The sequence below is a fragment of the Clostridioides sp. ZZV14-6345 genome (assembly GCF_020657775.1).
GTDB classification, from domain to species: domain Bacteria; phylum Bacillota; class Clostridia; order Peptostreptococcales; family Peptostreptococcaceae; genus Clostridioides; species Clostridioides difficile_D.
This window is the reverse complement of record NZ_JAGWCX010000036.1, coordinates 1-41,123: the sequence shown is the minus strand read 5'-3', so window position 1 is coordinate 41,123 and position 41,123 is coordinate 1. Positions and strand designations below refer to the sequence as shown.

33 protein-coding genes are annotated in these 41,123 nt (G+C 28.0%); 4 read left to right on the top strand and 29 right to left on the bottom strand.

The features are described 5' to 3' along the window. Positions 1 to 87: 87 nt before the first annotated feature. Positions 88 to 1,518 (bottom strand): DUF4116 domain-containing protein, encoded by a 1,431-nt coding sequence (locus KGF39_RS11135; RefSeq protein ID WP_227822358.1) that lies wholly within the window; start codon positions 1,516 to 1,518, stop codon positions 88 to 90. Between the two features lie 339 nt (positions 1,519 to 1,857). On the opposite strand from KGF39_RS11135, the gene KGF39_RS11130 reads away from it, so the two are divergent. After that, the gene (locus KGF39_RS11130; protein ID WP_227822357.1) at positions 1,858 to 2,523 is read left to right on the top strand and encodes a hypothetical protein; all 666 of its coding nucleotides are present in this window, start codon (positions 1,858 to 1,860) and stop codon (positions 2,521 to 2,523) included. A gap of 661 nt (positions 2,524 to 3,184) precedes the next feature. Here KGF39_RS11130 and ptsP read toward each other — a convergent pair. The 8 genes from ptsP to KGF39_RS11090 all read right to left on the bottom strand — a co-directional run bounded on the left by ptsP (position 3,185) and on the right by KGF39_RS11090 (position 12,619). Next, the gene (gene ptsP, locus KGF39_RS11125; protein WP_227822356.1) at positions 3,185 to 4,897 is read right to left on the bottom strand and encodes a phosphoenolpyruvate--protein phosphotransferase; all 1,713 of its coding nucleotides are present in this window, start codon (positions 4,895 to 4,897) and stop codon (positions 3,185 to 3,187) included. A gap of 258 nt (positions 4,898 to 5,155) precedes the next feature. Next, positions 5,156 to 5,416, bottom strand: a complete 261-nt coding sequence (locus KGF39_RS11120) for an HPr family phosphocarrier protein (RefSeq protein ID WP_054274743.1) — start codon at positions 5,414 to 5,416, stop codon at positions 5,156 to 5,158. A 190-nt stretch (positions 5,417 to 5,606) separates the two neighbouring features. After that, positions 5,607 to 6,818 (bottom strand): patatin-like phospholipase family protein, encoded by a 1,212-nt coding sequence (locus tag KGF39_RS11115; protein ID WP_227822355.1) that lies wholly within the window; start codon positions 6,816 to 6,818, stop codon positions 5,607 to 5,609. A gap of 231 nt (positions 6,819 to 7,049) precedes the next feature. Next, positions 7,050 to 8,783, bottom strand: a complete 1,734-nt coding sequence (locus tag KGF39_RS11110) for an Eco57I restriction-modification methylase domain-containing protein (protein WP_227822354.1) — start codon at positions 8,781 to 8,783, stop codon at positions 7,050 to 7,052. 39 nt (positions 8,784 to 8,822) lie between these two features. Beyond that, positions 8,823 to 9,221 carry an Rrf2 family transcriptional regulator gene (locus KGF39_RS11105; RefSeq protein ID WP_227822353.1) on the bottom strand — a complete coding sequence of 133 codons (399 nt, stop codon included), beginning with the start codon at positions 9,219 to 9,221 and terminating at the stop codon, positions 8,823 to 8,825. A gap of 2 nt (positions 9,222 to 9,223) precedes the next feature. Further along, the gene (locus KGF39_RS11100) at positions 9,224 to 10,771 is read right to left on the bottom strand and encodes a GGDEF domain-containing phosphodiesterase (RefSeq protein WP_227822352.1); all 1,548 of its coding nucleotides are present in this window, start codon (positions 10,769 to 10,771) and stop codon (positions 9,224 to 9,226) included. A gap of 260 nt (positions 10,772 to 11,031) precedes the next feature. Further along, on the bottom strand, positions 11,032 to 11,856 hold the full coding sequence (locus tag KGF39_RS11095) for an N-acetylmuramoyl-L-alanine amidase (RefSeq protein ID WP_227822351.1): 825 nt from the start codon (positions 11,854 to 11,856) through the stop codon (positions 11,032 to 11,034). A gap of 118 nt (positions 11,857 to 11,974) precedes the next feature. Further along, on the bottom strand, positions 11,975 to 12,619 hold the full coding sequence (locus KGF39_RS11090) for an undecaprenyl diphosphate synthase family protein (protein WP_054274748.1): 645 nt from the start codon (positions 12,617 to 12,619) through the stop codon (positions 11,975 to 11,977). A gap of 138 nt (positions 12,620 to 12,757) precedes the next feature. Here KGF39_RS11090 and KGF39_RS11085 point away from each other — a divergent pair, with 138 nt between their 5' ends. Beyond that, positions 12,758 to 13,228 (top strand): DUF4358 domain-containing protein, encoded by a 471-nt coding sequence (locus KGF39_RS11085; RefSeq protein WP_227822350.1) that lies wholly within the window; start codon positions 12,758 to 12,760, stop codon positions 13,226 to 13,228. A 121-nt stretch (positions 13,229 to 13,349) separates the two neighbouring features. Here the strand turns inward: KGF39_RS11085 and KGF39_RS11080 are convergent, their stop codons facing one another. Next, the gene (locus KGF39_RS11080) at positions 13,350 to 14,138 is read right to left on the bottom strand and encodes an HAD family hydrolase (RefSeq protein ID WP_227822349.1); all 789 of its coding nucleotides are present in this window, start codon (positions 14,136 to 14,138) and stop codon (positions 13,350 to 13,352) included. Between the two features lie 368 nt (positions 14,139 to 14,506). On the opposite strand from KGF39_RS11080, the gene KGF39_RS11075 reads away from it, so the two are divergent. Both KGF39_RS11075 and KGF39_RS11070 read left to right on the top strand, forming a co-directional pair. After that, a complete protein-coding gene (locus KGF39_RS11075; RefSeq protein ID WP_227822348.1) occupies positions 14,507 to 15,463 on the top strand; it encodes an LCP family protein in 957 nt (318 codons plus the stop codon). A gap of 286 nt (positions 15,464 to 15,749) precedes the next feature. Beyond that, positions 15,750 to 16,715 (top strand): LCP family protein, encoded by a 966-nt coding sequence (locus tag KGF39_RS11070; protein WP_227822347.1) that lies wholly within the window; start codon positions 15,750 to 15,752, stop codon positions 16,713 to 16,715. Positions 16,716 to 16,913: 198 nt separating this feature from the next. On the opposite strand, the gene KGF39_RS11065 is transcribed toward KGF39_RS11070, so the two are convergent. The 19 genes from KGF39_RS11065 to KGF39_RS10975 form a co-directional block, all read right to left on the bottom strand. Beyond that, on the bottom strand, positions 16,914 to 19,025 hold the full coding sequence (locus KGF39_RS11065; RefSeq protein WP_227822346.1) for a cell wall-binding glycosyl-hydrolase Cwp19: 2,112 nt from the start codon (positions 19,023 to 19,025) through the stop codon (positions 16,914 to 16,916). Positions 19,026 to 19,329: 304 nt separating this feature from the next. Continuing rightward, positions 19,330 to 20,037 carry an NlpC/P60 family protein gene (locus KGF39_RS11060; RefSeq protein WP_227822345.1) on the bottom strand — a complete coding sequence of 236 codons (708 nt, stop codon included), beginning with the start codon at positions 20,035 to 20,037 and terminating at the stop codon, positions 19,330 to 19,332. Positions 20,038 to 20,235: 198 nt separating this feature from the next. Further along, positions 20,236 to 22,149: a nucleoside-diphosphate sugar epimerase/dehydratase gene (locus KGF39_RS11055; RefSeq protein WP_227822344.1), complete on the bottom strand. Its 1,914-nt coding sequence runs from the start codon at positions 22,147 to 22,149 to the stop codon at positions 20,236 to 20,238. A gap of 84 nt (positions 22,150 to 22,233) precedes the next feature. Then, positions 22,234 to 23,325: a glycosyltransferase gene (locus KGF39_RS11050; protein ID WP_054274756.1), complete on the bottom strand. Its 1,092-nt coding sequence runs from the start codon at positions 23,323 to 23,325 to the stop codon at positions 22,234 to 22,236. Between the two features lie 5 nt (positions 23,326 to 23,330). Next, entirely contained in the window at positions 23,331 to 24,626 is a 1,296-nt protein-coding gene (locus KGF39_RS11045) for a UDP-glucose dehydrogenase family protein (RefSeq protein ID WP_227822343.1), read from the bottom strand. Between the two features lie 26 nt (positions 24,627 to 24,652). Then, positions 24,653 to 25,405, bottom strand: a complete 753-nt coding sequence (locus KGF39_RS11040) for a glycosyltransferase family 2 protein (RefSeq protein WP_227822342.1) — start codon at positions 25,403 to 25,405, stop codon at positions 24,653 to 24,655. 47 nt (positions 25,406 to 25,452) lie between these two features. Beyond that, positions 25,453 to 26,361, bottom strand: coding sequence for a glycosyltransferase family 2 protein (locus tag KGF39_RS11035; protein WP_227822341.1), 909 nt, complete (start codon positions 26,359 to 26,361; stop codon positions 25,453 to 25,455). Between the two features lie 21 nt (positions 26,362 to 26,382). Further along, entirely contained in the window at positions 26,383 to 27,132 is a 750-nt protein-coding gene (locus KGF39_RS11030; protein WP_054274760.1) for a glycosyltransferase family 2 protein, read from the bottom strand. Positions 27,133 to 27,160: 28 nt separating this feature from the next. Further along, the gene (locus tag KGF39_RS11025; protein ID WP_227822340.1) at positions 27,161 to 28,336 is read right to left on the bottom strand and encodes a CDP-glycerol glycerophosphotransferase family protein; all 1,176 of its coding nucleotides are present in this window, start codon (positions 28,334 to 28,336) and stop codon (positions 27,161 to 27,163) included. Positions 28,337 to 28,350: 14 nt separating this feature from the next. Continuing rightward, positions 28,351 to 29,190, bottom strand: coding sequence for a glycosyltransferase family 2 protein (locus KGF39_RS11020; protein WP_054274762.1), 840 nt, complete (start codon positions 29,188 to 29,190; stop codon positions 28,351 to 28,353). A 2-nt stretch (positions 29,191 to 29,192) separates the two neighbouring features. Next, positions 29,193 to 30,350, bottom strand: a complete 1,158-nt coding sequence (locus KGF39_RS11015) for a polysaccharide polymerase (protein WP_107594763.1) — start codon at positions 30,348 to 30,350, stop codon at positions 29,193 to 29,195. 15 nt (positions 30,351 to 30,365) lie between these two features. Continuing rightward, on the bottom strand, positions 30,366 to 31,088 hold the full coding sequence (locus tag KGF39_RS11010) for a glycosyltransferase (RefSeq protein ID WP_227822339.1): 723 nt from the start codon (positions 31,086 to 31,088) through the stop codon (positions 30,366 to 30,368). 11 nt (positions 31,089 to 31,099) lie between these two features. Then, positions 31,100 to 32,173 carry a mannose-1-phosphate guanylyltransferase gene (locus tag KGF39_RS11005; protein ID WP_107594762.1) on the bottom strand — a complete coding sequence of 358 codons (1,074 nt, stop codon included), beginning with the start codon at positions 32,171 to 32,173 and terminating at the stop codon, positions 31,100 to 31,102. 21 nt (positions 32,174 to 32,194) lie between these two features. Then, entirely contained in the window at positions 32,195 to 33,901 is a 1,707-nt protein-coding gene (locus KGF39_RS11000) for a phospho-sugar mutase (protein WP_227822338.1), read from the bottom strand. A gap of 45 nt (positions 33,902 to 33,946) precedes the next feature. Continuing rightward, entirely contained in the window at positions 33,947 to 35,503 is a 1,557-nt protein-coding gene (gene murJ, locus KGF39_RS10995) for a murein biosynthesis integral membrane protein MurJ (protein WP_227822337.1), read from the bottom strand. A gap of 115 nt (positions 35,504 to 35,618) precedes the next feature. After that, positions 35,619 to 36,674 carry a cell wall-binding protein Cwp7 gene (locus KGF39_RS10990; RefSeq protein WP_227822336.1) on the bottom strand — a complete coding sequence of 352 codons (1,056 nt, stop codon included), beginning with the start codon at positions 36,672 to 36,674 and terminating at the stop codon, positions 35,619 to 35,621. Between the two features lie 95 nt (positions 36,675 to 36,769). Next, positions 36,770 to 37,456, bottom strand: coding sequence for a sugar transferase (locus tag KGF39_RS10985; protein ID WP_079740152.1), 687 nt, complete (start codon positions 37,454 to 37,456; stop codon positions 36,770 to 36,772). Positions 37,457 to 37,674: 218 nt separating this feature from the next. Continuing rightward, entirely contained in the window at positions 37,675 to 39,699 is a 2,025-nt protein-coding gene (locus KGF39_RS10980; protein WP_227822335.1) for an N-acetylmuramoyl-L-alanine amidase, read from the bottom strand. Positions 39,700 to 39,945: 246 nt separating this feature from the next. Further along, positions 39,946 to 41,123 (bottom strand): DUF5009 domain-containing protein (locus tag KGF39_RS10975; RefSeq protein WP_227822334.1); only part of this gene is annotated, 1,178 nt, incomplete at its 5' end.

Here is a 41,123-nt window from a genome sequence, read left to right as displayed (position 1 = left end):
TTAACCTTGAAGCACAAATTATTTTACATTACCCTCATTATTACAAAATATCAATTTTCATATATTGTTCTATATATTTTAACTTTTTTAACTTTGTTTTTGTTTTACATATTGTAGTGCTTTTCTATTTTGCTTTACTGCTTCTAAGCAAACTTTTTCCGTTTGATTATCAACAAATTCTAAAGCTCTATAATTTTGCTTTACTGCTTCTAAACATATTTTTTCTGTTTGATTATTTACATATTTCAACATTCTATAATCTTGTCTTACTGATTTTAAACAAACTTCTTCTGTTTGCTCTTTCACATATTTAAGAGCTTCATAACTTTGATTAACTGCTTCTAGACAAACCTGTTCTGTTTGTTCCTTTACATATTGTAAAGCATTATAATTTTCTCCTACTGCCTCTAAACATATTAATTCTGTCTGATTTTCTATATATTTAAGAATTTTTCCATTTTGCTTTACTGCTTCCACAAAGATTCTTTCTGTTGGTACCTTTACATAGCTTAAGATTTCCTTTATTTCAAGTTCCTCAAATGAACCTTTTACTGCCTCTATACACATATCTTCAGTCTGTTTTTTTACATATTGCAATACTTTTCCATTTTGTCTAACTGACTCCAAACAAATTTCTTCTGTTTGCTCTTTTACATACTGTAATGCTCTTCCATCATTTCTTACTGCTTCCAAGCAAACCTCTTCTGTCTGATTATTTACATACTGTAGAGCCATATAACTTCTTCTTACTGCTTCTATGCAAATTTTTTCTGTCTGCTCTTTTACATAATACAATGCAAAGTCATTCTGTTTTACTGCTTCTATACATATTTCTTTTGTCTGTTCTTTTACACAAGGTAGTGCACTATAGTTTTCCTTTACAGCCTCTAAACATATACTATTACTTTGTTCTTTGACATAAGCTAAAGACTTCCCGTCTTTTTTTACAGCTTCTAAACATATAGCTGGAGTTTGTTCTTTTATTCCTTTCAGTATCTCTGCAACATCATTTTTGGATGCCCTTTCTATAACTGCTAGACATACATCTTCTGTCTGCCCTTCTACAAATTTAAAAACTTCCATGATATCGTGAGTTGATGCATTTTTTATAGCCTCAATTAATACATTTTCTGTCTTATCATGTATGTAATACAAAGCTCTATAGTTCTGTTTGACTGCTTCTATACAAATATTCTCATCTTGATTTGTTATATACTTAAGAGCTTTATATGTTTGTTTAACTGCTTCCATACACACTCTATAAGTCTTATCATTTACAAACTCAATTATAGTACCATCCTGTTTTACTGCTAGTAGACACATTTCTTCTGTTTGATTTTCTATGTCTTTTAATTCTCTGTAATCATACTTTACTCTGCTTAAGTCATTTAAATGCACTTTATTATCTTCCTTTGAATTCTCCTCATTATTTTCTATATCATATTCGAATTCTTCATCATTTAAATAGTTATTTTTTTCTGGTAAAAATATAGATTTAATTTTATTCTTTATATCCATAAAATTAACCTCCTCTAGTATGATTCTACCATTAAAGTAAATCATTTTTAAGTATTTATTTAATTTTATATTAAGTTTCTTTAAAAGTCTATTCATTGTTGACAGATTATATTTTATATTAATAATTTCATCTTACATATGTGGGGTAATAAAGTTAATAGTGGACATTTTTCATCCCATTAGTGTACACTATTTATATTTACTACCCATTTATAGTGATTTTTTTCAAATTTTACCTTATTTACTATATCATATTCATTTAATTTATGATATTATTTAAATATAATATAAGTTTTATAAAGTATATTAAATATATTATAAGATGGAGGTCGAGTAATTTTGAAAGGAAAGATAGTACAATATAATTTTGCAGATATAGAGGAAGAAGTATATTCGTTGGATTATGCTATAGCATGGAATACAGATAGAGAAAACGTAAACATAATACCATTTACAAATAAATTCTGTAAAGAATCTATAGAATCTTTTTGCCTAGGTAAAATTGACAATTTTGTTGAAATATTAAACGAAGGTTTTGTTGAAAATCATCATTATGTACATTTAGATAAAATGGTTAGTGTTCCTAAGAAGAAAGTTAATTTAGTATATCAACAAGACACACATGGTTATCTTTTAAGAGATGATAACAACAATCTTATTCCTGCAAAAATAACTTCAGAACAATCTAAGTCTATATCAAATAAGATGGAGTTATTCTGTGCTGGTGAAGAAAAATGTTTGATTAATATATTACTAAAGGCTGACCCATCATATATTTTAGATGTAAATAGTATAAAAGATAAAAACATTCTAAATTTAGGTTATGAGTCTATTGATAGATATAAAGAATACAATTTTGATGATGATAAGATTTTAATATTTTTCATAAATAAAAAACGTTATTCAGTAATTATGAAAAAAACAAATAATTCTAGTAATGATTTAGCTTCTAGAAACAACGCTATTAAAGAATTATTTACTAGTAAGGCGAGAAATCTTAACTAGTATTATAACTTTAAATCATATTACTCATTAAATTAATAATAGTATACAAAGTGGGAGTAGAAAAATCTACTCCCACTTATTTATAATAAACAAATAAATCCATAAACCTATTGAGTGATTATAATTTTTAGATTGGGTTATCTTGCATTTTTAAATTTAAGGTAACTTTCTATTCTAAACTTTAATCTCTACATCAATATCATCAACTGTAACAACTTACAATTAAATCTTTAATAATCAAACTTTAGACTATCTATATTAAAACTCAAATCAGATTTAGGATTTATTTGGATATCACACTTATTTTATTAACTACTAATCAATTTATTTTTTACTTATAAACTTATTCTTCCCTAATTCTATTATTAAATACTTTTAATTATTTTTCAATACCATACTAATTTTTAACAGTGTTTATTCTAGATTTATTTTGTAAAACCAGACACTTTCTACACTCCTTTTTCATTCACAACATCAATATTGATATCGGAAGATATATAATATATTCTTAATGCCAAATCATAAATATTGTAATACCTTAAATTATACAATAAAAAAGCCATAGTATATATGACAAACTATGGCTTTTACTTATTTGTTAAATAATTTTTATTATTTATAATCTACCTAAACAAGTATTTATATAGATATAATTTAATAATTACATATTAAAACTAGTTTCAATATATTTCTTTATTTCTTCAGCAGTACCCATATTAAGTACCTCATCAGCTAATTTCTTCATATCTGATTCTTTAACTGAAGTTATTAACTTTCTAGCAGGAAGTATTGATATTGGAGACATAGAGAACTCGTCTAATCCCATACCTAAAAGTATTGGTATCATTTTTTGATCCCCAGCAGATTCTCCACACATACCTGCCCATTTACCTTCTTTATGTGCATTGTCTATAACAGTCTTTATAAGTCTTAAAACAGCTGGATTAAATTGATTATAAAGATAGCTTATCTTTTGATTCATTCTATCAACTGCACAAGTATATTGAATTAAATCGTTAGTTCCTATAGAGAAGAAATCCACATGTTTAGCCAGTACATCAGATATTACAGCAGCAGATGGAACTTCTATCATCATACCAATTTCTACATCTTTAGCATAAGTCACACCTTCAGAATCAAGTTCTGCTAAAACTTCTTTTACAACTTCTTTAGCTTGTAATAATTCTTCTAAAGATGAAATCATTGGGAACATGATTCTTAATCTTCCATGAACACTTGCTCTATATAAAGCTCTCAATTGAGTCTTAAATATATCTTTTCTGTCTAAGCAAAGTCTTATTGCTCTATAACCTAAGAATGGATTCATTTCAGGTTCCATACTTAAATAACTTAATTCTTTATCTCCACCTATATCCAATGTTCTTATAACTATAGGCTTTCCATCCATTCCCTCTAATACAGCTTTGTAAGCCTCATATTGTATTTCTTCAGTTGGGAAAGAATCTCTATCCATATATAAGAATTCTGTTCTATAAAGACCAACACCTTCAGCATCATTCTTTATTAGACCTTCTATATCATTAGGTGTCCCTATATTACCAGCTAATTCTACATGCTTTCCATCTAAAGTTACAGATGGTTTTCCTTTTAATAACTGTAATGCTTTTCTCTCTTCTTCATACTTAGCTTTTAATTCAGTATATTTATTTATAGTCTCTTCATCTGGATTAACGATTACTTCACCAGTATCCCCATTGAAAACTACAAAATCTCCATCCTTAACTTTTGAAGTTATATCATTTAATCCAACGATTGCAGCTATTTCTAAAGTCCTAGACATGATAGCTGTATGAGAAGTTCTTCCACCTATATCAGTTAAAAATCCTAAAACCATTTTTTTATTCATAGTTGCTGTATCTGATGGAGTTAAATCATGTGCTATTAATACAACTTCTTCACTTAAAGCAGATAAATCAACAACTTTAATTCCTAATATATGTCTAAGTATTCTATTTGTAACATCTTTTATATCTGCCGCTCTTTCTTTCATATACTCATTGTCCATAGACTCAAACATGCTAACAAACATCTCTTTTATTTCATTCAAAGCATATTCTGCATTTACACTTTCAGTTTTGATTTTATCTATTGCAGAACCAATTAACTCTGGGTCTTCTAAAACTAATAAATGCGCTTCAAATATTTCAGCTTCTTCTGCTCCTAATTCTTCAGACGCTTTTTCCTTAACCTTTATTAATTCTTCTTTAGAAACGGCAACAGCATTTTCTAATTTAGTAATTTCCGCTTCAACATTATCTATAGATTTTTTTTCAATTACTAATTCACTATGCTCAACTACTAACGCTTTCCCTAAAGCAACACCAGGAGAAGCTCCTATTCCTTTGTAAGCCATAACCCTACCTCCTAAAAAATATCTTTTGTATTTTAACATTCAATTTATGATTAAAAATATCTTATTTCATCTTCTAAAATACTTGTATTTTCATACCCAATTAACAATAGTCTTAATCTTCTGATTAAATAAACATGAAAGTAACAAAGAAATTAAATATCTACAAATGCTAGTCTGTATATGTTTAATACTTCTCTGTTACTTTTACTTTAAGTAATAATTAGATTATAAATATCAAATTTTAAAAAATTATTATATCTATTCTCCAAATCCACTTTCAACTAATTCAACCATTGCAGCTAAAGCTACTTCTTCATCTTCTCCATTTACAACTAACTTTAATTCTTCTCCTTGAGCTAAACCTAAACTCATTATTCCCATTATTGATTTTGCATTTACAGTTTTGTCTTTTGCTACAACCTCTACTGTTGATTTGAATTCAGCAGCCTTCTTAACAAACATTCCTGCTGGTCTAGCATGTAATCCACTTGCATTTTTGATACTAACTATTTTTTCCATTTTTTAAATCCTCCTATAGACTTTACATTTTATATTTTTTAAAATTGTTTTCCTATTTTTTACTTTAATGGCACTTAGTGGTACTTTTTTGTCCTATGGTCATTTTTTGTTCCCACTAGTGCTACAAAAATATTATACTACTAATATACACTTTTTTCGAGTATAATTACAAATTTTTTTTGTTTTTTATTTAATTTTGGTTTTTTATGTCTTTTATAATACAATTTGTCAATAATTTTGTATTTTTGTTCTTTTTAATACTAATTTTAGGTCTAATTTCAAAATTAGAAGCTAAATTTTTATTAGAATCAATATTTGTATTTACAACATCTATAACCTTATTAAAATCATATAATTTTATTCTGTTTATACTATTTTCTTCAAGTTTTTTTTCATATATGCAGTAAAATAAATCTTTATATGAAAAATTCTTTGGCAATCCAAGTACCTCACCAAGCTTTGGTATTACACTTTCCATAACAGTTCTAAGCGAAGCATCTCTCTTTATATTCAGTAAATTACAAATATATTGTATTGTTTCATTACTCATACTTCTAAATTTATCAAAACAGTACTCTTCATTATACTTATATTCTACATCAAAATAATACTTAATCCCAGTGCATCTTTCATATGCTTTCATAGTATCCAAGTAACCCAATCGAATATTTTTTTCTACATTATCTCTATCTTTATTAAGAGAACCTCCTAGATACTCTGATGGTATTATAGTTTTTACATTTATATTCTGGTGTCTACTTAGATTCATTTTACCAATAAAGTCATCAAGCAGCCTAATTACAACAACATCTTCATAACCTTTGTCTTCTAAAAGTCCTATTGGCATGTTATCACAGAACATTCCATCAAGATATAATTTATCGTCCATCATATTCGTTTGAAAAATAGGCAAACTGGAACTAGCGATTAAATAATCAATCAGTCTTCCTTGTGGTATATCTTCAATATACAATGGATATGGATTAATCTTTTTATCCCACCAAACCGTAACAAGTCCAAAGTCTTTTTTTGATTTTCTTATTATGTCTTCATTTAATGTAGTTTCCATCAGTTGTCTTAATGGGCTTATATCTATACCTTCATTTTTTCTAGCTTTATTTATAAGTTCAAACACTGCATTGATATTTTTAGTAGTGAAATCTACATTTTTAAATCTCTCATAAGTTTCTTTATCAATGTTCATAAAATGAGTATAATCATAATTTAACCAAATATCTTCCATTACTTCGATATCATTTTGAATTATATATGCTCCATTTAAAGCACCAATTGATGTGCCAGTTACTCCTTGAAACTCTATACCAAGCTCTCTTAAAGCTTTATATGCTCCTATTTGGTAGGCTCCTTTTGTTCCTCCACCTTCTAAAACTAATCCTTTCATATTATCACCTACTATATCAAAAACGTTTCTGATTTTTATTCCTCAGCAAATATTAATTCAAAAACTATTTTTAGTTATTGGAGAAAAATAAAATTGCACAAATTCATTTTTATTTTATCAAAAAAATATTGAAAAGTATATATTTTTAATATTTTTTATATGGCTAACTTTTTCTTTCTAAATTTAGATAAATAATTAACATCTTGTAAATTTTTTCGTATTCACAGTTACTTATATCCCTAAAGAATCCATTATTAAATTATCCATTTTTATCTGCAATCTTTCTACTTTTTCTTTATCTATAGACTTATCTAATAAAATTGATATTATTTGCTTTGACAAATTCTCTATTTCTTCATAATTATTATCTCTAAAAATCCTTATCTTCATAACCTTATTAGGATAGTAATCGTATATATTTTTACTCATTTTTTTAGCAGTTATTTTAAAGTATTTATCATAAATTCTGGAATTTAAAATTCCAACTAGGTATTCATATGAAAATTTGTCTAAATACTCTTCTTTTATGAAAAAAGAATATACATCTGCACTTGAAAAATTGTTGTCATAATCTATAGCAAATCTATTTTCATTTGATTTATAAGGATACATTATCTTTTTTCTTTCAAAGAAAAGCTTTTCTCTACCCCATTGAAGTTCATACCATTTCCTTATTCCACTTTTACATTCTCTTCTGTTTTCTAATTTTGTTTTATATATCCCTATAATCTCATCTAGCACCTTTTTATTTGTATTCTCATTATCTATATCATTTGAGTATATTAGCCTATATTCACTTTTATCTACTATATACTTATTTATATTTTTACTCTTTATCCAACACTTTAAAAATTTATCATCTACAAGATTCAATTTTACATCATCTTTACTTAAGATAAATGCTTTGTCACACCCTGTGATTATTCCTTGAAAACTTATTGCTATATCTTCCAAGCTATATTTACATTTTTCTTGTATCTTATTATAAAAAGTTTCATCATCCTTATTTACAAGTATCCATTCATCAGATAGCAAACTCTGATTTATATTAAAATGCTCGAACTTACTGCTATTTAGAAATTCTTCTAGTGTTTCAAATTTATTTATACATATATCCTCATTTTTTATTTTAAATACATCTATAGGTGTATCTTTTGATTTTTTCTTATCAAAAGTAAGTATGCAACTAGATACCCCTATATTTTTAAATATATTTGCACCTAAAAAATCTACTATTTCTTTAACATTGACATTCGATTTAATATATTCTCTTAAATCTTTGCCTGATAAACTTTCTAAGAAATATCGTGGAGTTATAACACTACCAGTTCCTCCTTTTTTTAGGATATCTATAATCTTTTTATAAAAACAAAAATACAAATCAGCTTTATCTTTATAAACTTCACTGTATTTTTCTACAAGAAACTTCTTATATTTCTTTTCTAGTTTTTTATGACCAATATATGGTGGATTACCAATTATGTAATCAAACTTATATCGCCAATTCTTTTTAAGGCTATCACAACAAAATAAATTAATCTTTATATCAGATTCATACAAATCGTTTACTACCTTTTTGTTTCTTAAGCTATCTTTTAATATCTTTATAGCTTTTTCATCAATGTCAGCACCATATATACAATAGTTTAATATATGACGGTGTATGTTATCAACAGTCCAATAATTTTCATCATATTTCTTTTTTAATTCATATATATTTTCCTCAAATAAGTCATATAAAATATCGTATACTTCTAAAAGAAAATTTCCACACCCACAAGAAATATCGAGTATTCGTGGATATGGATTTTTAATTATATCATGATTTTTTAAAGTCTTTTTTACAATATAATCTACAATGATTTTAGGAGTATAATATATTCCACTTGCTTTTTTAGTGTCTACATCTAAACTATTCTCATACTCTTTAGATAGTAGAAAATTATCTTGAGATATATCATCCATAGTCGAAAACCTCCAATTATTATCATAGCTAAAAATTTATTATTCTAGTATTTGTCTTATAGATTTTCTTGATAAAAGTTTATAGATTTCTTTTTCTATTTCTAGTAATTCATGATTTATTTTACAACCTTTTAAGCAATTACTGCAATTAGATACATATCTCGTACATTTATTTATATATATTTTCCCATCAATTGCTTCTACAATAGTTCTTAGACTTATTGTATCCAATGATACATTTAACATGTATTTCTTGTTATCTTCTTTATTAAAGGTAAGAATATTATTTGCACAAAGCTTTCTAAGCAGTCTGCATAGTGTTAGTATTGGTATATCCTCACTTTTTGATATTGTTTTAGCATCTATTGAATTATTTTCTCCATTATTAAACATAGCTCTTATAATTCTTATTGAATAATCTACATCTTCTGAAATCATTCTTATTCCTCCTCAACTGCCATGAATTTATCTAAAAGAATATCGTCCAGATTTATATGACTTCTGTCAGCAAGAAGTCTTTTATAACTAATCTCATCTAAAGGTTTAAAAAATACATATCCTTGTATGAAATTACATCCCATTTCATTTAAAATTTTAACCTGATTCATATCCTCTACCCCCTCACATATAACAGTTAAGTTTAAGTCATGTGAAAGATTAACAATTGCTTTTACCATAAACTTTGTTTTTGTATTTGTAACTATATCCAATATAAGTGACCTATCAATTTTTATAACATCTAGTGGTATCCCCTTAAGATTAATAAAATTTGAGTTACCTACACCAAAATCATCTAATAATATATTTATACCTAAAGATTTAATCTCATAAAGCCTTTCACTTATAAATCCTACATCTCTTAGTGCCGTTGTCTCTGTAATTTCTACTTCTATAAGCTCTTTAGGAACATTATATGTATTAAACATCAGTTTAAAAAAATCTACTAAATCGTTTTTATATAGCTCTACTCTAGAAAGATTTATTGAGACTGGTAGTACATTTATACCTTCTGAAATCCACTTATCGATAGTAACAAAAACTTCTTGAATTAACCATCTACCAATATTGTTTATCAGACCACTTCTTTCAGCTATAGGTATAAATTTATTTGGTCCAATCATACCTAAAGATGGATGCACCCATCTTATTAATGCCTCTGAGCCTATAATTTTATTTGTACTTGAATCAACTTTTGGTTGATAATGAATTACAAACTCTTTATTTTTAATAGCTAAGAATAAATCTCTCTCTATTTCCATAAGTGATTGTGCTTCCTCTTCCATGACAGTATCAAATTCTACATATTCTATATGCTTTAGTCCTTTTGATTTAATCCTTGCCATATCAGCATTATCCATAGCTTTTTTTATATCAATTTCATCAATATTAAATTTATAAATTCCAATAGATGTCTCAACATTTATGCCCATTTTAAAACTGTCAATCTGACTTAATGTCACAATTTTATTCTTGATGAGATTCACTAAGTAAGGAATCTTCTGTTCTCTATCTTCAAGTTTTATTATTAATATAAAAACATCACTTTTTAACTTTCCATAGATAGCTTCTTCTCCAAAATAATTTTTTAAGTTACTCGAGATATTATTTAATACTTCATCCCCTAACTCATAACCATATATATCATTTATGAGTTTGAGTCTACATAAATCAAAACAAGCCATCACACAGTTTTCTTCCTTATTGCTGATGATATAATTTTGAATATGTTTTAGAAAATTTTCATCTTTAGTAATATTTATAAGCTTATCTGGATTATTTATTAATTCTAAATTAAATTTATCCTCATACAGCTTAATTTTAAGATGCGAAATAAATACATTTATACTAAATAAGGTCAATAACATTAAAATTAAAACCTTAATATTTATTCCAATATGTCTTGTAAGTAAAATGATTCCCAAAATTCCAATTATGATAAAAATTATTTTATTTAAACTGTAAATTTTTGTCATACTATTTTTATTCATATAAATTCCCCTATTTTTTAAATTATCTTACAGTTAAAGTTTTTATATATTAATTATAAAGCACAATCGATAGCAAATCAATGTAAGTTAAAATCACATATAAATAACTACATTATACTATACTAAATTTATCTTCTTAAATTTCACAAATATCGATTTTTTGCAAAAAAAACTATGAAATTAGATATAGATAAAATAATTTCTAATTTCATAGTTTCTAAACTCAAATAATCTTTTCAACATAATGGAATAAAGTTAACTTACTTATTCCCTTTAGAATCTAAGTATGAAAGTACACCTTGAACAATTCCTTCTGTAAGTTGTTCTTGATACTTTTCATTTACTATTTTTCGTTCCTCTGAAGGGGTTGTTAAAAAGCCACACTCTACCAATATGGCAGGCATACGTGATTCTCTAAGTACTTCAAAGTTATTTTCAACTATACCCCTATCCCTCACTTTAACATAGGATGCTATAGTACTTTGTACTATCTGTGCAAGTTCTTTTGAGCCATCTGTAGCTTTATTCCTATACCAAGTTTCTATACCTGTTGCTGTATTGCCATTTTTTTCTGCATTTAAATGAATGGAAACAAGTACATCAGCAGAACTATTATTTGCTAAATTAGCTCTATCCATCAATGATACATATGTGTCATCAGTTCTAGATACTACTACTTGAATATCCTTTTGTTTAGATAATTTATTTGCTAATTTTTTTGAAATCTGTAAATTTAAGTCTTTTTCATATCTATTACTAGTCTTGCTTTGAGTCCCTTTATCATTGCCTCCATGACCTGGGTCTATAAACACAGTATATTTTTTATTTTTATTTTCTTCTTCATTGCCAAGGTCAAATTGTTCTGAATCAACATTTTGTTGTTGGCTAGTTTTATTACTTTTATCCATACCTTTTACTAAAGCTACTACACCTTGAGTAGCTTTAAATGCAATAAATAAAAATAACACTGTAAAGCAAATCAACATTGTTAACTTTTTCTTATTTAATTTTCGCTTTTTTCTATTCAGATGGCTGGTCTTTTTAGATTTGTTTCTCGAATTATTGTTATTCTTGCCTTTTGACATTTCTTCACCCTTCTTGGTATAAATTTTTACACTTTTTCATATTATTAGTGTTATTTTACCATCAAGAAGTTTTTTTTTCAATAATTTAAAACACTCTACAACTTTAAATCTGAAAATTTTATCCACCTAAAGTAACATCTTGTGTATCATACCAACTAAATGCATCTCTTATATCATCACTTTTAAAATCTGGCCAATAATTATCTATAACATAAAAGTCTGCATAAATTGATTGTACAGGAAGAAAACCGCTTAGTCTCCTTCTTCCACCCCATCTGATTATCAAGTCTAGTCTAGAAACATCAAATGACTGTATGTAATCCTGTATATTATTTTTATTTACATTTTCTACTCCTGATATATTATTTAAGTCCCAATACCATCCATAATTTACCAGAAGATTTGCTTTTATTTGACCTTCCTTAGCTTGAATTCTATTAGTATATGGTAATAATTCTTCAGGGAACATTGGAGATTTTGTATTTCCAACAACGAGTAAAGCTGCACCTTCATCTATTAATATATTTGCAGCATCAATACATGCTTTTGTAAAAGCTTTTGTCTGCACTGATGGACGTCTTGTATTATCAGTTGTAAATCCATAAAAAGTTACTTCTTCACAACCTAAATCTCTACATAATCTATAAGACTCTAGTCCAGGGTTTATTCCACTTTCATATCCTCTATCTTTTGTCATTCCATTTTGACTTGCCCATCTTCTGTTTCCATCTGGGATAATTCCTACATGTTTTGGTATTCTCATTTATAATCACCTCTTAATAGGTATTATTATCAAAATATTACATTATTAATCAAAACTGTAACATTATATACATTTATTTTTATATAATTATGTAGTAAACTAATTTAAGATGGAGTTTAAAAAACTTGGAGGTTTATCATGAAAAAAATTTTAATATTGTTTTTTTCGATAATCTTATCATTTGGAATGGTTAGTTGTTCTTCAAGTGGTGATTACAAAAATGTTTCCACATCGAGAATTGAAAAGTCATTAAAATCCTCTGATTTGCTTATAAAAGAATCAAAACACTTTGATGCAAAGGAATTTAACTATTTCAATGATGTGGAAGAAGACATAATTCAAGGTTTTGTAATTAATTCTTCTGATAAATTATCTCTAGAAGATATTATTGTCATAAAAACTAACGATGTAGATAAAATCTATAAAACTCTAGAAAATTATAAAAAAGACATGGTACAAGCACCTTTTGGAGAAGGACATGGAGAAAAAAGCAATTCTGAAATAGCAAATAATACGATAGTTGAGAAAGCAGGCAAGTATGTTTATTTAATTTCTACTGAAAATGCATCTCAAATAGAAGACAAAATATTGAGTATCATAAAAAAATAAATATCTTTATTGATGTTTGTTAAATATCAATGTAATTTTTATATAAATAAGTTTATTTATCAAAAATTACATTGATATTTTTTTGAAGGTTCTATAAAATCTTTCTCATCTAAACAGATAGCTATCCAATTTTTATTACCTCTTTTATTTTATCTACAACACCATTTTCAGTATTTCTTTTCGCCCTAAATCTAGCAATCTGTTTCAAATGCTCATTTGCATTTTCCATGGCATAACTATGATAAGCACTTTTCATCATTTCCACATCATTCAATTGGTCACCAAATACCATAGTTTCTTCATATTTTATGTCTAACATTCTTTGTACTTCTTTTATGGCACTACCCTTATTCGCACCTTTTGCAGTTAGGTCAAGCCACTCTACCCCAGAAATACATACTTGAGCTCTATCAGAAAATTTTTCAAAGTAGATACTATTGTTATGTTCTGCACCTTTGAAGTCAAATACAGCTATCTTTAATACATCACCTTCTACTTTTGTCAAATCTTCTACAACTTTAAACTTTGCATAGTAAGTACTAACCTCTTCTATAAAAGCTTCATCTTTACTTTCTATATAAGCGTATTTTTTACCACTCATTACAATTTTTTTCCCTTTTATACTTCTTGTTGTCTCTATAATTTCATTTACTAACTCTTTATCCAAAGGATTTGATAATATTTCTTTTCCTTTATATACTACTAGTGTTCCATTTTCTGATATAAACATCATATCATCTTTTATGTCTTCAAATTTTTTTATAAGATTTTGATACTGCCTGCCACTTGCGGCAGAAAACATTATCCCTCTCTCTCTTAATTTTTTAAATACTTTATAAAACTCTGGATTTATTTCGCTCTTTTCATCTAACAAAGTTCCATCTAAGTCTGTTGCTATTAATTTTATCATATATTTCCTCCCCCAAATTATATAATTTATGATTATTTTTTATTAATTTTCATCAGTTTAAATTTTCAATTCCTATTATACACTAAAAATTTTAAATTACAATTTGCACCTTTTATAAGATACTATAACTACATTCAGGAAAATATTTTTTTCAATATATACATCAATTTATAAAAATTTAAATTTTCCTATAATTATATTCCAAGAAAATTAACAATAACTACACACTTTCTTCTATGAAATATTATAAAAATAATTATATTATGACAAACTTATGCTAATTTATTGTGTTTTTTATTGCTTATGTAACAATTTTTTAATATAATTAACTATGTGTAATTAAAAAATTTAGAAAGTGGGGGATATTATTGTCAGGACTCAAAAAGTTCGTTATATTTCTAGCCCTTTTAGTTATAGCATTTCCTGTTAGCATATATGGATATGTTTTTACTAAATTAAAAACTATTCAAGATGATAGTATAAATACAGAGGCGCTTAGTAGTAATGACTATAAAAACGAAGAAAATATCACAAATATATTATTGTTAGGTACAGATGCAAGACCAGGAGAAGAAGTTTCTCGTTCTGATGCCATGATGATACTAACTATTGATAATAAAAATAAAAGTCTTAAATTAACTTCATTAAATAGAGATACTTATGTTAATATACCAGGACATGGGGAACAAAAATTAACACATGCTTATGTATATGGACAAGCTAACTTATTAATAGAAACTATAGAAGAAAACTTCCAGCTTGATATACAAAATTACGCTGTAGTTGACTTTTTCTCTTTTATGGATATAGTTGATGCTCTAGGTGGAGTTACTGTTACTGTTAATAAGAGTGAAATAAGAGAATTAAATAAATTTATACCTGAAACTTATAAATGGAATAAAAATACTGATAAAGGTTCTCTTAAATATATAAGAAATTCAGGTGAACAAAAATTAAATGGATACCAAACACTTGCTTTTTCTCGTATAAGAAAAAACGACAGTACAGACGAAAGAGATAGAAGACAAAGAAGTGTTATACAAAGTTTAATAAATGGTGTTAAAGATTTACCAGTTACTAAATATCCTAATCTAGTTAATACAATACTTCCATATGTAAAAACTAATATGAATCCTAATGAAATAATAGCTTTAGGAAAAGAGCTTGTAAGCATAGGAAATTTAGATTTGAAATCCATGGAATTCCCTCTTTCTACTGAAAATGGTAGAAAAATAGGTGATGCGGGCTATGTAATTCCTTTTGGTGAATATGAATTAGATGCAATGCATGATTTCATATTTAAAGATATTATAGTTGAAGATTAAGTGTTCTAAAACAAAATAAACTAACAATTTTAAAATAAAAACATACCTTATCAAAGGCAAATTACTTTGCAGTTATAGGGTATGTTTTTATTTTAAAATATAAATTTTTAAAAAAATATATTATATATACTTTTAATTGTATATATAAATTGATAAATTTTCTTATAAATTATATCATTGTCTTTTTTGTAACTGAAACAAGTATTGAATATATCTCAATACTTTAATATAATTAAGTGTATGCTATTAAAAAATATACAGGAAAAAGAAGAAAGAAGGGGTACTTTTGTCAAAATTAAAGAAATTTGTTATACTAATGGCTTTCTTGGTAGTAATATTCCCTATAAGCGTATATGGATATTTTTATTATAAATTGTCTGCTATTCATGACTCTAGCATAAGTAGTGATTTATTAGATAACAATGACCATAAAAATGAAGATGGGATAATTAACATATTACTTATGGGAACAGATGCTAGACCAAATGAAGATTCTTCAAGGTCAGATGCTATGATGATACTTACTATTGATAACAAACACAATGATATCAAACTTACATCATTAGCTCGTGATAGCTATGTAGACATCCCTGATCATGGTAAACAAAAACTTACTCATGCTTATGCTTATGGACAAGCTGATTTATTAATACAAACAATTGAAGAGAACTTTAATATTGATATTCAAAATTATGCTTGTGTTAATTTCGAATCATTTATGTATATAATTGATGCTATTGGTGGTGTTGAAGTTACCATTGAAAAAGGAGAAATACGCGAATTAAATAAATTTATTCCTGAAACTTATGGCTGGAATAAAAGTAATGATAAAGGTAGCATACAATACATTAGAAAATCTGGAAAGCAAACTTTAAATGGATATCAAGCACTATCTTTTGCACGTATTAGACATAACGATACAGCCTTTGCTAGAGATGGCAGACAGAGACAGATTATACAAGCTATAATCAAGAAAACAGAAACTTTACCTGTTACTAAATATCCAGGTTTATTAGATGCGGTTCTTCCATATGTTAAAACTAACATGAAACCTAATGCAATACTTTCTCTAGGAGCTCAAGTTTTAAAAATGGGTGACTTAAATATTAAGCAATTTGAATTCCCTATTGATGATGAAATTCATAGTACAGGTGGTATATATGGAAAAGCTGGATGGGTTCTTAGATTTGACCCAGAAACTTTAGACATATTACATGATTTTATATTTAATGACATAGAATTTAAACAATAAAAATTTAACATAAGATTTGTTGTAAAGTATAAGATTAATTACTAAAAAAAGAACTATATTGCATAATTATTTTCAAGCTATCATGTACACTTGATTATAAAATGCATATAGTTCTTTTTTATTTACTAATTTATCTCGATAATTCTCATTTTACTCTACATTTATAAAATATTTTATATCTTAAACTAACTTTTTTTATTACTTAACTAAGTTTAAGAAAATGTTTAATGCAGTTTGATTTATGCCATCTCCAGCTTCATATACTAGAGTCGTTTTCTTAGGCTCTAAAGCAGTTTTCTGAGCAGATGTTACACTATTTCCAAGCATAACTACTGGTGATTTTAATTTAGCTGCTAAAGGACCTGATGTTAATGCATCTACTAACTGGTTACTTTTACTAACAAACATTGATGGATATTCAGCATTTGGATAGAATTTTTGTATTACCTTTCCATTTGTTTCTTCCCTATTTTCTCCAGCTATTCTATTTTTAGATACATCATTTGTAATAACCTTATCTAATTTATTTATTACTGAATCAAATATACTTAGGTTACCACCTATAAAATAAGCATCTTTTACTTTTAAGTCTGATATCCAATTATAAACTTCATCGCTTACATTATCTTTTGATACTAGTACGATTGGTTGCTTTTCTTCTCCTGCTTTTGAAGCTATAGAAAGAGAATCCGCTTCACCTGTACCACTTGTTATATATAGTTTTTCTACTGGATTAGTTTTTGTTAATTCTTTTGCTATCATTAGAGATGTACTATATCTATCTGAACCACCCACTCTATTTATTAATACATCTGATAGGGTGTCTTTTATCTCACTTTCAACTTTATCTCCAATAGAGTTATTTCCTCCAATTAGAATAACTTTACTTGGATTAAGTCTTTTTATCTCATTCTTAGTAGATGTTGGTATATTATCTTTATTTACTAATAGTATAGGGGCATCATTTGCTGTAGCAAGTGGTGTTGATGTTATACCATCAACTATAGAGTATCCATTTACTAGTACTACTGTATCTGAATTTTTAGCCCAACCTTTTTTACTTATTGCTACTGCTGTGTCATATCTTTCAGCACCTCTTAATTTCTCCACTTTAACATTAGATGGTGGAGTAACTGGTTCTTCACTACTAGAATATAAACTCTTTAAATCATTTTGTATAGAAGTGCTATTTGCTATATCTTTAGCTGAGAAATACATACTACCTTTTATTTCACTATACTTTCTATTTAATGTTACTTGTTTTACTATTTCTTTCGCTATATTTTGTCCACCATAACTTGATTGGCCTTGCTTATATATACCTTGTCCTATGTATAAGTCTACATTTGTTCCTTTTACTTCATTGGCCCACCATGCCACTAACTTAGAATAATCTGCTGCTTTAAGACCAATTGGCCAGTAAAGTTGTGGAACTACATAATCAACTAATCCTTGTTTTATCCATGCTCTTGTATCTGCATATGTACCTACATAACTTTCATTGCCTGATGTGTCTGAACCTGTTGGGTCACTACTCTTATTTCTCCATATACCTGCTGGGCTTACACCAAATACAACATTAGGCTTTATACTCTTTATAGACGCTTTTACATCTCTAAGTAAAGTATTTACATTTTCTCTTCTCCAATTGTCTTTATTTTGTCCATTTCCATATTTTTGATATGTAGCAGTATCGTTGAAGCTTACTCCTGGATAGAAATAATCATCAAAATGAACTCCATCTATATCATAATTTTGAACTACCTCTGCTATACTATCCACTATGTACTTTCTAACTTCTGGTAAACCTGGGTCATAGTAATACTTATTTCCATGTTTAACTACCCAACTTGGATTTTTCTTTGCTGGATGGTTTGCTGGCAATTTATCTATGCTCTCATCTGCCATAGTTATTCTATATGGATTAAACCATGCATGGAATTCCATTCCTCTTTTATGTGCTTCTTCTATTAAAAATGGTAATGGGTCATATCCAGGGTTCTTACCTTGTGTACCTGTAAGATATTCAGACCATGGGTTTATATTTGATTTATATAAAGCATCTGATTTTGGTCTTACTTGAACCACTGCTGTATTTATTCCTACACTTTTTAATTTGTCCAATAAATCTGTGTATTCCTTTTTTTGCTTGGCTTCATTATTTTTAGTCTTAGGCCAGTCTATATTATAAACTGTAGATATCCAAGCAGCTCTCATTTCCTTATCATTTGATGAATCAGCAAATGAACTAACACTACACATTGTAAGTGTCATTATCAATGATAATACTAATATACTTATTTTTTTCATTTCATCCCCCTTAATTTCTAAAATTTATTTTTTTCTACAATATACTCCTTACTAAGTATATCTAAAATTCATATTATCTGTCAAATATTGAATAATTTATTTAATATTTATATTTAATATTTGATTATAATACGAAATAATTTATTATAAAAAAAACAGCAAAGAAATTTATATTCTTTGCTGTTTTTATAACGTTCATCATTATTTTAATATTACTAAATTCTTAAAGCTCTATGTAAAACATTAAATGTAATTATACATACTCAATGTTAATATTCAATCCTATGTAAATCAATATCTATTATTATTGTAAAACACGTGTAGCAGTTATAAGTCTTCTTGCATAATTAGTTCCTGGAGCCATGCTAGTAACTTTTACTACATCTCCTGTTTGTGGTGAATGTATGAATTTAGAATTCCCTACATACAACCCAACATGATTTATTGAACCACCTGAACCAAAGAAAACTAAATCTCCTGGTTTTAATTCTGCTCTAGATACTTTCTTTCCTACTGTTGCTTGTGATCTTGATACTCTTGGTAAATTAACTCCTGCTCCATTTTTATAAACATAAGAAGTGAATCCAGAACAATCAAAAGAGTTTGGTCCAGTTGCTCCCCATCTATATGGCTTACCTTGTTGCTTAAATGCTAAGTTTAAAACTTTTTGTACCTTTGCGTCTACATTTCCACCTTGAATAGTTAAATAGTCTCCATTTACCCATCCTGTAACATTGTCAACAGTTTTTATTTTAATCCATCCATTTGAATGTAATTCTAAAACTTCAACTTTGTCTCCTGTGTTTATCTTTCCTACTACTGCATCATTTGCATTAGCTCCACTTCTTACATTTAAAAAATCACACTGGTCTACTGTTGCACTCATAGGTGAATTAGTTAGCTCTGCTGCACTAGCTGTTATTGCTCCTGCTTCTACTGTGACAACTCCTGCTATTAACACCATAGCTATAAATTTTTTCAATATATGTTTTTTATTTTTTATATTCATCATAATCTCAAATACCTAATCCTTTCGAAAATTTAACATTTTGTTCCTTTGTTTCCAATTCCTAATTAACATTCTAACTTACATCAAAATAAATTGCAACCTTTTTTGTAATCTTTTTGTAATCTTTTTGTAATCTTTTGTTTCTTTTTCATATTTTATTGTTTATTTTTGCTCCCCCTGGTTACAATTTAGAAATATATTCTACTTTTCTTTAGTTATTACAATTTCCTTGATATTAGCATCTTCTGGTTTAATGTAAGTTGGTACTAATTTTCTCATAACATCATCTATTTTTTCAATTTCTTCATTGTTAGTAATTTCTTTTAAAAGTTTTAAGTATTTTGTTATTTTTTCTCTATCAACATCTATTGGTCTACCAATAAAAATCTTTTTATGCTCTGTATCCAACAAACCTTCTTCTGACATAAGAAGTTCTTCATACAATTTTTCACCTGGTCTAAGACCAGAAAATTCAATTTTTATATCAACATCTGGTTCAAATCCACTGAATTTTATTAAATTTTTTGCTAAATCTAATATTTTTACAGGCTCTCCCATATCAAGCACAAATATTTCTCCACCTTTAGCCATAGCCCCAGCCTGTATAACAAGCCCTACAGCCTCTGGTATTGTCATAAAATATCTAATGATATCTGGATGAGTAACTGTCACTGGTCCACCATCTTCAATTTGCTTCTTAAAAAGTGGAATTACACTTCCATTACTTCCAAGTACATTTCCAAACCTAACTGCAACAAATTCAGTCTGACTCTCATCATTCATTGTCTGTATAATCATTTCGGCTGCCCTTTTAGTAGCTCCCATTATATTAGTAGGGTTTACAGCCTTATCTGTAGATATAAGAACAAATTTTTTAGCTCTATATTTTGAAGACAGTCCAGCTATATTTAAAGTCCCAAATACATTATTCTTTATAGCCTCACCAGGGCTTGACTCCATAAGAGGAACATGTTTATGAGCTGCCGCATGGAATACTACTTCTGGTCTGTATTTGTTAAAAATTTCATCCATTCTTTTTTCTTCTCTTATTGATGCTATTACTGTCTTTAAATCTAATTTATTTCTATATTTCCTAAGCAATTCTTGTTGTATTGAATAAGCATTGTTTTCATAATTATCAACTATAATAAGTTCTTTAGGACTAAATCCTGCAATCTGTCTACAAAGCTCTGAGCCAATTGAGCCTCCTCCTCCAGTTACTAAAATTACTTTTCCTTCAATATAATTACTTATCTCTCTTAGATTTGTTTTTATAGTCTCTCTACCCAACAAGTCTTCTATTTCTACCTCTCTAATCTGTTTTATATCAACTTTTCCATCTATAATTTCGTAAATTCCTGGTATTGTCTTTATTTTACAGTTAGTATTTTTACACATATCAATAATTTCTTTTTTTCTAAGCTTTTCTATATTTGCTATTGAAAAGATTATTTCATCTATATTATATTTTTCAACTACATCTTTTATATTTGAGGTTGTCCCTACAATTTTTACATTATGAATTATTCTTCCAATTTTATTTTCATCATCATCAATTATAGCCACTGCTACTTTTTTAAGTTCTGGATTTCTCTTTAATTCCTGTATAACCATTTCTCCAGCATCTCCTGCCCCAATTATAAGGATATTTGAAACCTTGCCCCTAAAATATGTCTTATTCATCACTATTCTTATAGCTCTATAGGCTACTCTTGCACCACTTGTAAACATTATAATAAATATTGTATTTAGTACATAAAACATTATAGGATAATCAAACCCTAATAATTTATTTATTATATAAACTGGAATTAAATAAGCTAAAGTTGCTATAAAAATAGATATAATTTCTTCTTCTCCTGCATATCTCCATAATGTGTTGTAGCACTTAAACAATCTAAATGACACTATATGAAGTACAATATATATACAAGCTGAAATTATTATATCATTAATAGTAAATACATTTAAATTACCTGTCAAACTCAAAGACATTCGAAATGCTACTAGCACGCTACAAATATCTAGAATTAATAATGTTAATTGTCTAAATTTATATTTTTTAAAAAGCTTATTAAAAAAGCTTTCTTTCTCTAAATCTATACTTTCTCGCATAACTAGAAGCCCTCCATATAAACAGCAAAAGCTACGCACCTAAGCATAGCCAACAACATCTATCTTTTGCTGTATTTTTTAATTTTATTTTTTATATTTATCCAATATAGAATCATAAATTTTCTCTATATCATTAAAGTTTAAATTAACTTCATAATTTTCTCTAACAAACTGACGACCTTTTTTACCCATACTAACTCTAAGTTCATCATTCTCCATTAGTTTTATTATAGCATTTTTTATTTCTTCTGCTTGTTTTGGTTCTACAATTAATCCAGTTTCATTTTCCCATACAGATTCTGGATGTCCACCTACATTTGTAACTATAACAGGTACTTCACACGCCTCTGATTCTATAGCTGCCACCCCAAATCCCTCTCTCAAAGAAGGAAATACTGTTACATCAAAAGAATTGAAGGTCTTACTGACATCATCTGGAGATATTCTTCCTAAGAACTGAACATCATCTTCTATACCTAATTCTTTAGTTAAATTTATTAGGTTGTCCATCTGACTTCCAGAACCGCCTATTTTAAGAATTATTTTCTTATCTTTATATTCATCTTTCAGCATCTTAAATGCTTGTATTAAATATTCAATTCCATATTTTTTTTCTAGACTCTTTATAATTCCTATTACAAAAGCATCTTCTTTTTCTACTTCCATAGGCTTAAACCTATCCATATCTACTCCAAAAAAAGTTACATCTACATGCTTAGCTGTATATTTATTAGCCTCTTTAGCCATATCTCTACTATTTGAAAAAATATAGTCTGCTTTTCTAAAATTATGTTTTATAATTTGTTTTTGTATAAAACCATTATTAGGGAAATCATAAATATCAGTACCCCAGACAGAAATAATATATGGATGATACCCAAGTAGACTACCTATAAATCCATAACTACTTGCATATTGTGCATGCAATATATCTGGCTTTATTTCATTTACTAGTTTCTTTATTTGTCTTATTGAACCTAAGTATCCTGTTTTTTTAGAAATGTTTTCATTTTTTAGTTCTTCTACATTAGAACCAAAATCATAAATCTTAATTCCTTCCATATGACCTCCATTTAAAGAGATTACATGAATGTCATATCCTTTATTTTTAAAAAAACTACACCATTTTAAAGTATGAGGATTTGACCCATCAGCTAAATAACAAACAGTCTTCATAATATTTACCTTCCTATCGAATAATACTCAATCCCTAGTTCTTCCATATCTTTAATTTTATAGCAGTTTCTTCCATCAAGAACTAAAGGATTTTTCATCTTTTCCTTATACTTATGTATATCATAATTTAATACATTTTTCCATTCAGTCATTATAAAACATATCTCTGCATCTTCTATAGCATCATCTACAGAATCAGCATAGAGTATAGAATCACCAAATATTTTCTTAGTATTACTCACACCAATTGGGTCGTATACTGTCACTCTTGCTCCTCTTTCAAGCAAATATTTTATATTTGGTATAGATGGAGCTTCTCTTATATCATCAGTGTCTGGTTTAAAAGTCAAACCTAAAACAGCAACCTTCATATCTTGAAAACTCTCTACTAGTTTAGATGCCTTTCTAACTAATTTAAGTTTTTGGCTTTCATTAACTTCTATTGCAGCTTTTACTGTTTTTAATTCATATCCATTATGTTCAGATAGCCAGTGAAGAGCTTTTGTATCTTTTGGAAAACAAGAACCACCATATCCTATTCCCGCCTTTAAAAACTTACTTCCTATTCTATCATCATAACTCATTCCTAAAGCTACATCTTCTACATTAGCCCCAGCTATTTCACAAAGATTTGCAATATCATTCATAAAAGATATTTTAAGTGCCAAGAAGTTATTTGATGCGTATTTTATCATTTCAGCACTATTTCTATTTGTAACTATTATAGGTTGATTAAAATGTTCATAAATTTGATGTAATATATCTCTAGCCCATTCACTTTCTACACCTATAACGATTCTTGAAGCATGTAAAGTATCTTTTACTGCTGTTCCTTGTGACAAAAACTCTGGATTAGATGCAAGTTCTACTTTTACCTCATTTTTTAAATTCTTATTTATATAACATTCTATTTCTTCATTTGTACCAATTGGTACTGTAGATTTTATTACAACTAGAGTATCTTTTGTTATAGTTTCAGCTATTTGCTTTGCAACAGCCTTTATATAATCTAAATTAGCTGAACCATCACTTCTCTCTGGAGTACCTACAGCTATTAATATTACATCTGCATCTTCATAAGCTTTTTTATAATCAGTAGTGTAATCTATTCTTCCTCTATTGTAATTTTTAACCATAAGTTCTTCTAGGCCTTCTTCATATATAGGAGCTATTCCAAGCTTCATTGATTTAACTTTTTGTTCATCTACATCAACACAGACTACATTTTCATTACCTACCTCTGCTAGACAAACACCTGTAACCAACCCTACATATCCAGTCCCAGCTATAGCTATCTTCATTATTTTTACCTCCAAGTATATAAAACTTATACTCTTTTTTTAATGGCATTAAAAACATAGAAACAAAATACATATAGGGTTTTTGGTAAACTTAAATTTTCAACATTTCTATAAGTATTCCAAGTTCGTTTTAATGCTTTTATCTTGTTGCTCGATATAGAATTTCCAACTAGCCTATAATTCACTAAATCTACTGGAATTCCATATGCATATTTTTCCTTTTTAAGTAACTGTAACCAGGTTGCAGTATCTTGTCCTCTTCTCACTAAAGGCATGCTAAATTCACCTACGATATTCTTATCAATGACTACAGTAGAACACCCTATTATAGTATTTCTAAGCAATCCCTCATAGTCAATCTTTTTAGGTGCTCTTGCAACTTTATTTGTTTTTGTTCCATCTTGTCTCATATATCTATAAGATGTAAAAGAAAATCCGATATTTCCTTTTAACATATATTCTATCTGAATCTCTAACTTTTTACTATCCCATAAATCATCACTATCTACAAATGCGATAAATCTACCTTCCGCATTTTTAATACCAACATTTCTAGATACTGCAGCTCCAGAATTTTTTTCAAGTTTTATATATTTTATTCTAGCATCTTCTTTTTGAAAACTTTTTATAATTTCACTTGAATTGTCCTTAGAACAATCATCCACTAATAAAAGCTGCCAATTTTTATAAGTTTGATTTTGGATTGACTTTATCGTCTCTGATAAAAACTCTTCTGAATTATATACAGGAGTAATTATCGATACTAAAGGCTCATTCATATTTTTACTCTCCTTATATAGCAACTAGCAGTACTATACCAACAAGTTTACTTAGATACTAATTTTCTTTGTCCAATATATTTATAATATCCTAATGGAAACAATACTAAATACAATAATTTATCAGATATCTTATTTATTTCGCCAAAATAATGACTATCAGACAATAATGAATATCTGGCTAAATTTATGTAATTTTTTATCCACATATATGGATATCTATCTAATGGATATGTACTTTGATTTATTAAATATAAAAATTCTAATGCTCTACCTTTCAATGCATTTTTATTTAAAATATTTTTAGTCAAACCATCATCCAAATAATCTCTTATTATCATAGGTTTGTTTACACATTTAACTTTATAGTATTTAGACATTTCATTCCATACTACACTTTCTGGTAAAAATCTCACTTCTTTTCTTTCTGGAAAAGGAAATTTTATAAGCTCATCAGTTACAAATACTATACTTTTATCTCCCTTAACACCATACTTAAAATATAGGTCTGCAAAGTGACATATTTTCTTATCTTCAGGCATTTTTGTCCCTATCAAATCTCCGCTTGGATATACACAAAGTCCAACAACTCCACTAAATCCTTCTTTATTCTCTACAGAATTCCACTCATTATCAGCAATTTCAAGAGAATCTTTAATTAAACCATCATCACTATCTACAATAAAAAATAGCTCTCCATCTGCACTTTTTACACCTAGATTTATTGCAGTATGTTTTCCTCCATTTTCTTTGTATATATATCTTATATTTAATTTATTTTCTGATATAAATTTTTCAACTAATTCTTTAGTACTGTCGCTACTTCCATCATCAACAATTAACCATTCAAAATCATTGAAATCATATGTTTGAGCTTTTAAATCATTATACAGGTTTTCAAGCAAATGAGCTCTATTATATGTTGGAGTAAATACAGTAAATTTATATTTATACATTAATTAAATCTTCCTCTCTATCTAACTTTTTTTGATTCCATTTATTCCATAATTAATAAAGTAGTATATAGCTTTGTATAGAGGTATTTTTTCTATATTTCTATATATATTCCAAGTCCACATAGCAGCTTTTATTTTATTACCACTTAGTGAGTTACTAGATTTTCTATATAATGCTAAAACTTCATTTATTCCATGGGCGATATGTCCTCTTTTTAATATAGATAGCCACAAGACATAATCTTCATGTCTTACACCACTCATTTTGATTTCAAAATCCAGTTTAGACTTATCAATAACAACAGTAAGACATCCCAAAATATTTCCCTTCAATAATCTTCTATAATCTACATTAGGTGGAACTTTTATTACTTTGTTTAACTTCTTATCATTTTCATCCATTAGTTCATATGAAGTAAATGAGATTACATAGTCATTTTCTAACATAAAGTTTACTTGTTTTTCTAGCTTACTACTATTCCATTGGTCATCACTATCTAAAAAAGCTATAAATTGTCCTGTTGCCTTACTTAGTGCTAAATTTCTAGCATTAGAGACACCCTTATTAGTCTCAGTCTTTATACATTTTATTCTACTATCTTGTTGCATATAAGATTTGACTATATTAGGACTATTATCTGTTGAGCAATCATCAATAATTAACATTTCCCACTCTTGATAAGTTTGGTTTAATACTGATTTTATGGTTGCTTCAATAAATTTTTCAGAATTATACATGGGAGTAATTATAGATACTAAATTCTTCTTCATATTACCTTCCTCATCATTTATAAAATATTTATTTAATTTTACTTAATACACAATCATATATCCTCTTGCAGTTCTTATTGTCATTATATCTGAAAAACTTATTTCTTTCATTTTTTTGGTTATCCATAACCTCAAAATTATTCTCAATAATATCAATAAGTTTATTCACAGCTTCATCATTATTATAAGCCAAAGACCCAAACATTTCACTTTTTAAATCTATATATGAGTCAACTTTTTGCATATATTCATCCAAGTCAAATTGGTAAAACAATATAGGTCTGTTCATATATAAAAAGTCTATGGCTACACTTGAATAATCAGTTATATTTGCAGCTGATTTTCTAATTTCATTTGCTAGAGTTACCCCTTTATCTAAAAATACAATTCGTTTTCCTGTTATATTTTCTTTTATATCATCTATAAACTCATGCATAAGATGATGCATATAGATTTTTACATTTATATCTTTTTCATCTAGAATTTTATTTAACTTATCATCATTCAAGAAATTCATTATATTTTTAAAATAATCTGTATCTGTAAATTTTCCTGAACTAAATTTTATCCAATCTCTCCATGTAGGAGTATATAATATATCTCGTGTTTGTGCAACTTCATTTGTTGGTAAATTGTCATATCTTGCATTTCCAATTATATAAACTGAGTCATCTAACATTCCCCAATCATTTACCATAACATTTCTTTCAAACTCAGAACTTGCTGTAACCATATTATAGCTTTTATATAAGTTATCTATAATATTTTTGAATTTTTTATTCATTGGTTTTCTCTTTTTAAAACTTATAGTCCCATGATTTAAAAACACTTTTATCGTCTTTTTATGGAAATAATTAAGAACAGGTACAGCAAAATTATATGGTGCTATATCTGCTGATGGCGCATGTGAAAATATTATTGCTTTTGAATTGTAATAATATAGATAGTTTTCTACACTTCCTCTTATTAATTTTTTGCCTGGAATTTTATCGAATACTTTACTGTCTTTATTTACTACCCAATAAGTTTCTACATCATTATGTTCTTTCAACATATACTCATAAAAGAACTTTGAATTATCATTGTATATATCTCCTGAATGTCCACCTATAAGCCAGATATTTCTACCATTAAACTTATGCTTACTAAATGGATATATAAAAAAAGCCAAAAGCATATTTATTAAAAATTTAACCTTGTCCATAAACACCATCCTCATTATAACTTATACTGTCTAAATCCATTAATTCTTCCCTTTATAGTGGCACTATGATAATCTCTATTAGAACTCAATATAAGACCTCCTATATTTCTTACAAGTTTTGATGCCATAACCTTTATAAACTTATAATTTTTTCTATAGACTATTTCCTTTTTGCAAAGCGCTCCAAAACCTCTTCCATAGTTATAATCTTTTTGATACTTTTCTTTAGATTTAGAATGTTTTTTTGCAGGATGGTAAATTATATCATTTCCAAAATATTTTCCTTTAAAACCTAAACTCAATAAGTTTAAAACATAATCTATCTCTTCGCCAGAGCCAAACTCTCCACCAACACCTAATTTTTCATCAAATCTTGTATATTCATTCTCTTCAAAATTAATAAAAAAAGTTATGGATGTTATAGTATCTAAAACGTTGGAACTTGTGATATCACAAGTTCCATCATACATCTTCTTAAAAGCATCAATTTTATTTGCATCCATAGTTTTGCAACTATATATTTTATAATCTTTATTTTTATTAAAGAAATTTATAACTTTTTCTAATGTATCATTTTCGTAAACACAATCATCATCAGGGAAACCTATAATTTGTCCTTTAGCATTATCTATGCCTATATTTCTGTTATAGCTTAATCCTAGCTTATCACTTTTTATATACTTTATATCTAGCTTATCAATGTATTTATCAACTATCTCCTTAACTTTGTTATTATCATTTTGATCTACTACTATAAGTTCAAAGTTTTTGTAAGTTTGATTTTTTAAGCTGTCCATAAGCAAGTATATATCATCATATCTATTTAATGTCGGCATTATTAATGATATTAACATTACTACCTCCTACTTTTCATTTTCCACAAATCTACCTCTCTTTTATCATTTAATATCACTTCTTTTATTAGTAATACTATTGCAAAACTAAATGAAGCTTCTAATAATAAATTTTCTGCAAAAGAGTATAGTAAAAATATAAATAAAGCCACTAAATACGCTTTTTTATCTTTTTCTATAAAGCTTTCTATTCCTTTATACATCAAATACATAAATAATATACAAGCAATTACTCCTAGTACACTAATTATATATACATAAGAACTATCTAATGGATTAGTTGCTTTTATAGCCGCACTATATGAATTCCCAAAAGGTTTCAGAAAATTCCCCTTTTCAGCTAAGTATACATTCCAGAACTTAGGTCTACTTGCTAATAATCTATTTAATACAGTACTTTTATCAAACACTGTACCAATAATTACACTAGATAAAATAAGTATTATCGGTAATGTCTTTATAAGCATTGGTAGTCCTTTTATTTTTTTTATATCTATAAATCTTATTATTTCTACAAATATCAACCCTGCTAATATAGTAAAAAAACCAGTTCTACTATATGTAGTTTGATAAACAAAAAATGCAGATCCAAATAAAATTATTCTATCCCATTTATTATAGTCTTTATATCTTAAGAATATATATGCTGCATATATAGTAACCATATGATAAAATACGCTATTTGGATTACCAAGTCCAAAATCCATTCTTGTAACAAGCATATCTATCTTTTCTATATATCTATAGTGAACTTCCTGATTAAATATTAATGAAGGAAATAAATTGAATAATAATATAGCTACCATTAAAAAACATGCAGATATTATTAAATAATTTTTAACTATAAATTTATCATCTATTTGTTTAGCTGATACAGCTAATAAAACGATTAATAATATAGCTCCTTCCCTATTTAATAAATAAAGTAAGACACAAACTCCAACTAGCACCATTTCTGTTATACTTTTTCTCTTATCAAATAAAAAAAGTAGCATTAGTATTCCTATTGAAGAATAAAATAACGCTGATTTAATCATCCCTATATTCATATCTGGGTCAATAAATGATATCATATACTTTCTAAGTAATATGATAAACAAAACAAATATATAAAGATATTTTCTAATCATAATATTTCTATCATCGTTTAAAGTCTTCATTTTACTTTCTCCCTTTTAGCTTCGTAAAGTATTACTTGCAAATATTTTACAACACTTCCATATCTTATTTACACCTGTTAAGTGTTTGCTTTCTAAGAAATAATTTCTCTTTTTAGCCCAACTTTTTCCCCACCAATGTATCCCATAAGTGTTTGCTGTAATACACTCTGGTGTAAAGTCTTCTTTAAATCCAAAAGGATAAAAATATTCTTTATCGTAAACACGTATTCCTTCTTCATAATTATTTTTATCAATCTTTTTATAATTCTTTTCCATAAGATGAGTCATAATCTTTGGTATTGTAAATAAAGAAGAACTCAGAACCTCTTTTTCATAGTAATTTAATAAGTCTTTAAAGAAAGGATGTCCTTTTTCTACACCTATTATAGCTGCATTCATATATTCTCCATCATCTTCATAACCACATATAAGCCTATTATTGTCTAAAAGAGGAGTTATATCTTTTAATATCTGCATATCTGTATCCATGTAAACTCCACCTTGTTCATAAAGTACTCTTATTCTTGTATAGTCCGATATAAATGCCCAAAGTTTTCTTTTATAACATTCTTCTAAAAACTTATTTCCCTTTATTTCTTTCTCTATATCAAAGTTTTTTTCATTCCACTCTACTATCTCATATTCTGGAAGCTTTTCTTTCCAAGAATTTATACATATATTTTCTATATTGCCTTTTGGACCACCAAACCATACATAATGTATTTTTTTAGGAATCAAATGAACACCTCCTACATATATTCTTGTCTATCTTCTTCTTTTAATTGCTCTACTATCTTTTTGACATCTTGAGCTTTATCTTTTCTACAAACCATAACTGCATCATTCGTAGACACTACTATCAAATCACTAATACCTATTGTCGATATTAATTTGTCATCTGAATATATAATTGAGTTTTTGGTATCTATAGTAATATTTTCACCTCTTTTGATATTACCTTCATCATCAGTTGGATATATTGCACCTAGAGAGTCCCAAGAACCAACGTCATTCCACCCAAAATCGCCAGGAACTACTATAACATCATTACTTCTTTCCATAATACCATAATCTATAGAGATTGATTGTATTGTTGGATATATTTCTTTTATTTTTTCTATTTCTTCTTTTGTTCCTAAGTATTTGCTTATCTCTTCTAATTTTTCATATACTTTTGGTAAGTATCTCTTAAAATCTTCTAATATTTTAGATACCTTCCATACGAACATTCCGCTATTCCATACATATTTCTTAGAGTTTACATATTCTTTAGCAATCTCATAGTTTGGCTTTTCTACAAACTCCACTACCTCATATGCAACATTTTCTATTGTATTTTCTCTATTAAAATTTATGTATCCATATCCTGTTGATGGAAATGTAGGAGTTATCCCAATAGTTACTAGTTTATCATTATTTTCTGCTATATAGATAGCTTTTTCTAAAATAGATTTAAATTCTTTTTCATCTTTTATATAATGGTCAGCTGGATATACACACATAACACCATCACCATATTTTTTCATTATGTTAAAGGCTGCAAAGCCTATAGCTGCTGCCGTATTTCTGGCACATGGTTCTGGCAAAATATTACTATCTAAACATTTATCTTTTACTATATCCTTTAAAGCTTCCAATTGCTTCTCATTAGTTACTATAAATAAATCGTCTTTTTTTGCTAGAGAATCTATTCTGTTTATAGTTTCGTTTATTAAAGCATCTTCTCCACTTAAATTTATAAGCTGTTTAGGTACTTCTTGTCTACTAAGTGGCCAGAAACGAGTCCCGCCTCCTCCAGCCATTATGACATTATATACTTTCATTGTTTATCTCCCCTTAGCTTTTTATATAGAATCTACTACATTTAATATATAAGATATTAAATTTTTCAATTTAAATTCTACATCTTCTTGGTTGTCTGAATTTGCTCCAAAGTAAAATTTAATTTTAGGTTCTGTACCTGAAGGTCTTATAGCTATCCAAGAACCATCTTCAAGTAAAAATTTAAGTACATCTGATTTTGGTAAATCATCTACTCCATTTTTATAATCTAAAATCTTATCTACTTTTACATCAGCCACATTATCTATTTTAACACTTCTAAAGTAAAGCATCATCTCTTTTATTTTTTTTATTCCATCTATGCCTTTTAAAGTCACTGACTTTAAATCTTCTTTGTAGTATCCAAATTTATTATATGTATCTATCAAAGCTTCATACAAGTTCATACCTTTTGAAGAATAGTATGCTGCCATTTCACATATCATAAGTGAAGATACAACACCATCTTTATCTCTAGCATGAGTTCCAATTAAGTAACCATAGCTTTCCTCATATCCCATTATAAAGCTTCTATCATTACTTTCTTCAAAAGAATTTATTTTTTCTCCTATAAATTTAAATCCTGTTAAAGTATTTAAACAATCTACATTATAAGCCTTTGCTATTCTGGCACCTAGTTCTGATGTAACTATAGTTTTTATTATTGTAGGATTATTTTTAGGTAGTTTATTTTCTTTGACTAAGCCTTCTACTATATATCTAACTAAAAGTGAGCCAACCTGGTTTCCATTTAATACTACATACTCACCACTAGAATCTTTTACAACAACACCTACTCTGTCACAATCAGGGTCTGTTCCTATTATCAAATCAGCACCATTACTCTTTGCCATTTCAATAGCTATATTAAATACTGACTTTTCTTCTGGGTTAGGATACTTAACTGTTGAAAAATTAGAATCTGGCAATTCTTGCTCTTTAACCACTGTTACATTTTCAAAGCCACATTCATTTAAGACTCTTCTCACTGGCTTATTTCCTGTCCCGTGAATAGGTGTATATATTATTTTTAATTTTTTTCCATACTCATCTATTATATTCTGTCTTAAAACTTGCTTCTTAACAGCCTTTATAAACTCATCCTCTACTTCATTATCTAATATAGTTATTAAATTTTTAGATAAAGCTTCTTCAAAATCTAAAGTTTTAATAATACTGTAGTCATCAATCTTATTAACTTCTGCTATTATATCATTTGCCATATCTATACAGATTTGACCACCGTCTGAGTCATATACCTTGTACCCATTGTACTCCTTAGGGTTATGACTTGCTGTTATTACTATTCCCATAGCACATTTTAAATATCTTATAGCAAAAGAAAGTTCTGGTGTTGGCTTTAATTCTTTAAAAATATAAGCCTTTACACCATAAGCACTTAAAGTCTTTGCCACTTCTATACAAAATTCTCTCGACATGTATCTGCTATCATATGCTATAACTATTCCCTTTTTCTTTCCTTCTTCACCTTGAGTCTTCATAATATAATTTGAAATTCCAAGTGTTGCACGTCTAACAGTATAAATATTGATTCTATTAGTTCCCGCTCCTATTATACCTCTTAATCCACCTGTTCCAAACTCTAAATTCTTATAAAATCTATCTTGTATTTCTTTTTCATCGTCTTTTATTCCTAATAACTCATTTTTCGTTTGTTCATCAAAATAAGGAGAATTTAACCACATTTCATAATTATTCTTATAATCCATATTTTCATCCTTTCTAACTCTATTTTAATTTTTTAATGTAAATGTCTATCTTTTAAGTAGTTTTTGTTTTCCTTTTCTTAAAAATTCAAAAGCTAAATCCATCTCTTCTACCTTAAATAAAACTATCAATATCGTATATACAGAGGCTCCACCTAATACCCCAACTCCAACTGCTACAATTTCTTTAATTGTTCCTGAACCTATAAGTACATATAGATTACTATATATCAATAAAGTGACTACTGCCATTACGCCTGATGCTACCAAACTTTTTAAACCAGTCTTTATAATTTTATCTCCTCCAAAATATCCATTTTTCTTTTTAAGAGATATAAATAATAATATAACTGTAATTATGTTAGATGTACTAGTTGATATAGCAATACCTGCATGACCCAGTGGTCTTATTAATATTAAATTAAGAACTATATTTATTCCTAAAGCTATACTTCCATTTATCATTGGTGTCTTTGTGTCTGAAAGAGAGTAAAATGCCCTATATAAAACATCTCTTACTCCACAAGCCAATAAGCCTAGTGAATACAATCTAAGTGCTATAGATGTAAGGTCTGTTGATAACGCATCAAATTTACCCCTTTGGAATAATATCCTAACAAGAGGTTCTGCTAATATAATAGCTCCTACAGATATAGGAAGCACCACCAATATAATGCAATTTGATGATTTTACAATAGTACTTATAAATCCTTCTTTGTTATCTTTACCTGACATTTTTGCTAGCTTAGGATATATAACTGTTATTATAGACGTAACAAATAACGCCATAACAAACTCATTTAATCTATTTGCATAGTTAAGGGCAGACAGCTTCCCATCTCCCAAAGTAGTTGCCAATAATCTGTCAACAAATATATTTAACTGTCCCACAGCTACTCCTATTAACATAGGCAATACTAAGTTGACTAATTCTTTTATAGACTCATCCTTTAAATTTATATATGGCTTATACTTGTAGGACTTCTTAAATGCAAATGGAAGTTGAAATAATAGTTGACTCGCCATAGCAAGTAATGCTCCTGCTGGCAGTATCCATATGTTTTTACCTGCACTTAGTGCTATTGCTGCTATTATTATAATATTATATGGAATTCCTATAAGCCCAGGAATTACAAAACTGTCATTCACCTGTAAAAATGAACTAAATATTTTACTTCCACTCAGGAACAAAACTCCTGAAATCATTATTTTAGTAAATAATATCGCTGCTTGAAATTTAGCAGGGTCATTTCTAAATCCTGCTGCAAATACTGTAACAAATTGCTCTGTAAATAAAAGCCCAATAACAGCTATTACTATAGCCATTATATAGCATATATTTAAAACATTATTAGTAAATTTTAAGGCACCTTCATCTCCGAGTCTTTTCTTTGTCTCAAAGTACATAGGTATATAAGTTGTAGCAATTGCAGAACCTATGACTGCTATGATTAAACCAGGTATATTTAATGTTAATACAAATACGTCTGCATACATACCTGTCCCATAGAAATTTGCAAGTACAAGTTCTCTAAGAAAACCTAATACTTTTGAAAACATAGTGGCTGCCATAATCCACAATGCTGCTTTAGCTGTTTTTGACATTTTATTTCTCCTTATCTAATTTAAACTCTAAAAGTAGAACTTTTAAAACTGCTTACAAACATTCTTCTGACTAAGTAAATTTAACCTATGAAAAGCTTCCTTTATAAATCAAAAACTATTTCGACTCATATCTAAATGCCCTAAATGTAATCAATAGTAATAATAGTATTAATATTATAGAAGATAAGAATGTTAGATTAAATATACTCTTAAGTAAACTATAATTACCTACTGTGTATCCAACTTCAACTACATCATTTATATTGCTATTTTTCAAGAATTTATCTTGTGCACGACTTAAATTATCACTACAAATCAGTATTGGCATATTTTCTTTTGCTGATACTACTCCCAAAGAAATATATTCGTTTACATCAGATCTACTACCAAAGTCTAATCTAGCAGTATAGATTTTCTTTATATCTTTTTCATCATAAAACTTCTTTATTAAATCTACATTTGTACTTGATTTATTTATTTGCTTTATACCTTCTATATTCTTTAAGTTAGAATCAACCTCTGCAATAAATTCTTTTGAATCCCCCAATGCATATATTTTTTCAAGATTTTTACCTTTTAAGAAATCAATTTGTTCTTCAAAACCTTCATCTTTAGCCCATATTATTGGCATTCCACTTTTAGCTGCATAAGAATATACAGATATGGCATTCTCTAATCCTGTAGTTGAGCTAAGTAAAAATGCTTTATCAAATCCTACTGTTCTGTACATTTCTCTAGCTATCTTTAAAGATGTATCATATCTGTCTTTTCCTCTTATTCTTTCTACTTTCATTCCCATTCTTTCTATATTACGTTCAGCATCTTTAGATACTGCCTTTAAACCACCTATTATCGTAACTTTCTCTGGAGCTAGTTCTTTTAGATAATTTCTTGTTACTCTACCAAGATTTTTACTCTTAGTTACAACTATTGGAGCATTTTTTGCATATGCTAAAGGTGTTGCACTTATACTATCTACAATTGAATCTTCATTTACAAGAATTACTTCTTTAGAATCCTTAAATACTCTTCTATTTAACTCTGCAGAAATCTCTGGTATACTTCCTTCTATCAACTCTTTTTTAGGATTTGCATCTGCAAATACTCCTATCGTACTAGAAATAGAGATTAACAAAACTAACGATAATATAGTAGAAATTTTTTTAATCATAAGTTCTCATTCCTTTTCTTTTTTGTATTTTTTGACAATAAAAAAGCTCTTTTTTAAAGAGCTTTTTCATTGATTAGTAATCTAATATTTTAAAATTATCTAGCTCCGTCTCCTGTCAATACTACTTTAACAGTTTTAAAGAGTATCTTAAAGTCAAGTAATATACTCCTATTTTTTATATAGTAAATATCTTCTTTAAGTTTTTCTTCAGGAGTGATTTCGTATCCACCATTTACTTGTGCCCAACCTGTAAGTCCAGGTTTTATAGCAAGCCTGTTGATAAATCCAGGTATTTCCTCATTGAATTGAACAGTAAAGTTTGGTCTCTCTGGTCTAGGGCCTATTAAGCCCATGTCCCCCTTTAATATATTAAACAGCTGTGGAATCTCATCAATTCTAGTTTTCCTAATAAACTTTCCAACCTTAGTTATTCTAGGATCATCTTTTTCAGCCCATTGTGCGCCAAATTTTTCTGCGTCTGTTCTCATAGATCTTAATTTATATATATAGAATCTTCTCCCGCATTTTCCTAGTCTTTCTTGCTTATAAGTTATTGGTCCTTTGTCCTCTATTTTAATAAGAATTCCAAATATTGCTATTAAAGGTAAACCTATCACAAGTCCTATTATAGCTAAAACTAAATCCATAATTCTTTGGTACAAGTCAAATAGAACTGTTCCTTTTACTATGCTATAGTCAATCTCACTTGCAATTTCTTTATCTGCCCCTGGATAGCTTTTAATTTTAGGTATTTCACACTCATCATTAGTATATCCAGACATAGTTACCTCCATATTGGAATAAAAATTTTTTAATTCTTAATTTCAACTTATTTCTATCTTATTTTTGACTTATTCCTATATTATACTCAATAATGAGCAGATTATCAATACAAGAAACATCATTGTAAACAATTTGATTCTTTACAAAAATATATCATCTCTTGTTATATTTTACATTATAACAGGAGATGATATGTTTTGCTTTAATATTTTTTATTTTATTTTACTGTATCTTCTATTCCTATTCCAATTTGAGTTCCCATTGTTTTTACTTTTTCTGTAGTATTTAACTTATCCATATCGCTCTTATTGTCAATAAATGCACATTCAACAAGTATTGCTGGATAATTATTATTTCTTAACACATATAGGTAATCATTTCCATTAGCAAGTGTTCTTGTCTTGATTCCTCTATTTTTCATGTTAAATTTTTCTAGTATTCTTTTTAAGATATTTGATGCTGCAGTCTTAGTTGTTCCACCATTCTTATCTTTTACTTTGTAATAAATTTCCACACCATTACCAGCTCCATTAGATGCATTGTAATGTATACTTGTGAATAAATCTGGCTTTATAGTATTTGATAATGTTGTTCTTTCTCCTAAAGCCATTGTCTTATCTGTATCTCTAGTCATAACAACATTTATACCTTTTGAACGTAAATATTCAGTAGTTGCTAGTGCTGTATTAAGAGTATATTTCTTTTCTTGTGCTCCACCATTTAGCCCACTTGTTGCCCCTGAATCAGAACCCCCATGACCTGGGTCTATCACTACAGTTTTTCCTGTTGCTGAACCTGAATTGTCTGGATCTGTTGGTGCATTGTGTTTTGATAAACTAGATGCTATAGAACTTATAACGCTATCTTTCATTCCATCACCAATTTGATATACTGTTCCTGCTGTTTTTTCTGATAAGTTTGTGCTATGGTATGCAGAAACATAAGTTTTTGGAGTTATAAGTATTGGAGCTTTTAATTTAGCTGCCAAAGGTCCTGCTGTTATTGAGTCAACTATTATATCAGACTTTGCAACTAACATTGCACTCAATTCTTTATCTGGATAGAAAGTCTTGATTACATTTGCATTTGTTTCATGTCTATCTGCTCCAGAAATTCTATTTTTTGAAGTCCCATTTTTTGCTATTTTAGATATTTGGTCTATGATTTTTGATGATAAACTTTGACTACCACCTACATAATAAGCTTCTTCTAGACCTTGTGAAGATAACCAATTATATGTACCTTGTGGTACAGAATCTTTATTAGATAATATTATAGGTTGTTGGTCTTCACCAGCTTTTGGTGAAATATTAAGAGCATCATATTCACCAGCATATCCATTTGCTATGTATATTTTATTAACATCATGATACTTATCTATTTCTTTTGCGATAAGTAAAGATGTTTCATGTCTATCAACCCCACCAATACGAGTTATATTTACATTTACAGCAGATTTAATTTGAGATACTGCCTTTTGTGAAACTGAACCATCATCACCTATGATTATTACATCACTTGGGTTTAGACGTTTTAATTCTGCCTTTGTACTTTCTGGTATATCATCTTTATTTGCAAGTAATATTGGTGCATCATATGTAGATGCAAGTGGAGTAGCTGTGATTCCATCTGCTGCTAATTCTCCATTAACTATTACAACCTTACTAGACCCATCTTTCCAACCTTGTTTACTTATCTCAACAGCAGTTTCAAATCTAGTAGGGCCAGCAAGTTTTTTTACTGGTGCAGAAGTTTTTCTCATATATTCATTTACTGCTTTTGTTGAATTTGCATCACTTATTATAAACTCTTGTGTAACATCATAATCCTTAAGATTTAATCCCATAGACTCTAAGTCTTCTTTGTTTAAAACTTTCTGTTCATCTTTGCCATTTATTTTTATGCTTTGAAGTTCCCACACATTTAAGTATTCTGGGTCTTTGTTATAGTTTATTACACCTTCATATGAATCTGTCTTTTCATTATAATTTAAAGTAGCTTCAAGTGGCATATCATAACACATAAAATTTAATGTTATTGAATCAGCATTTAATTTTTCTTTAAATTTTACACTTGCATTAGATTTACTTCCTAACACTACACTTTTTCTTTGTAAATTTATATTAATATCTGAGTTAGATTCTGTATTTGCAGTAGTATTTTCTGCTGCTAAAGCCACGTTTGGTGCCACCATTGCTATAGACAACATTCCTGTTGCCAATAATTTTGTTGTTTTTTTCATCATATCCCCCCTAAATTTTTTGGACCTTTAAATCTTTTTTAATACATCTTAAGCTTGTTTTATATTACATAAATTCAATATTATGTAAATCTTTTTTCATTATAACACAAAAGATTACAAATTGTAATCTTTTTGTAATCTTTTATGGCATGGTTTTTAAATTTTATCGAGGGGAAATTTTGATTATATTTGATAGTTTCCGTGTATTTGAACAAAACAAAGACTTTAGCGTCTAAAAATATTGCACTAAATTTTGATAAATATTTTTTTCTTATACATAATAGACATTACTATAACCCAGAATAGGACATACAATAAAGAAAATACAAGAGAATCCCAAGTTGTACCTGCCCAAGGAGTTATAAGTTCATATGTAGTCCACTCTACCAAGGTAGTTGGATAATCGACTTTATTTGTAAGTTTTGGAAGGTTCCAAAAAACATGGCTTAATATCTCGAGACACATATATGTAAAAATAGGGCTACTTCCAAGTGCTATTATTGGGGTAAATATTTTACTTTTATTTTTGATGTCACATATAAAATAAAATATTGACAGTAATATACCATAACTTCCAGCCATTAAAAGTACAAATGAGCTAGACCATAATCTTTTATTAAATGGAAAATACTGATTAAATATAAAAGCACCTATTAGTAAAATAATACTCATAACTAATATTTTAAAGAATTTTTTATACTCTCCTATGTTTTCTTTTAAAAGCACACATCCCATCGTGCATCCCAACATTCCTGAAGAAATTGCTACTATACTAGTTAAAAAACCATCTGGCTCAAAATCTGGCTTGTACAAATGACCTTTAAAGAAATGTAAATCCACTAATTGTGCAAGAGAACCTTCTAACTCAAACCCATAAGGTTTTGCTACTATGTAATATCCTACTATTATAAATGCAGATATACATAAGAAAGTAATTATTGTAACAGTACTTCCAACATTTAATTTTTTTAGTAGTAAGTATACTAAGCTAGTCACAAAATAGACTAGTCCCATACGTTGAAGTACTCCAAGTATTCTTACAGTATTTAAATCAGGATTTCCTAGGTAATTTAAGAAAAATCCAAATAATATCAATAAGATACTTCTCTTGAATATACTAAGTATTATACTTAATGTAGATTTATTATTTTTTAGTTTACTATTTATTGATATTGGAATTGTAACACCTAAGGATATAACAAAAAAAGGAAATGCAAAATCTGCAAGTGTTACACCATGCCATACAGCATGTCTTAGTTGAGGATACATTCTCATCCAAGTCCCAGGATTATTACAAACTATCATGAGGGCTATTGATAGCCCTCTTATTATATCTATTGATTTAACTCTGCTATTCACAAATTTAGAGTCTACACTATTATTTGAAATTTTATTGCTATTGCTATTGCTATTGCTATTGCTAT

What these genes read in the sequence shown, in the direction of transcription:
- KGF39_RS11110 (WP_227822354.1), bottom strand. Translation starts at nt 8,783, where the DNA reads ATGGATGATATATCTCAAGATAATTTTCTACTATCTAAAGAGTATGAG.
- ptsP (WP_227822356.1), bottom strand. Translation starts at nt 4,897, where the DNA reads ATGGCTTACAAAGGAATAGGAGCTTCTCCTGGTGTTGCTTTAGGGAAA.
- KGF39_RS11005 (WP_107594762.1), bottom strand. Translation starts at nt 32,173, where the DNA reads ATGAAAGTATATAATGTCATAATGGCTGGAGGAGGCGGGACTCGTTTC.
- KGF39_RS11060 (WP_227822345.1), bottom strand. Translation starts at nt 20,037, where the DNA reads ATGATGAATATAAAAAATAAAAAACATATATTGAAAAAATTTATAGCT.
- KGF39_RS11030 (WP_054274760.1), bottom strand. Translation starts at nt 27,132, where the DNA reads ATGAAGAAGAATTTAGTATCTATAATTACTCCCATGTATAATTCTGAA.
- KGF39_RS11080 (WP_227822349.1), bottom strand. Translation starts at nt 14,138, where the DNA reads ATGATAAAATTAATAGCAACAGACTTAGATGGAACTTTGTTAGATGAA.
- KGF39_RS11100 (WP_227822352.1), bottom strand. Translation starts at nt 10,771, where the DNA reads ATGAATAAAAATAGTATGACAAAAATTTACAGTTTAAATAAAATAATT.
- KGF39_RS11040 (WP_227822342.1), bottom strand. Translation starts at nt 25,405, where the DNA reads ATGAATGAGCCTTTAGTATCGATAATTACTCCTGTATATAATTCAGAA.
- KGF39_RS11135 (WP_227822358.1), bottom strand. Translation starts at nt 1,518, where the DNA reads ATGGATATAAAGAATAAAATTAAATCTATATTTTTACCAGAAAAAAAT.
- KGF39_RS11020 (WP_054274762.1), bottom strand. Translation starts at nt 29,190, where the DNA reads ATGTTAATATCATTAATAATGCCGACATTAAATAGATATGATGATATA.
- KGF39_RS11120 (WP_054274743.1), bottom strand. Translation starts at nt 5,416, where the DNA reads ATGGAAAAAATAGTTAGTATCAAAAATGCAAGTGGATTACATGCTAGA.
- KGF39_RS11095 (WP_227822351.1), bottom strand. Translation starts at nt 11,856, where the DNA reads ATGTCAAAAGGCAAGAATAACAATAATTCGAGAAACAAATCTAAAAAG.
- KGF39_RS10985 (WP_079740152.1), bottom strand. Translation starts at nt 37,456, where the DNA reads ATGTCTGGATATACTAATGATGAGTGTGAAATACCTAAAATTAAAAGC.
- KGF39_RS10990 (WP_227822336.1), bottom strand. Translation starts at nt 36,674, where the DNA reads ATGATTAAAAAAATTTCTACTATATTATCGTTAGTTTTGTTAATCTCT.
- murJ (WP_227822337.1), bottom strand. Translation starts at nt 35,503, where the DNA reads ATGTCAAAAACAGCTAAAGCAGCATTGTGGATTATGGCAGCCACTATG.
- KGF39_RS10980 (WP_227822335.1), bottom strand. Translation starts at nt 39,699, where the DNA reads ATGAAAAAAACAACAAAATTATTGGCAACAGGAATGTTGTCTATAGCA.
- KGF39_RS11115 (WP_227822355.1), bottom strand. Translation starts at nt 6,818, where the DNA reads ATGAAAGGATTAGTTTTAGAAGGTGGAGGAACAAAAGGAGCCTACCAA.
- KGF39_RS11050 (WP_054274756.1), bottom strand. Translation starts at nt 23,325, where the DNA reads ATGAAGACTGTTTGTTATTTAGCTGATGGGTCAAATCCTCATACTTTA.
- KGF39_RS11045 (WP_227822343.1), bottom strand. Translation starts at nt 24,626, where the DNA reads ATGAAGATAGCTATAGCTGGGACTGGATATGTAGGGTTGGTTACAGGT.
- KGF39_RS11105 (WP_227822353.1), bottom strand. Translation starts at nt 9,221, where the DNA reads ATGATTTCAGAAGATGTAGATTATTCAATAAGAATTATAAGAGCTATG.
- KGF39_RS11000 (WP_227822338.1), bottom strand. Translation starts at nt 33,901, where the DNA reads ATGGATTATAAGAATAATTATGAAATGTGGTTAAATTCTCCTTATTTT.
- KGF39_RS11025 (WP_227822340.1), bottom strand. Translation starts at nt 28,336, where the DNA reads ATGGACAAGGTTAAATTTTTAATAAATATGCTTTTGGCTTTTTTTATA.
- KGF39_RS11065 (WP_227822346.1), bottom strand. Translation starts at nt 19,025, where the DNA reads ATGAAAAAAATAAGTATATTAGTATTATCATTGATAATGACACTTACA.
- KGF39_RS11055 (WP_227822344.1), bottom strand. Translation starts at nt 22,149, where the DNA reads ATGCGAGAAAGTATAGATTTAGAGAAAGAAAGCTTTTTTAATAAGCTT.
- KGF39_RS11085 (WP_227822350.1), top strand. Translation starts at nt 12,758, where the DNA reads ATGAAAAAAATTTTAATATTGTTTTTTTCGATAATCTTATCATTTGGA.
- KGF39_RS11090 (WP_054274748.1), bottom strand. Translation starts at nt 12,619, where the DNA reads ATGAGAATACCAAAACATGTAGGAATTATCCCAGATGGAAACAGAAGA.
- KGF39_RS11035 (WP_227822341.1), bottom strand. Translation starts at nt 26,361, where the DNA reads ATGTATAAATATAAATTTACTGTATTTACTCCAACATATAATAGAGCT.
- KGF39_RS11015 (WP_107594763.1), bottom strand. Translation starts at nt 30,350, where the DNA reads ATGAAGACTTTAAACGATGATAGAAATATTATGATTAGAAAATATCTT.